Here is a 56,707-nt window from a genome sequence, read left to right as displayed (position 1 = left end):
GACGGCGCCACCAGATTGCGCCCCCTGAGCCGCCCGCCGATCACGCGCATGGGAGTGCTCGTAGAGATTGCAGGTAGCTCGAAACGAACGAGGCGCGCTCCCCTCCCCCTTGCGGGGAGGGGTCGGGGGTGGGGGTCCACAAGCAAAACCTTGCTTCGTAGCTACCCCCCACCCCGACCCTCCCCCGCAAGGGGGAAGGGAGCACAAGCGCCATGCCGTCGATCAGCATGAAACCGAACTCACTCGTCCCGCGGCGCGAGGTCGCGTTTGCCGTGGTAGCGGCGCGCCGGGCCGCGCGACAGCGGGCGCTCGCCGCCGTCGCTGGCGGTGCGTTCGACCTTGACCCTGCGGCCCTTGCGATCCTCGACCGCCCCGCGCTTGGTGATCGTCTTCTTCGGCTTGGCTGCGCCCTCGACCACCGACCACTCCTCGGCAGACACGACCTTGCCGGCGCGCGGCTTCGGCTTGGTCTCGCTCGGCGACGGGCCGGCGAAGTCGCAGCCGGCGAGCGCGATCACCTTCTCGCCGAGCTGATCGCGCAGCACCCGGGTCTTGACCTCGTCGACCTCGCCTTCACCGAGTTCGAGCAGTTGGAACGGCCCATAGGAGACCCGGATCAGCCGGTTCACCTCGAGCCCGAGATGCGCCAGCACGTTACGCACTTCGCGGTTCTTGCCCTCGCGGATCGCGAACACCAGCCAGACATTGGCGCCCTGATCGCGCTCCAGCTTGGCCTCGATCGGGCCGTATTGCACGCCGTCGACCTCGATGCCGTTCTGCAGCTCGTCGAGCTGCGCCTGGGTGATCTCGCCATGGGCGCGGACGCGGTAGCGCCGTAGCCAGCCGGTCTCCGGCAATTCGAGCGCACGCGCGAGGCCGCCGTCATTGGTGAGCAGCAGCAGGCCCTCGGTGTTGAAGTCGAGCCGGCCAATCGAGATCAGCCGCGGCAGCCCTTCGGGCAAATGATCGAACACCGTCGGCCGGCCTTCCGGATCGCTGTGCGTCGTCATCAGCCCGCGCGGCTTGTGATACAGGAACAGCCGCGTCCGCTCGCGCTCCGGCAACGGCTTGCCGTCGATGGTGATGACATCGCTCGCCTTGACGTCGAGCGCCGGCGAATCGATCACCTTGCCGTTGACGGTGACACGGCCTTCCGTGATCCACGCCTCGGCATCGCGGCGCGAGCACAGCCCGGCACGCGCCACCACCTTGGCGATACGCTCGCCAGCCTTGTCGGGCTTCGCGGGAGCGGCCGGCTTACGCTTGGCCGCTGCCGGATCCTGCTTGCGGAACGCGCCGCGGCCGCCGAACGCCGGACGTTTGGCGAAGACCCTGCTGTCGTCCTCATTGTCGCGGCGCGGACGATCGAAGCCGCGCTCTTCGTCCCGACCCTTGCGGGGACGATCGAAGCCGCGGCCTTCGCTGCGCGGATGCTCGTGCCAATCGCCGTGCTTGGCGGCGCGGTCGCGCTGCGGGCGATCCTCACGGGGCCGGTCGCTGCGGGGACGGTCACTCCGCGGACGATCCTCGCGCGGGCGATCGAAGCTGCGCTCGCGGAACGGACGCTGCTCGCCGCGTTCGCCGTCGCGCGGGCGCGAAAATTTCGGCCGGTCGCCGCTGCGTTCCGGACGTTCGGAGCGCTCGCCACGATCGAACCTGGGCTTGTCGCCACGGGGCTTGTCAAACCTGGGCTTGTCGCCCCGATCCCGATCGAAGCGCGGCTTGTCGTCGCGCGATTTGGCGAAACGCGGCTTGTCGAAGCCGCCTTTGTCGAATTTGCGGTCACGATCGCCGCCGGCACGTGCCGGCCGATCCTCGCGGGCCCGCCACGGCTTTTCGTCGCTGCGGTCGCGGCCGGGCTCGCCGTCACGCTGGAACGGACGCTTCGGCCGATCAGCAAAATCGCGCTTGGGGCGGTCAGCGAAATCGCGCTTCGGGCGATCACTGAAGTCGCGCTTGGGGCGGTCACCGAAATCCCGCTTCGGACGATCACCGAACTCCTTGCGCGGACCGCGCTCGGCACGCTCCCCACCGCTGCGCGCGGGGCGGTCGTCGCGGCTAAAACGGGCGCGCGGCGCGTCCCCGTCATCACGGCGCGGACGGTCGGAAAAGTCGCGGCGCGGCGCGGCACCGTCGCGCTTGGCATAGGGCCGCTTGCCCTCGCTGCCGAACGAGCGCTTGGCGTCGCCGCCGAACGACTTCTTGGCGTAGGTCTTCTCCCCACGGCCCTCGCCGGCCCCCTCGCCTGCGCGCTTGGCGAACTTCTTCTCCGGCCCTCGCGCCGCGCCGGAACGGCCCTTGCCGCCCTTGCCGCCGGCGGGCCTGTCGCGGCGGCCACGCGCAGAATCGTTGTCTTTACGGGTGTCGCGGGGCATGACTGGTCTTTCTATCGGAACACGAAATGGGGCACAGGCAGTCGGGAACGGCTCGCAGGCCGCGCGCTCCGATCGAAACGCGCATGGTCACGCAAAACAGCCATCCACTTTTGCTGAAGTCGGTCTCCTAGCAGAGTTTTCGGAGCGAGACGAGCCAAGAACGACGATGACGGCTTCCACTTTCATGGAATTGGCGCTGGCCGAGGCAGCCGCGGCGGGGGCTGCCGGCGAGGTGCCGATCGGCTGCGTGATCGTCCGCGACGGCGTGGTGATCGCCAAGGCCGGCAACCGCACCCTGACCGACCGCGACCCCACCGCCCATGCCGAGCTGCTGGCGATCCGGCAGGCGTCGGCCAAGCTCGGCAGCGAGCGGCTAGTCGATTGCGACCTCTACGTCACGCTGGAGCCGTGCACGATGTGCGCCGGTGCGATTTCGTTCGCCCGAATTCGGCGGCTGTATTTCGGCGCGTTCGATCCGAAGGGCGGCGCGGTGGAATCCGGCGTGCGTTTCTACGGCCAGCCGACCTGCCATCATGCGCCGGAAGTGTATTCCGCGGTCGGCGAGCGCGAGGCCGCGGCGATGCTGCGGGAGTTCTTCAAGGCGCGGCGCTGAAGAACTTCAACAACGCTTCGGCGGTCTGATCCGGCGCCTCCTCGGTGAGGAAGTGACCGGAATCGACCGGTCCGCCCTGCACGTCTTTCGCCCAATTCTTCCAGGTGTCGAGCGGCGTCGCGGCCGATTGCGCGATGCCGGCGTCGCCCCACAGCGCCAGCATCGGCACTTCGATCTTGTTGCCGGCTTCGACATCGGCCTTGTCGTGCTCGAAATCCGCGAACGCGCCCGCACGATAATCCTCGCACATCGCGTGCAGCCGCATCGGGTCGCGGAACGGCGCCAGATAATGTTCGAGCGCACGCGGATCGAAGCACGACAGATCGTGGGCCTTGGCCCAGCTCGCCAGCTTGTTCTTCAGGAAGAAATCCGGCGCGGCGGCGATCAGCGTCTCCGGCAGCGGCGCCGGCTGCGCCAGGAAGCTCCAATGATAGATCTTCAGCGCATAGCGCCGGTCCATCCGCTGCCAGTATTCGTAGGTCGGCAGGATATCGAGCACCGCCAGCTTCGACAGCCGCCCCGGCGAATCCAGCGCCATTCGGTAGCTGACCCGGCCGCCGCGGTCGTGGCCGGCGAGCGCAAAATGCACGTGGCCGAGCTGCTCCATCGCCTCGATCAACTGCCTGGCCATCGCCCGCTTGGTGTAGGGCGTGTGCTTTTCGTCGCTCTCCGGCATGTCGGACCAGCCGTAGCCCGGCAGATCGGCGATGATCAGCTTGAACCGCTCGGCGAGCTTCGGCGCAACCCGGTGCCACATCACATGGGTTTCGGAGAAGCCATGCAGCAGCAGCAGCGGCGGCCCGTCGCCGCCGGTGCGGGCGAAGATCCGGCCCGACGAGGTGTTGATCCACTCCGAGCCGAAGCCCGGAAACAAGTCGGCGAGATCGGGCATCGGCGAATCCTTCCAACTGGGTGTCGTCAGCTCCAAACACGACCTCATCCTGAGGAGCGCTCCGAAGGAGCGCGTCTCGAAGGATGGGCCGCCGCCTCGCCCTTCGAGACGCGCGCTGGCGCGCGCTCCTCAGGGTGAGGCTAACTGATCACTTCCTCCGCCGTTCCCGCGCCACCGCCTGCCAGCCGATGTCGCGGCGGCAGAAGCCTTCGGGCCAGTTGATCACGCCGATCGCCTCGTAGGCGCGGCGCTGCGCCTCGGCGACCGTCTTGGCCGACGCGGTGACCGCGAGCACGCGGCCGCCATTGGCGAGCACCCAGTCGCCCGACGCCACCGTGCCGGCGTGGAAGATCTGCACGCCTGGAATCGCGTCGGCGCGCTCCAGGCCGGCGATCCGGGTGCCCTTCTCGTAGTGTCCCGGATAGCCCTTGGCGGCCATCACCACGGTGAGCGCCGGATCGTCGTGCCAGCGCAGGCTGACATGATCGAGCTGGCCGTCGGCGCAGGCGAGCAGCGCCGGCACGATGTCGGACATCATCCGCATCATCAGCACCTGGCACTCCGGGTCGCCGAACCGGACATTGTATTCGATCAGTTGCGGGCCGTCCTCGGTGATCATCAGCCCGGCGAACAGCACGCCCTTGAACGGCGCGCCCATCGCCTTCATCGCCTTCAGCGTCGGATAGATGATCCGCTGCATCGTCTGCTGACAGATCGCGTCGGTCATCACCGGCGCCGGCGAATACGCCCCCATGCCGCCGGTGTTCGGTCCCTTGTCGCCGTCATAGGCGCGCTTGTGGTCCTGTGCGGAGGCGAGCGGCAGCGCGTGGTCGCCATCGCACAGCACGAAGAACGACGCCTCCTCGCCGACCAGGAAATCCTCGACGACGACTTCGACGCCGGCGTCGCCCAGCCCGCCGCCGAACATCATGTCGACCGCGGCCTCCGCCTCGGCAAGCGTCGTCGCCACCACCACGCCCTTGCCGGCGGCGAGGCCGTCGGCCTTGACCACGATCGGCGCGCCCTGCACCCGGATATAGGCCTTGGCCTCGTTCGGATCGCTGAACCGTTCATAGGCGGCGGTCGGAATGTCGTGCGCCTTGCACAGATCCTTGGTGAAGCCTTTCGAGCTTTCGAGCTGCGACGCCTTGCGGCTCGGTCCGAACGCCTTGATGCCGGCCGCGGCCAAATCGTCAACGATGCCGGCGGCGAGCGGCGCCTCCGGCCCGACCACCACGAAGTCGACCTGATTGGCCTTGCAGAACGCGATCACGGCCGGGTGGTCGGCGATGTCGAGCGCCACGCAGGTCGCCTCGCGGGCGATCCCGGCATTGCCCGGCGCGCACCACAGCTTGGTGACCAGCGGCGATGCCGCGATCTTCCAGGCCAGCGCATGTTCGCGCCCGCCCGAGCCGAGGAGGAGAATATTCATGAAAGCCTGACCGTACGCCCCGTGGATGGTCCGCGAGGTGTAACACGCGGCAGGCGGCCGGCAACGCGCGCCGGCGCGGATGTGGATATGTCCGGGTAGAGGCTCCGTCCCGGCCGCGGGTTGGCGGCCGGCCAGAAAGTCCCTACTTTCCGCCGCACCCTTCAACCCCGATCGAATCGCATGGCCCGACTGCAGTCTCCCCAAGCCCTCGCCAATGTCGGCGAATTCACCGTTTCCGAGCTGTCGCAGGCGCTGAAGCGGACGGTCGAGGACACCTATGGGCATGTCCGGGTGCGTGGCGAGATCACCGGCTTCCGTGGGCCGCACTCGTCCGGTCACTGCTATTTCGCGCTCAAGGACGAGGGCGCCAAGATCGAGGCCGTGATCTGGAAGGGCGTCGCCGGGCGGATGCGGTTCAAGCCGCAGGAAGGCCTCGAGGTCATCGCCACCGGCAAGCTGACCACCTATCCGGGCTCGTCGAAATATCAGATCGTGATCGAGGCGCTCGAGCCTGCCGGCGTTGGCGCGCTGATGGCGCTGATGGAAGAGCGCAAGAAGAAGCTCGCCGCCGAGGGCCTGTTCGACGAGGCGCGCAAGCAGCTCCTGCCGTGGCTGCCGGAGGTGATCGGCGTCGTCACCTCGCCGACCGGCGCCGTGATTCGCGACATCCTGCACCGGCTCGAAGATCGCTTTCCCCGCCGCGTGCTGGTTTGGCCGGTGCGGGTGCAGGGCGAAGGCTCAGCCGAACAGGTGGCGGCTGCGATCCACGGCTTCAACGCGCTGCCCGAAGACGGGCCGATCCCGCGGCCGGACCTGCTGATCGTCGCGCGTGGCGGCGGCTCGTTGGAAGATCTTTGGTCGTTCAACGAGGAGATCGTGGTCCGCGCCGCGGCCGACAGCATGATCCCGCTGATCTCGGCGGTCGGCCACGAGACCGACGTCACGCTGATCGATTTCGCTGCCGACAAGCGCGCGCCGACCCCGACCGCCGCCGCCGAAATGGCGGTGCCGGTGCGCGCCGAGCTGTTCGTCGAGGTCGGCGGCCTGGCGCGGCGGATGCTGTCGAGCTGGCAGCGCGGCCAGGATTTTCGCCGCAACGAGCTGCGCGCCGCCGCCCGCGCGCTGCCGGGCGCCTCCGACCTGCTGGCGATCCCGCGGCAGCGGCTCGATACTGCGGCGGCCTCGCTGCCTCGCGCGCTGCGCACCAACACCCACGCCCATCACCGCCGCTTCGCCGCCGCCGCCGCTGGCATGACGCTCAAGGTGCTGCGGGCGCAGGTGGCGCACAGCGCCCATCGGCTCGACGTCTCCGGTACCCAGTTGCAGCGCTGCGCCCGGGCGACGCTGCGGCACCGCCGCGACCGGTTCGAAGGCTTGGCGGTGCGGCTGCAAGCCTCCCGGCTGGCCAACCAGCAGGCGCAGCGGATGCGGATCGCAGGCGAGCAGGAGCGGCTGCAGCGGCTCGCCGAACGCGCGCGGCGGGCGCTGGCCACCCTGCTGGAGCGCCGTCAGGCGCGGCTCGACGCCACCGGCAAGCTGCTCACCGCACTGTCGTATCGCGGCGTGCTGGCGCGCGGCTTCGCGCTGGTGCGCGACGCCGAAGGGCGCTCCGTGCACACCGCCGCCTCGGTCGCCGCCGGAGCCAGGCTCAGCGTCGAATTCGCCGACGGCCGGCTCGGCGTCACCGCCGATGGCGGCAGCGGATCCCCGGCCCACACCGCAAAGCCTGCGTCCGTGCCGGCGAAGGCTGCGAAGCGACTGGTGAAGCCTGCCGGCCAGGGCTCACTGTTTTAGAATTGGTTTTCGCGATCCGCAGCGAAAACGACGCCGCCATGACATCGCGGCGGTTTGCAATGCGGCGCAACCGTTCTATCTGTCAGGGGTATCGACCCGCAGCTTTGCATCATTCCGCAACCTGCGGTTTTCCAGGAGATCGGCCGTGCTCAACAAATTTGGCTTCTCGGGTTCGGGTGAAGCCCAGGTGCAGTATCTCGATGGCGACTTCCGGGTGATCTCACCCGGTACCTATGTGCGCTGCGCCGTTACCGGGGTGCAGATCCCGCTCGACGAGCTGAAATATTGGAGCGTCGATCTCAAGGAGCCCTACGCGACTCCGGAAGCCGTGCTGAAGCGGCACCATCCGGAAGCATTGCAGTCCAATGGTTGAGGCTCGCTCAGCGCCGCGCGGCTAGCCGCTCGGCGCGAGCCCGGTTGAGACGGTCGAGCAGGAACAGGCGCAGCGCAGCCTCGTCGTCGAACGCCAGCGTCACCGCCAGCGTCACAATCTCCACGCCAAGGCTCGCCGCCGCACGCCCGATCCGGGCCAGATCCTTCTCCGTCGTCACCAGCGTCAAGCCGCCGCGCCTGGCCGCCGCGGCAAGTTCCGCCAACTCCTCCGCCGTGAACGGATGATGATCGGCAAAGGCGCGCTGCTCCACCACCTCGACACCACTGGCACGCAGCGTCGCGACGAAGCGCGCCGGATCGCCGATGCCCGCGAACGCCAGCACCCGCCGGCCACGCAGCGCCTCGACCGACGCCGCCTGCGGCACCAGCCGCGCCCGCAGCACCGTTCCGCCCTGGGCGGCGATCTGCGCCGCAATACCGTCAGCGGCGGAGCCGTCGCCGACGACGACCAGTGCATCGGTACGCGCGATCTGCAGCGCCAGCGGCGCCCGCAGCGGACCGGCCGGAAATACGCTGCCGTTACCGACACCGCGGTGGCTGTCGATCACGATCAACGCCGCGTCCTTGATCAGCGCGGAGTTCTGAAAGCCGTCGTCCATCAGGATGACGCTGGCGCCCTGCGAGGCGGCGACCACCGCGCCGTCGCTGCGTTCGCGCGCCACCACCACCGGCACGGATCCGGCCATCATCAACGGTTCGTCGCCGACGTCGGCTGCGGCGTGGCGCGACGGATCGACCACCACAGGTCCGCGCAGCCGGCCACCATAGCCGCGGCTCAGCACCACCGGCCGCTCGCCGAGAGCGCGCAGCAGCGCCACCAGCGCCAGCGTCGTCGGCGTCTTGCCGGCGCCGCCCATATGATAGTTGCCCACGCACAGCACCGGGACGCTGACAGCAGCACCTGGCTGATGCATCCGCGCCGCGGCGATGTTGCCGTAGAGCGCCGCGAGCGGCAGCAGCAGGCGCGACAAGACGGAGGGGGGCCGGTGCCAGAAGCCCGGCTCACGCATTCGCGGCGCCCTGCTCGATCTGCAATTGCAGAAGATAGGGTTCGAGCGCCGCAATGGTGCGGTCGAGCGCGCCGCCGAGCCGATCGACCACGGCCGTCGCCGCCGTGATCGAGATTTGCCGCGCGTCGTGATTCGACAGCAGCGAGGAAATCCGCAGCACCAGTGCGTCGACATCGGCAACGGCGAACGCTCCGCCTTCGTCATCCAGCGCGCGATAGATGTCGGTGAAGTTGGAGACGTGAGGACCGTGCACGATCACGGCGCCGAGCTTGACCGCCTCGATCGGATTCTGGCCGCCATGCTCGACCAGTGAGCCGCCCATGAACACGATCGGCGCCAGGCGATAGAACAGTCCGAGTTCACCCATGGTATCGGCGACATAGATCGCAGTCGCGGCCATCGGCTGCTGCTCTCGCGAGCGCAGTGCCACCGGCAGGCCGGCGGTCTCGACCTGACTCGCGATCTGCTCGCCGCGATGCGGATGCCGCGGCACGATCACGGTGAGCAGCGTCGGGAAGCTCGCCGTCAGCCGGCGATGCGCTTCGACGAGCAGTTCTTCCTCGCCCGGATGCGTCGATGCGGCGACGATCACCGGACGGCCGCGGGTGACCGCGAGCAGCCGCTCCAGCCGGCCCGGATCGGCCGGCGGCGGATCGACGTCCATCTTCAGATTACCGGTGGTGATCACGCTCGGACTGCCGAGCGCGCTGAAGCGATCGGCGTCCATGCGCGACTGCGCCAGGCAGATGTCGAACCGGCCGAGCAGCGCCCCGATCGTCGCCGAGGCCCGCTGCCAGCGCGGAAACGACCGCTGCGACATTCGGCCGTTGATCAGCACCATCGGCACCCGCCGCGCCGAGGCGGCGAGGATCAGGTTCGGCCACAGATCGGATTCGATGAACAGCGCCAGGCTGGGTTGCCAGTGATCGAGGAAACGCTCGACGAAACGCGGCGCATCGTAGGGAATGAACTGGTGGATGATGTCCGGCGGAAACCGGCTCGCCACCACCTGGGCCGAGGTCAGCGTTCCGGAGGTGAGCAGGATGCGCAGGTTGAGCGCACGCAGCCGTTCGATCAGTCCGGCCGCGGCCAGCACTTCGCCGACACTGGCGCCGTGAATCCATACCACCGGGCCGCGAGGTCGCGCGTCGTTGCTGAGACCGCGGCGCTCTCCGACACGGGCGGGATCTTCCTTGCCCTGCTTCAGCCGCCGGCCGATCCACAGCGACGCCAGCGGCGCCGCGGCAGCGGTCAACCTGCGATAGGCGCGAAGCGTCATCGGCACCGGATCGACCATCAACGGCCCCGTCTGTCACCGCGAAGGTGACGCGCATCGTCGTGAAACTTCATCGTCGGTTCTGCGCGGTCAGTGCTGCGCGGACTGCGCTTCTTTTTCGGGATCCAGCAGCCGATGCAGATGAACGATGAAGTAACGCATGTGCGCATTGTCGACCGTCTGATGCGCCCGGGCCTTCCACGCCGCGTAGGCCGTTGCGTAGTTGGGGTACACCCCGACGATGTCGACCTTGTCGAGATCGCGAAAGGTCACGTTCTCAAGGTCCGTCAATTCTCCCCCGATTACGAGGTGGAGCAATTGCTGCGCATTGTCCGACATCAAACTTCCTCATTGCGGCGAACAGGCATGCGCGCGCTCAGCCTCGCGGAGAAACGCGAAAATGCTCGACGATGTGAGCATGGCGTTCGCGCCCCGCAGCCACCAGCACGCCATGTGTGACCTCGGGACGGTTGTAGACGATGGTCTCGCCCGCGAGAGTTGTCATTGTACCATCCGCTTCGTGCACGATCAAATCGGCCGCAGCAAGGTCCCAATCGCGACTCTGCCCTCCGGCGAACGCAACGTCGACCTGACGATCAGCGACACGACACAGCCGTAACGCCAACGAGCCGATCCTCGGCAGGATGTAGGCGCTCGACGGCAGGGCCAGTCGCTCGATCAGCGGCTTCGGCCCGGCCACCTTGGCACCCTCCAGCGTGGTCCCGACGCTGGCGCGCAGCGACGCGCCATTGAGCGACGCACCCGCGCCGCGCGTTGCAAAGAACAACTCTTCCGACACCGGTGCGAACACGGCGGCAAGCACCGGTCTTGCGTCGGCGATCAGGGCGACCGATACACACCAATCCTCACGGCCGGCCAAATAGGCCCGGGTGCCGTCGATCGGATCGACGATCCACACCAGGTCCTTGTCGAGCCGCGTCAGATCGTCGGCGCTTTCTTCCGACAACCAGCCGTAGCGCGGGGTGGCATCCTGCAAGCGTCGACGGATCAGTTGGTCGACCGCGATGTCGGCTTCCGACACCGGCGAGGACGCGCCCTTGGTCCAGGTCCGCAGTTCAGTGCGGAACATCGACAGCGCCAGAGCGCCGGCCTCGCGCACCGTGTCGGCGAGCAGCTCGGCATCCCGCTGCGCGACAGAACTATGCGTGGTATCTGGACTAGCGTCCGGCAATCGTCAGCCCCTCGATCCGCAGCGTCGGCGCGTTGACGCCGTAGCGGAAGGTCAGGTCGCTGGCCGGCGTCAGAGTCTTGTACATGTCGAGCAGGTGCCCGGCGATGGTAACCTCGCTGACGGCGTAGGTTCTTTCACCGTTTTCGATCCAGAAGCCGGCGGCACCGCGGCTGTAGTCGCCGGTGACGCCGTTGACGCCGGAACCGATCAGATCGGTGACGTAAAACCCCTGCTCGATATCGGCGATCAGTTCGGCGGGGCTGAGCCGGCCGGCCTCGAGATGCAAATTGTAGGGACCGGGCGACGGCGACGACGACACGCCGCGATGCGCGTGACCGGTGGTGGCGAGGCCGAGTTCGCGTGCCGTGGCGCAATCCAGCAACCACGACGTCAGCACGCCGTCGTCGACGATCGACATCGGCTTGACCGCCACGCCTTCGGCGTCAAACGCCTGCGAGCGAAGACCGCGCTTGCGCAGCGGGTCGTCGACGATGCGGATGCCATCCTTGAACAGCTTCTGACCGAGACGATCCTTCAGGAACGAGGTCTTGCGTGCGATCGAGGCGCCGTTGGCGGCGCCGACCAGATGCCCGACCAGCGAGCCGGCGACGCGCGGATCGAACACCACCGGCACCTTGCAGGTCTCGACCTTGCGCGGCCCCACCCGCGCCGCGGTACGTTCGCCGGCGACACGCCCGACATCCTCGGGCGACATCAGATCGGCCGCATGCGGCGCGGTGGTGTATTCGTAGTCGCGCTCCATGCCGGTGCCCTCGCCGGCGATCGCGGTCATCGAGATGCTCTGGCTGGACCGCAGGAAGGCACCGTGGAATCCGGTCGACGTCACCAGCACCATGCCGCCGATCCCCGACGAGGCCGAGGCGCCCCCCGATTTGGTGATGCCGGAAACCGCGAGCGCCGCAGCCTCCGCTGCGCGGGCGCGCCGCTCCAGCTCGGCGGTCGACGGAGTGTGCGGATCGAGCAGATCGAGATCGGGAAAATCACGGGCCAGCAGTTCCGTATCCGCGAGGCCGACATATTTGTCGTCCGGCGCGACGCGGGCCATCGCCACCGCGCGCTCGGCGAGCTTGGCGACCGCGTCGCCACTGATGTCGTTGGTCGAGACCACCGCCTGACGGCGACCGACGATCACCCGCAGGCCGACATCGTCACCTTCCGAACGCTCGGATTCCTGCATCCGTCCGTCGCGCACTTCGACGCCGTGCGACACCCCGCGGACCGCCACCGCATCGGCCTGATCGGCGCCTGCGCGACGCGCCGCCTCGACCAGCCGTTGTGCCAAATCGCTCAGCGCCGACTGATCGAACAAAGCCGAATCCACAGAAGACGAAGCCGGCGAACGTGCGCTTGGTGAAGAGTTCACAAATACAATTCCTAAGGCTTGAAGTAACGACGCGGGGCAGCGGATGCACGCTGTCGACATCACAGATGTGCTTGTTCGACGCGGACTTCAAGCACTTTGCACCCGACCGGAACAATTCATTGCCGAGCCGAGCGCAAGATTGCGTCAATCATGCTGGCCAAGGTTCTGTCAATCATGAGCGGCGAAGCAGTCGGGGTCAGTTTCGATTAACCAGCCTTATTAAGCGAATCCGGACCGGGCTCTGGCAAGCTCTCACCCATCGACCGGGAACATAATTCCGGCGGGGAGATCAAAGCCGTGAGGCGTCAAACAGCAACAGGCGGGGTCAACCTCGCCGGGTCGAGCCGCGACTTGCGGCTCGACCCTCTCTCACTGCCGATCCGCTTCGACGCGCACGACGTGCGGGCCGACGGCGGCATCCGGCAAATCGAACTACACCGCGAGCGGGTGGTGCTACGCCGCGCCGTCTCCGGCATGAGAATGGCGGTCAACGTCAGCGTCAGCGACTTCCGCGGCATCGGCTGCCGAGGTCTCGACGACGGCCGCATGCTGATGCTGGTGCACCGCGATCCGTCGCTGTCGATCCCTCTGGGAATCAGCGACGACCCCGAGGAGATCGAACGGATGTGGGCACTGTGGAGCGAGATCTTCGGACTGCCGCAGCTTCCCGAAGACAAGATGCGCGAGCCTGCGCAGCGCCGCCGTCGTCATCACGTGATCAGCAAGCGTCGTCCGCGCTTCCTGACACGCCGGCGAGTCGGCCGACTGCTCGACGCACCGAAATGCTTCGCCGGCGAACGTGAGATCATCGCGCGCAACTAATCAGAATCGGATGAGAGCGCCGGACCCGCCCGGGCTCACGCCATGGTACGCGAAACCGCATCGGCCACCAGACCGCCGAACAGCAGCAGGCCGGCATCGCGGTTCGACTTGAACAGCTGCAGGCACAGCGGGCTGTCGTGGATGTCGAGCCGCACGATCTGCTGTACCAGATGTGCCGCGAACGCAGCCAAGCCGACCCAGGCGAGCCAGCCGGCATCGGCCAGCTTCAGCGCCACGCCGATCAGGCTCACGGCCAAGCCGAACAGCAGCACCAGCGCGAGCTTGGTGTTTTCGCCGAACAGCAGCGCAGTCGACTTGATTCCGACCATCAGGTCGTCTTCGGCGTCCTGATGCGCGTACACCGTATCGTAGCCGATCACCCAGGCAATCGAACCGGCGTAGAGCACGAACGCCACCAGATCGAGCCGCTCGAAAGTGCCGGCAAAGCCCATCAGCGCGCCCCAAGAGAACGCGAGCCCGAGCACGAATTGCGGCCAATAGGTGATCCGCTTCATGAACGGATAGGCCGCCACGATGATCAGCGACGCGATACCGGTGGCGATCGCAAAGCTGTTGAACTGCAGCAGCACGATGAGGCCGGTCAAACACAGCAGCACCATGAACACCGCGGCCTGCTTGGCGGTGACCTGCCCCGCCGGAATCGGCCGCGAACGGGTGCGCTCGACCTTGTCGTCGAGATCGCGGTCGGTGATGTCGTTCCAGGTGCAGCCGGCGCCGCGCATCACGAACGAGCCGATGAAGAACAACGCGCAGAACAGCGGCAGGCGACTGAGGTCGTGGGCCATGCCGGCGGCGAGCGCCGCCGACCATAGGCACGGCATCAGCAGCAGCCAGGAGCCGATCGGGCGATCGAACCGCGCCAGCCGCAGATATGGCCGTGTCCACAGCGGCGCATGGTTGTCGACCCAGTTGCCTGTCGAGTCGGCGACCCGCCCGGCCGCGCCGCTGGCCGGAATCCCGCTCATCGCGACAGCACGTTGCCGTTGAGCGTGTCGAAGGTGGTGCCACCGAACTTCTTGGCCGAGGTGTTCACCTCCGGCGCAGCGGTCGACGAGCCGAGCACATCGGCAAAGCTCGGTCCGGCCGGGCCGCGCTGCTGCTGCTGCTCGGCAATGTTGCAGACCTGCTTCTGCATCTGCTCGGTCCTCTTATGGCCGGTCTTGAGCTGATCGGCGATTTCGTTCGGAATGCCGCAGCGCTTGGCGTTGCCGACGACGTATTTGATCATCGCAACTTCGGAACTGGAGAACGCGCCGATCAGCTTGCAGGCCTCCGCCGCCGGTGCCTTGCGCTTGCCGGCGGCCTGAATCGCCTGACCGCGCTTTTCGGCTTCTTTCCGCAGCTTGAGGAAGTCGTTCATGCAGGCTTCGCCGCCGGCCTGCTGGCCCATCGGCGCAGCGCCGGGCGGCGGACCGAATGCGCCACCGCCACCGGCGATCGGAGCCGCGCCCGCAGCCGGGAACGCTCCGCCCGAGCCGTTGACTGGGGGAAAAGCCGGGTCGTTGACGGTGCCGGCGGCCGACTGATTGGGCAGCGGCGCCGGAAACGGCGATGTGGCCGACTGGTTCGGCAATGGCGCGGGAAACGCGCTCTGGGCCAGCGCCGGCACGGCTTCAAAGACGAAAGCGGCGGTAACCGCTGGTACAATCAAACGTCGGATGATCAAGGCTGCTCCTCCGGCAAGGTTCGATGGTCCCCGTTGGCCCAATAACACGTCGAAAAGACAGACATGCGGGCCTTATTACGATTCCGGATCGCCCTTAACAACCCGCCGATTAGGGCGGCAGCACGGCGCTTCGTCCCACAGGCGGCTGATATTCTTGAAAAATTGGGCTAGAAGCGGCGCGTGAGACCCTGCCAATGAGCCGATACGACTTCCGCAGCCCCCGCCTTTTCGTCGATGCCGACCTCGCGTCCGGTACGCAGGTGCCGCTCGATCGCGATCAGGGCAATTACCTCGGCAACGTGCTGCGGCTCGGCGCCGGCGCCGCAGTGCTGGCGTTCAATGGCCGCGACGGCGAGTGGCGCGCCACCATCCTCGGTCGCAAGCGACCCGAGGCGCTGGAGGTGGCAGACCAGACCCGGCCGCAGGACCGTTTGCCGGACGTCGCCTATGTGTTCGCCCCGCTGAAACACGCCAGACTGGACTATATGGCTCAGAAAGCTGTGGAAATGGGCGCTGGCCGGCTGCAGCCCGTGCTCACCCAGCACACCCAGGTGCATCGGCTCAACACCGAGCGGATGCGTGCCAATGTGGTCGAAGCCGCCGAGCAATGCGGCATCCTCAGCCTCGCCGAGGTCGGCGAGCCGATCGGGCTGGACCGTTTCCTGGCCGGCCGTGCCGGCGGCGAACGCCTGCTGGTGTTCTGCGACGAGGACGCCGAGATCTCCGATCCGGTTGCGGCGCTGCAGGCCGCGCGGAATGCGGCCGCCAAGGGCGTCGATCTGTTGGTCGGGCCGGAGGGCGGCTTTTCCACCGAGGAGCGCGCCCTGCTGCTGAAACAGCCCCACATCCTACGGCTGGCGCTCGGCCCGCGGATCATGCGGGCGGATACCGCAGCAGTCGCCGCTCTGACGCTGGTTCAGGCGGTGATGGGCGATTGGAAGGGTAATTAGGTAATGTTCGACCATTGGCGCCCCCGCCTCGCCGGCCACCCGGCGGATGACGGTCGAATCTGTCATCCACCCGTGTTAAGGGCTGCGCCGACCAACATTTTCTGTTCCACCCTCCCTGCCCGGGACCGCAGGACTGACCGATCATGATCAAGACCGCCGCCGCTCGCGCGACCGGATCCGCCGCGTGGGCGGAGGCGCTGCTGCAATCCTTCGCCGAGGCCGGCTATGCCCAGGCCACGCCGCCGATCCTGCAGCCCGCCGAACCATTCCTCGACCTGTCGGGCGAGGACATCCGCAAAAGCCTCTACCTGACCACCGACGCCAGCGGCGAGGAGCTGTGCCTGCGCCCCGATCTGACGATCCCGGTGGCGCGCGACTACCTCGCATCACAGGCCGCCGGGCAGCCGCTCGGCTTCTGCTATCTCGGGCCGGTGTTCCGCCAGCGCGGCGGCAAGCCGAGTGAATTCATGCAGGCCGGGATCGAGCTGTTCGGCCGGCAGGACCGCGCCGCGGCCGATGCCGAAATGCTGGCACTGGCGCTCGGCGCCACCGTCGCGCTCGGCGCCGGCGAGGTCGATGTCCGGACCGGCGACGTCGCACTGTTCGCGGCGCTGATCGACGCGCTCGACCTGATGCCGGTGTGGCGGCGGCGGCTGATGAAGGACTTCCACCGCAAGGCCAGCCTGGCGCAGGATCTGGAGCGGCTGACGCTCGCGCCCTCGACCAGCAACGAATACGAGGGCGTGCTCGCCGCGCTCGCCGGCTCCGACCGCAAGGCGGCGCTGGCGCTGGTCACCGACCTGATGTCGATCGCCGGCGCAACCACCCTCGGAGGCCGCTCGGTCGCCGAGATCGCCGACCGCTTCCTCGAACAATCGACCCTGAAGAGTGGCGCGCTGCCGCGCGACGCGCTCGACAAGATCAAACGATTCCTGGCTATCAGCGGCGCCCCGAACGAGGCGCTGAAGGCGCTGCGCGCGCTCGCCGCCGACGCCAAGCTGGCGATCGATTCCGCGATCGATCAGTTCGAAGCGCGGATCGGCTTCATGGCCGACCGCGGCATCGACCTCGGCAAGGTCCGGTTCTCCACCGCCTTCGGCCGCGGGGTCGATTACTACACCGGCTTCGAATTCGAGGTGCATCGCGCCGGCAACGGCGACGAGCCGCTGGTCGCGGGCGGCCGCTATGACGGGCTGATGAGCCAGCTCGGCGCCGCCTCGCCGATCCCCGCGGTCGGCTTCTCGATCTGGATCGAGGCGATGAAACAGACCAGCGCCGGAGGTGCCGCATGAGCGCGCCGTTCGTTCTGGCGGTTCCGTCCAAGGGCCGCCTGCAGGAAAACGCCGAAGCGTTCTTCGCCCGTGCCGGGCTGACGCTGAGCAAGTCCGGCGGCGCGCGCGATTATCGCGGCACCATCGCGGGCCTCGACAATGTCGAGGTCGCGTATCTCTCGGCCAGCGAGATCGCGGCCAATCTCGCCCGTGGCTCGGTGCATTTCGGCGTCACCGGCGAAGATCTGGTCCGCGAAAGCATCACCGATGCCGACAAGCGGGTCCTGCTGATCGACGGCCTCGGCTTCGGCTACGCCAACGTGGTGGTCGCAGTGCCGCAGGCGTGGATCGACGTCCGCACCATGGCCGACCTCGACGACGTCACCACCGGCTTCCGCGCCCAGCACAACCGGCGGATGCGGGTCGCCACCAAATACATCAATCTGACGCGTGGCTTCTTCGCCGCCCACAACGTCGTCGACTACCGCATTGTCGAAAGCGCCGGTGCCACCGAGGGCGCGCCTGCGGTCGGCACCGCCGAGATGATCGTCGATATCACCACCACCGGGGCGACCCTCGCCGCCAACGGCCTGAAGGTGCTCGACGACGGTGTGATGCTGCGCAGCCAAGCCAATCTCGTGGCCTCGCGCGAAGCCGACTGGAGCGAGGCGAACCGCGAAACCGCGCGCGTGATCCTCGATCACATCGCTTCGCGCGCCCGCGCCGGCAAGTACAAGGAAGTCCGCACCCGCTTCAAAGGCTGCAACGACGCGCTGCTCGCCGAAGCCCACAGCCGGTTCGGCGTGGTGTCGCCGTTCGGCGGGCCGACCTCGTCGGGCATGCTGACGCTGCACTGCCCGCCGGCGCAGATCTACGCGCTCGGCAGCTTCCTGCGGCAGCATGGCGCAGACACCGTGTCGGTGGCTGCGCTGGACTACGTGTTCGACAAGGAAAACCCGCTGTTCAGCAAACTTGCAGCGTTCCTGCAGCAATAATGCCGGCGCGCCGCGCCGTGGTGGCGTCGGCGTGCGGAACCACCATATAATCAGCAGCAGACAAACAAGGCGCGTGCGGGCCGGAAGCGATCGATGATGCTTGGGAGTGACGTCTCGGGTCTGTCCACCGAAGCGGGAGCCGCCGCGGCGCAGGGCCTGTCCATCGTGGTTCCTGCCTACAACGAGGCGGGCGGCCTGCAGGCGCTGCACGGCCGGCTGATCACGCTCGCCGCCACGTTGCGGCAGCGCTACGGTCTCGCCTGCGAGGTGGTGTATGTCGATGACGGCAGCGCCGATACCACACTCAGCATTGCCCGCAATCTGCCGGCCACCATGCTCGACGTCCAGGTGGTGTCGCTGTCGCGCAATTTCGGCAAGGAAGCCGCGCTGATGGCCGGGCTCGACCATGCCCGCCGCGGCGCCGTGCTGTTCATGGACGGCGACGGCCAGCACGCCCCAGAACTGGTCGAAACGCTGGTGGCGCATTGGATCGACGACGGCTACGACGTCGTCTACACCGCCAAGGCGCATCGCGACAACGAACCGGCGCTGCGCCGCACCGCAGTGCGCGGATTCTACGCGCTGATCAATTGGGGGGCGCGGCAGAAGATCCCGGAAGACGCCGGCGACTTCCGTCTGCTGTCGCCGCGCGCCGCCCAGGCGCTGCGGCAGCTCCCTGAACGCAACCGCTTCTTCAAGGGCCTGGCGAGCTGGATCGGGTTCCGGCAAAAGCGGGTCGATTACGAACCCGAGCCGCGCGCGCACGGCTTCAGCACGTTCTCGACCGCGCGGCTGATCGGGCTGTCGATCGAGGGGCTGACCTCGTTCTCGGTGGCCCCGCTGCGGATCGCCAGCCTGCTCGGCGTCGCGCTGGCGATCAGCGCCTTCCTGTTCGGGCTGTCGATTCTCTGGGAGACCTGGATCGATGGAAAATCGGTGCCCGGCTATCCGTCGATCATCGTCGGGATGATGACGATCGGCGGCGTGCAGCTTCTGATGATCGGCATCGTCGGCGAGTACATCGGCAAGATCCTGTCCGAGATGAAGGCGCGACCGATCTACTTCGTCGCCGAGCACACCGTGAAGAAGGCCGAGCCCGATGCCGGTGCCGATCCGGCGAAGCGGTCCGCGGCCGAATGAGCGAATCTGCCCAGCGCCGGATCTGGCTGGTCGCCGACGATTACGGCATCAGCCCCGGGGTCAACCGCGCGATCTGCGACCTGATCGGACGCGGCTGCATCAATGCTACCTCGGTGATGATGGTCGGTCCCGCGATCGGGCGCGACGACGCCGTTGCGCTGATGAACGCAGCCGCGGCCAATCCGAACGCCGCGATCGGACTGCACGCCACGCTGACTGCGCCGTTCGCGCCGCTGACGATGCACTATCAGCCGCTGAACGGAGGCCAGTTTCTGCCGCTCGGTCGCAAGCTGCGCGGCGCGTTGCTGCGCCGCCATGACCGCCAGGTGATCGCCACCGAACTGAGCGCACAGATCGAAGCCTTCACCGAACGGTTCGGCCGCACGCCCGACTACGTCGACGGGCACCAGCATGTGCAGTTGTTTCCGCAGGTGCGCGACGCGTTTCTCGGCGCGGTGAAAGCGCTGGCACCGCAGGCCTGGGTGCGGCAGTGCGGACGTAGCGTGCCGATGGCGCGGCGGCTCGGCAATCCGAAGCCGCTGCTGCTCGACGCGCTCAGCGCGACGTTTCGCGCGCGCGCGCGGGCCGCCGGGATCGGCTACAATCCGAGCTTCGCTGGCGCCTACGACTTCCTGCGCGAGACCGACTTCGACAAACTGATGGGATCGTTTCTCGATGGCCTGTCGGACGGCGGCTTGGTGATGTGTCATCCGGGGATCGTCGACGAAACGCTGATCGCGCTCGACCCGTTCACCGATCAGCGCGAACGCGAATACGCCTATCTGGGCTCGGATCGCTTCGCCGAACTACTGGCAATGCGTCAGGTCAGCCTGGCCGCCGCGCCGCCGCAGGCCGCGACCGGAGCCGTTTTGTCTCCTACGGAAATTTAATCCGGGCACGGACTTACTGCCGCCCAAAGGTTCCCTAGATTTGACCACACCCGCGCCTGCGATCGCCGCCGGCGAGCGCCGGGGCGCAGGTTCGAGCGATGCTCAGGGAGGTCATGATGACACCGCAGGAACGCCAGCTTGTGGACGATCTGTTCGAACGGCTCGCCCGCCTCGAAGCCACCCCACGCGATCCCGAAGCGGCCGCAGCGATTTCGCAAGGACTGCGAATCGCGCCGAATGCGATCTACGGGCTGGTCCAGACGGTGCTGCTGCAGGACGAAGCGCTGAAGCGAGCCCACGAACGCATTCAGGAATTGGAGGCCGATCAGGCGCCGGCCGCTCAAGACCGCGGCGGCTTCCTGGATTCGATGCGGGACGCGATCTTCGGCCAGGGCCAGCCGCAGCGCGGCTCGGTGCCGAACGTTCCGCCCCCCGGAGCTGGCGGCGGCCGGCCATCCTGGAATACCGGGCAGGTACTCGGGCAATCCGCGACGCCACCCTACAGCCAGCCGGCGCAGCCGCCTTACGGCCAACCACAAGGCCAGCCCGGCGGGCCGTTCGGGGGGCAGAGCGCGGCCCCCGCCAGCGGTGGCGGCTCGTTTCTCGGCACCGCGGCCGCGGCTGCAGCGGGCGTGGTCGGCGGCTCGCTGCTGCTTTCCAGCATCCGCGGCATGATGGGCGGGGGCTCACAACAGAGCGTGGCCGACCAGAGCGGCCTGAGCGGCGGCACCCAAAGCCCGTGGGGCGGCGGCGATAGCGCCGGCGGCAATCTCGCACAGCAGGCCGGGCTCGGTGACATCGGCTCGCAGCGCGGCGGTGGCGACGACAATGCGCGCCACGGCATGATGGATCAGAACGGCAACGACTATGACCGCGTCGCCGACGCCGGCTATGACCACGACGACATGGACATGGATGGGGACGATTTTGACGGCGGCGGCGACAGCGACTTCGCGTAACCCCTGCCGTCACCCGTCCAGATGCAACGGCCGCCCACAGGGCGGCCGTTGTCGTTCGAGAGTTGGTTGTGGTTCGAGACGGAGTTCGTCGCGCCCGATCGTCAGATCACCACCACCTTGGTGCCGACGCCGACGCGACCGTACAGATCGATGACGTCCTCGTTGCGCATGCGGATGCAGCCCGAGGAGACGTTGGTGCCGATCGTCCACGGTTCGTTGGAACCGTGAATGCGGTACAGCGAGGAGCCGAGATACATCGCTCGCGCGCCGAGCGGGTTTTGCGGACCGCCCTCCATGTGCCGCGGCAGATCGGGACGGCGCGCCAGCATTTCCTTCGGCGGCGTCCAGGCCGGCCATTCGCGCTTGGCGGTGATCGTCTTGACGCCCGACCAGGTGAAGCCGGGGCGGCCGACGCCGACGCCGTAACGCAGCGCCTTGCCGTCGCCCTGCACCAAGTAAAGGTACTTGTTCGGGGTATCGATCACGATCGTGCCGGCTTTTTCGCCGCCATGGTAATCAACAAGTTGCTTTTCATAGCGCGGATCGAACTCCGGACGAGCCGGCTCGATCGCCGCCTCCTGCTCCTGCATCGGTTGCGGCGCCGATGGCGGCAGGTAATCGCGGCGTTCGTACATCCGTTCACGCTGGTAATACCGCGAGGACGGCGGCGGCGTGCCGTCACCGAACAGAAACTCGATGAAGCCGCCGCCCATATTGGAGCGTTCGGCGTAAGCGGTACGGACCCGCACCGGCTCGGCCGCCCGCGGATCGGCGTAGATCAACGCCGGCTCCTCGGCGGATGAAAAAACCTGAGCGGCGGCGGGAAGATAGCCGCCGCCGAGACAAGACACGCTGGTCAGCAAAGCGAGGGTGGTTTTGTTGAACATCGACGTACTCTGCACCGTTTCGTCGTGGACTCGCCGAACATGCGGCGGCGAACGCAACGGATCAGAAACCAAAACCGGATCGGTTTGGTAAACGCGGACGGCATTTCGATTCACCACGTCGCAGCGGCGCCGCTGTTCCTGCGGTCAGCGTTTATTTTCGATGAACGACCCAGGCCCATGGTTAACGTACCGTATTTCAACGTTTGTTAGTTGAGGCGAACCCGGTTCCGCCGCTCAACCCGTCGTTAAAGAGATGGCTGTACGAGAGCGAGGTACCAACTCACGGGATCAGCCGATGTCACTTCCACGTAAGCGCTTTCGCATTGAAGAACTGACGCTTGGAGCAGCGCCGATGCTCGCACCGATCGAATTCGAGGCTGGCCCGACCAACCGCGACCTGATGGCGGAATTGCGCGCGATCCGCGCCCAGATCGTCAATGGGGTGCATCCGGTGGCCGCGGCCGAGTCCGGCAGCAAGCAGGAAATCGACGCCTCGCTCGCCGCGGAAGCTGCGGAAGCCAAGGCGCTGCTGGCGAGCTACAAGGCTCAGGTCGAACAGTGCGAAAAGCTCAAGGTCGAGCTCGATCTGATCCACAACGCGATCGACCAGACCAAGCGCGAGATCGCGGTGCTGCACTCCAAGAGCTTCAGCGGCGAGGAGATGGCCAAGGTCAACGGCGAACTCGGCGCCGTGGTCGGCGGCACCGAGGAAGCCACCCAGCAGATTCTCGAAGCCGCCGAAGCGATCGATCAGGCGGCGACCGCGCTGGGCAAGGTCAATTCGGCCGACCAGCAACAGGCTCTGAGCGAAGAGATCCAGGAGCGGGTGATCTCGATCTTCGAGGCCTGCAACTTCCAGGACCTCACCGGCCAGCGCATCAGCAAAGTGATGAACACGATGAAGTTCATCGAGCATCACATCGTGGCGATGATGGAGATCTGGGGCGGCGTCGACGAGATCAAGTCGCATGCTCCGCCGGTCGTCGACACCCGCGACGACGACTCCAAGCTGCTCAACGGCCCGCGTGCGCTCGGCGAAGACGGCCACGCCTCGCAGGACGACATCGACGCGATGTTCAACTGATCGCCGGGCTCGACTGATCGCCGACCGCCTCAGCGCCCCTCGGCGCTGCGCGGCGGTCGCAGCGCCATGAAACAGCCGAGCGCCGCCACCGCGCACACCATGCCCGCCTCGATCACGGTCGCGTCGGAAAACCGCTCGACCGCGGTCGCAACGACGAACGGTGCCGAAGCCTGCACGAACAGCGCCGGCCGCGCGATCCGTCCGATCACCCGCCCGTAGCCCAGCGGCCCGAACATCAGTAGCGGCAGAGCGCCACGCGCGATCGTCATCACCCCGTTGGCGGCGCCGAACGCCACGCAGAACACGCCCGCGACCAGGATCGACGGGCCGACGAACGCCAGCATCGCGAACGAGCACGCCATCAGCGCGACCGCGCCACGCGCGATCCACAACGGATGGGTACGGCCGGCGAGCAAGAAATCCGCCAGCCGTGCGGCGACCTGCGCGGGGCCGAACAACGCGCCGAGCATCACCACGGTGCCGGCGTCGAGGCCGGCGCGCTGGAACATCGCCAGCAGGTTCGACGTCACCCCGGACAGCATCAGGGCGTAGATCGCAAACGCCGCAGCGATCAGCAGGAACGGGCGCCCCTCCGGACGCAGCGGTTCGGCCGGCCTCGGATGCGGGCTCGTGCTGGGTAGATGAGGCGTAGGCGCCGCCTTGCGCGGCAGCGCCAGACCGTGCAGCGGCGCCACCACGCACGCCAGAACCGCGGCGAACACCAGGTAGGTGCCGCGCCATCCCACCGCTTCGAGCAACAGATGCGTCGCTGGCCAGCCAACCGTCGAGGCGAAGCCGCCGGCGAAGGTGACGAAGGTGATCTGCCGCCGCGCAGTGGCGCCGAACAGCCGGGCCAGCGTCGCGAATGCGGGATCGTACAGATTCGACGCCATCGCGACGCCGAGCAGGGCCCAGCCGAGGAAATACACCGGCCACAGGTCGACACTGGCAATCAGCACCATGCCGGCCGCGCCGATCAGCGCTCCCGGCGCCATCACCATGTTGCCGCCGTGGCGGTCGATCAGCCCGCCGACGGTCGGCGACAGGATGCCCGAGATCACCAGAGCCAGCGAGAACCCGGACATCCCGAACGCCAGCGACCAGCCGTGAGCCTCGGCGAGGTACGGCATGGTCAGGACAGGAGGATAGATCAGGATGCCCCAGCACAGGATCTGGGTGACCGCGAGAACTCCGACCGCGCGTTCCGGTCCGAGCGCCAGTCTCCGCAGCGCGGTCATGTCGTCATGGCGTCAGGTTCAACCCGATCTTGTTGGTGGCGGCAGTCTCAGGCGCGCGGGGCGCAGCGGACATACACCATGTTACCATAGCGGGTGGCAGCGTCCTTGTCGACGAAGCGGGTGATCATCACCCGGCCGTCGAACGAGACGATCTCGCGATCCTGGTCGCTGATCGGGCCGGCCGGACCGATATAGTTCTTGCCGCTCGGCGAGCCCTTCAGCCGCAGTTCCTGCGGGGTGGCCTGGTCGGCCAGATGCATGATCACGCCGCCGGTCGAGCCGGCTCCGATCACGTAAGGATTCCTGCACTGCGACAGCGCAGCCTTCTCGGTGCGGGCACGATCGGACGGATTGAGGTAAGAAGCCAAGCCCCAACGACCGACGATCTCTTCAGACCTGATGGTGGCCGGCAGATCCGGCGGCGGAGCCGCCTCCTCCACCGGAGCCGACTGCGAACCGCCGAGGCTGAAGCCACCGATGGTGCCGCACGCGCCGAGACCGAGCGCCATCACCGACGCCATCCCCAGATTGAGCGACGCGCGTGCGTTGCGTGAATTGACCATGATTTCTCCCCGAGCGACGCCCCACGTGCCCCTTGCGCCAGACAACCGCAAAACGCCGTGTCAGGCAATGCGGTCAAAACGATGATGATGTCGGGTGCCCCGGTCTGGCGGCCGGAGCATCCTACAGCGAGATCACCAAGCTCTTAAGCCGTCAGCTTGACAGGAACAGCATCTGGCCATATTTCCGGACGCGTAATTAGCACTCTCGCAGTACGACTGCCAACACGCGGATGCCCATCGGAGCCGCGGATCACGAACCGGCACTCGAACACCGAGCCCCCTCCAGTAACAGCACAGGACAGCCCATGGCTAAGCTCAATTTTCGTCCGCTCCATGACCGTGTCGTGGTGAAGCGCATCGACGCGGAAACCAAGACCAAGGGCGGCATCATCATCCCGGACTCCGCCAAGGAGAAGCCGCAGGAAGGTCAGGTGGTCGCCGTCGGCCCGGGCGGCCGCGACGAGACCGGCAAGCTGACCCCGATCGACGTCAAGGTCGGCGACCGCGTGCTGTTCGGCAAGTGGTCGGGCACCGAAATCAAGCTCGACGGCGAGGAACTCCTGATCATGAAGGAGTCGGACATCATGGGCGTGGTCGGCTGAGCCGCATCGCGACAATATCAAGACATCAGGAGCGAATGAATGGCAGCCAAAGACGTCAAATTTTCCGGTGAGGCCCGCGACCGCATGCTGCGCGGCGTGGATGTGCTCGCCAACGCCGTCAAGGTCACGCTCGGCCCCAAGGGCCGCAATGTGCTGATCGAGAAGAGCTTCGGCGCCCCGCGCATCACCAAGGACGGCGTCACCGTCGCCAAGGAGATCGAGCTGGACGACAAGTTCGAGAACATGGGCGCGCAGATGGTGCGCGAGGTCGCCTCCAAGACCAACGACCTCGCCGGCGACGGCACCACCACCGCCACCGTGCTGGCCCAGGCGATCGTGCGCGAAGGCGCCAAGGCGGTCGCCGCCGGCATGAACCCGATGGACCTCAAGCGCGGCATCGAGATCGCGGTCGCTGCCGTGATCAAGGACATCCAGAAGCGCGCCAAGCCGGTCGCCTCGTCGGCCGAGATCGCCCAGGTCGGCACTATCTCGGCCAACGGCGACGCGCCGATCGGCAAGATGATCGCCCAGGCGATGCAGAAGGTCGGCAACGAGGGCGTGATCACGGTCGAAGAGAACAAGTCGCTCGAGACCGAAGTCGACATCGTCGAAGGCATGAAGTTCGACCGCGGCTACCTGTCGCCCTACTTCGTGACCAACGCCGAGAAGATGACCGCCGAACTCGACGACGCCTACATCCTGCTGCACGAGAAGAAGCTGCCGGGCCTGCAGGCGATGCTGCCGGTGCTCGAAGCCGTGGTGCAGTCCGGCAAGCCGCTGCTGATCATCGCCGAGGACGTCGAAGGCGAAGCGCTGGCGACGCTGGTCGTCAACCGGCTGCGCGGCGGCCTCAAGGTCGCTGCCGTCAAGGCGCCGGGCTTCGGCGATCGCCGCAAGGCGATGCTGGAAGACATCGCGATCCTGACCGGCGGCCAGCTCATCTCGGAAGATCTCGGCATCAAGCTCGAGACCGTCAACCTGAAGATGCTCGGCCGCGCCAAGAAGGTAGTGATCGACAAGGAGAACACCACCATCGTCAACGGCGCCGGCAAGAAGCCGGAAATCGAGGCCCGCGTGCAGCAGATCAAGGCGCAGGTCGAGGAGACTTCCTCGGACTACGACCGTGAGAAGCTGCAGGAGCGCCTGGCCAAGCTGGCCGGCGGCGTCGCGGTGATCCGCGTCGGCGGCGCGACCGAGGTCGAGGTCAAGGAGAAGAAGGACCGTGTCGAGGACGCGCTGAACGCGACCCGCGCCGCGGTGCAGGAAGGCATCGTGCCGGGCGGCGGCGTCGCCCTGCTGCGCGCCAAGAAGGCCGTCGGCCGGATCAGCAACGACAATCCGGACGTCCAGGCCGGCATCAACATCGTGCTGAAGGCGCTCGAAGCTCCGATCCGCCAGATCGCCGAGAACGCCGGCGTCGAAGGCTCGATCGTGGTCGGCAAGATTCTCGAGAACAAGACCGAGACCTTCGGCTTCGATGCCCAAAGCGAAGAGTACGTCGACATGCTCGCCAAGGGCATCGTCGATCCGGCCAAGGTCGTGCGCACTGCGCTGCAGGACGCCTCCTCGGTCGCCTCGCTGCTGGTGACCACCGAAGCCATGGTCGCCGAGCTGCCGAAGGCAGAAGCCCCGATGGCGATGCCGCCGGGTGGTGGCATGGGCGGAATGGGCGGCATGGGCTTCTGAGCCCCGCCACCCTCTCCTTCCCGACAAGACACGCAAGGCCGCCTCCGGGCGGCCTTGTTGCGTTTGGAGATGGTTGCGGTTGAGGCGCACGCTGCGATGTCGCCGTCGTCGTCTGCGCAGGCGCGCGATCGCGGAAATAAGATCTGCGGCTTCCGCGATCCAGCGCCTGCTGCCGCTGACGCCCGCTCGCCTCGTCTTTTTTGGCGCCGCCGCCGCGATCTGCTAGTCAGCCTTGGTTCGGATTCAATTCGAATCGACAACGATACGAAAGCTGCCGTCCCCCGCGAGGAATCATCCGATGCGCGCGTTTCTGTTCAGCCTGCTGGCGCTGCTGCCGGCGACCGACCTCGCTTTCGCCCAAGCCAAGTCGGGGACGAAATCGGCGGCGCCCGCCACCGAGACGCGCTATTTCGCCACACTCGACGGCTTCATCGAAGGCGCCGACGTGATCCTGAAGGAAACGCGGCAGGGCAAGACAGCGACGTCGGCGGTGCTCGACGTCTGCTTCTCTCCGGCCAAGGACTCGGCTCGCAAGGACCGCTTCGTCGTCAACCTCACCGCCAGCGGTCAGGCGCTGACCGGAACCAGCCAGACGCTCGGCAGCAAGGCCCCGGTGTCGGTCAGCTTGCAGCAGAAGCCGAACGGCGAAACCTTCGACTTCAAGGGCGTGATCGGGATCGGCACAGCGACTTACGAGATCAATTCGACCGACAATTCCGATCTCAGCGACAAGGAATTCGAAGAGACCCAATCGGTCGACGAGAGCATCGCGCAGACACCGAAGGACTTCACCGCGGTATCGCCCGAAGCGGTCGGTGTTCGCGTCGCGCTCGAGGCGGCGGCGGATTTCCTGAAGACGCTGAAGACCGAAAATGTCGAAGTGTCGCTGTCGAGCCTGAACGTCGGCTGTGACGCGCTCCGCGCCGGCAAGCTGGTAATCAATCTCACGGTCGATCCGGAACGCGCCGCGTCCGTGATTGCCAAGGCCAAGACGTTCCCCGGCGTCACCGCGGCCGGGTGGACCAACGGTGTGGTCGACATGGACCGCGCCATCCTGTTTCCGGCGGCTGGCTGGCGCGACGGCGGCAAGCTCGATCGCGCCAAGATCGCCGCCACGCTGACCGGCACGCTGACGCAGACGCTGGAAGCCAAGCCGGCCAGCGCGAGCTGGGACGAGGCGACCGGCAAGCTGAAGATGACGTTCAAGCGACCGAGCGAGACTTTCCCGGCGCTGCAGCTCACCGAGGTCATCAACGTCGAGGCGCTGGTCAGCGCCGACAAGCCGGGCGGCAGCGACAAGCTGATGCTGTGGCTCGGCAATCCCGCCGCCACTACGATCGACGAGAACGCCCCGCCGCGGCTCGGCCTGAACGACGACGCCTCGGGCGAAGAAGAGATCGAACCGCGCAGCGATGGCGGTGCGGTGGCGGCACTGGCGAAGGAACTGAAAGGCCAGCGCTGGGATTCCGAAAGCGCCACCTGGCAATAGCCGGTCGAGGGTCGCCTCCGTCCGGATCATGGAACCGCGATTTGACATGCCGCTGCAATGCGGCAATGAAGCGCTTCCTTTTGACGGCAGGATGATCGGCTGAATGACGCGCTTTGATGCGGTGGTGATCGGCGCCGGGCTCGGCGGCCTGACTGCGGGCGCGATCCTGGCCCGCGAAGGTCGCAAGGTGCTGGTGATCGAGCGAGGCAATTCGGTCGGCGGCGCGGCATCGAGCTACAAGGCCGGCGAACTGTTCGTCGAAGGCTCGCTGCACATCACCGGCAATCCGCAGCACCTGCGCGATCCCAAACACCGCGCCTTGAGCCGCGCCGGCGTGCTCGATGCGGTGCAGTGGATTCCGGCCGGCGCGCTGTACGAGATGCGTGGCGGCCCGCTCGGCGCTCCGTTCACGCTGCCGGACGAATTCGCCGCCGCCCGCGACGCGCTGAACCGGCGCTTCCCCCATGCGCGGGACGGCATCGCGCGATGGCTCGGCGACCTTGAACGGCTCGCCGGTACACTCGGCGACGGCGGGCTCGACGCGGTGCTGGCACTGGCGCCGGAGTTCGCCGATTGGCACGCCTCGCTCGGCGACAGACTGCAGGCGCTGTTCGGCGATGACGAGGCGCTGAAATGCGCGGTCGCCGGCAATCTGTCCTACGTGCACGACGATGTCGGGGCGCTGTGGTGGGTACCGTTCGCGATGGTGCAGGGCAGCTTCCTGCTCAGCGGCGCGCGCTTCATCCAGGGCGGTTCGCAGCGGCTGTCGAGCGCACTGGCGCGCGCGGTGCGCAAGGCCGGCGGCGAGGTCGTACTACGCCGCGTCGTCTCCGGCCTGGTGATGGGGGACAACGGCGGCGCGCATCGGGTGACCCACGTCGCCCGCGATGGCGGCGATCCGCAGACCGTCGAAGCCTCGACCGTGATCGGCAACGCCGCACCGGCGACGCTGGCGAGCCTGCTGCCGGCCGATCAGGCGCAGCGCCTCACCGCCAGCTACGCCGATCACACGCCGTCGCTGTCGCTGTTCGCGCTGACGCTCGGCCTGTCCAGGCCGCCGGGCGAATTCGGCGTCAGCAGCTACGCGACGCAGCTCCTGCCCGACTGGATGACGACGCTCGCCTCCTATTCCGAGGGCAAAACCCTGATGGCGGACGAGCCGGGCGCGCGGATGCCGCCGCTGGCGATCGCCGACTACACGGCGATCGATTCCGGCGTACCATCGCCGCCCTACGTGCTGTCGGTGGTCGGGCCGGACCAGGTATCGAACTGGGACGGGCTGGACCAGGACGCCTATCGGGCCAAGCGCGGCCGCTGGCAGCAGGCGCTGCTCGCCCATCTCGACCGCAGCTATCCGGGACTTTCAGGCGCCGTCACCGCTGCGGCCTTCAACACCGCCTACTCGGTGCAGCAATATCTCGGCGCACCCCAGGGCGCGGTCTACGGCTTCGCGCCGCTGCTGCCGAACTCCGACGCGCCCTACCGCACGCCGCGTACGATTCTGCCCGGCCTGTATCTCGCCTCGGCGTATGCGGGCATCGGCGGCTACAGCGGCGTGGTGCAGGCGGCGCAGGGATGCGCCGAACTGATCCTGAAAGACCAGACGTCGGGTTAGTTCGTATTCAGGTGGAAACGTAACGTCTGCGGGCCGGCGAAGTTGACGAAATCGCCCTGCCGGCTCCAGGTCGTCACCGCCGCGAGCGCTGCGACCAGGGCATCATCGGCCTCGGCGCGATCCGCCGGACAATCGCGATCCTCGATCGCGCCCGGCACGAAGATCACCGTGTTGCCGGCGACAGAGAATTGCCCGACGCCGCCCTTGCACCACAGCTCCAGCCGGACGCTGCCCTTGTCGCCGATTTCCAGATTCGGAATCCGCTTCGATCCCGGCTTCGGCGACGCATCCAGCGTCAATTCCAGGCCGAATGGAAACTCCTCACCGGATTGCGCAAGGGAAGTCGTCGCCGTGCCGGACAGGATCGCCGTGGCGAGCACGGCAGCTTGCAGCAGAGAAAAGGATCGCATCTCACCTCGGTCGTTGTTGGAGCCGCTCGACATCCAGCGGCTTGCGCCAGATCGCCGGCAAAGAAGTGGCTGAACTGCGGCGGACAGATGCCGCCGTGCGTAAGACGCTATAATGCGAACGCCCCCGCCTTGGCCAGACGGCGCGACTCCCGGCGCCGACCACGTGCTTCCGTCCTGACACGACGGCAACCGGCGCATTCTCCCAAGGCGGCGCCGCATCTGACCGCTCACAAACACGCGAAATCCACCGGGCACACTCCGCACGCGGCGGCGACGTGCTAGGGTGCGACAAGAGGGCGCGACACGACGGCTGGTGAATGAACCTGCGAATTCCCTCACGGGCTCCACTCCAAGACGGAGCCTCCCACCCGGAGACCTTTTCCAGTGACGACTATCCGAACCACCTTGGCGACCGCCTGGCGGATCGCAGTGCCGTATTTCAATGCCGAAGACAGATGGATGGGCCGCGGACTACTCGCCGCCGTGGTGGTGATCGAATTGGCCGCAGTCGGGCTCGCGGTGCTGTTCAACCGCTGGAACAACGACTTCTACAACGCGCTGCAGGAGCGCAACTACGATGTCTTCACCTATCAGATCGTCTATTTCTGCGTTCTGGCGGCGATCTGGATCGCGCTGAAGGTCTATCAACTCTATCTCAACCAGTGGCTTCAGATCCGCTGGCGCAAATGGATGACCGAGCGCTATCTGGGCGGATGGCTGCACGACGCCAACCACTACCAGATGCAGCTCACCGGAGATGCCGCCGACAATCCCGATCAACGGATCGCCGAGGACACCCAGCTATTCGTCGAGCGCACGCTGGCGCTGGGCATCGGTCTGCTCAACGCGGTGGTGACGCTGGCTTCGTTCGTGGTGATCCTGTGGGGACTGTCGAACGAGGCACCGCTGCATCTGTTCGGCCAGGATGTCCCGATCCCCGGCTACCTGGTGTGGGGCGCGTTGATCTACGCCGTGATCGGCACCGCCCTCACCCATTGGATCGGGTCGCCGCTGGTCGATCTCAACTTTCGCCAGCAGCGCTACGAAGCTGATTTTCGCTTCAATCTGGTGCGTGTCCGTGAGAACGCCGAACAGATCGCCCTGCTACGCGGCGAACCGGCCGAGCGTGGCAAGCTGTCGGAACGTTTCGGTTACGTTGCCGAGAACTTCATGCGGATCATGAGTCGCACCAAACGGCTCACCGCGTTCACCGCCAGCTACTCGCAGGCGTCGATCATCTTCCCCTACATTCTGGTGGCGCCGGCTTTCTTCGCCCAAAAGGTTCAGCTCGGCGGCATGATGCAGACCGCCTCCGCCTTCAACAGCGTACAGGACTCGCTCTCGTTCTTCATCACCGCCTATCGCACCCTGGCGGAGTGGCAATCGGTGGTGCAACGGCTCGACGGATTCGAACGAGCGGTCGAGAGCTCAGCAGCGTTCCGCGCCGCTCCCGGCGTGGCCCGGGTCGTCGCGCCGACGCCCGGCGGCATCGCGCTCGACGATCTCAACCTGACGCTGCCGTCCGGATCGCCGCTGATCAGCGCCGACGGATTCAAGATCCACGACAACGAGCGCACCCTGATCGCCGGGCCGTCCGGCGCCGGCAAGTCGACGCTGTTCCGTGCGATCGCCGGGATCTGGCCGTTCGGTTCGGGCTCGATCGCGATCCCGGCCGATGCGACGCTGATGATGCTGCCGCAACGGCCGTACTTTCCGGTCGGCGAACTCCGCGCCGCGATCGTGTATCCGGCCGAGGCCAACTCCTTCAGCGATGAGAAGGTTGCTGAGGTGTTGCGCGAGGTCGGGCTGCCGGCACTGGCGGAGCAGCTCGATCGGCACGGCCACTGGAATCGGACGCTGTCGCTCGGCGAGCAGCAGCGGCTCGGCATCGCCCGCGCGCTACTGCACGCACCGCAATACCTGTTCCTCGACGAAGCGACCGCGTCGCTCGACGAGCCGTCGGAAGCCGCTCTGTACAGACTGCTCGACCGCAAGCTTTCGGGCACCACGATCGTCTCGATCGGCCATCGTTCGACGCTGGAGGCATTCCACCAGCGCGACGCCGTGCTGTCCCGCACCGGCGACGGCTTCGCCCTACAGGATCGGCTCAGCGTTCCCGCGCCGGAAGCCGGATGAACGGAAGGTCGGTCGACGCGGCGCTGCAGCTTTTGGCTGCTGACCGCGACGCAAGCGGCTTAAGCGGCGATCGGCCGCCTGCGACGAGGGCCCGCGGCTCAAGGCCGCCGGCCGGAGGCCTCGACCGCTTCGAAGCGGCAGACACGAGCAAACACACCAAACAAAACAAAGGGCGGCGGATTGCTCCGCCGCCCTCAGGCCCCCCAGAAAGGGATATCTTACTTCAGCGCGCCCAGCGTCACGTCAGCCGAGAGCTTGGCGATGAAACGAGCACCGCACCAGCCCGAGGTCACGCCGTTCGAGGTGAAGTCGGAGGTGATCGCCTGGCAGCCGGCCTTCGACAGGTCGCTGTCGGTGTAGCGCAGATCGAGGGTGAACACCTTGTAGGTGAAGCCCACGCCGACGTTCCAGGTGTTGTAGTCCGGCAGAGCCGTGAACGCGTAGAACGCGTCGGTGGTGCCGAGCCACTGATGGCCGTATTCACCCGAGATGTAGGAGCCGATGCCGCTGGTGCCGAAGAAGGTGCCCGGCATGGTAATCTTCGCGTTCACCGCGGCGTAGGTGCCCGAGGTGCCGAAGCGCAGGAAGTCCGGCGAGTAGTTCACGCTGGCGCCAGCGGTGAACATGTCGTTGAAGGTGTAGTTGAACTTGCCGTAGAACTCGTAGAACGACACGTCCTTCTTCATCACGTTGCCGTTGGCGAGCGCGCTTGAGCCGAGCGGGCACAGGTTGCCGCCGCCCTGAACGGTGTCGATGCACTGGCCGCCCGGATAGCCGTAGTACCAGAAGCCGAAGTCGAACGCGGCCGGACCGAAGGTCGGGCGGATACCGACGTAGCCGTCGATCTCAGCAGCGGCGCGGTTGGCGAACGAGATGCTCGAAGCCGACACGCCGGCGTAGATCTGCAGGTCCGGATTGATGTTGTAGCGCGGCTCGATGTAGCCGCTCACCGACGGCTGGTGGTTCGACTGGGTGATGCCACGAAACACGTAATCGCTGGAAACCGAGGTGCCGAACGCCACGTCCCACGGGTTGAATGCCACGACCGGCGGAGCCTTGGTGTAGACCTTGGCGGGCAGATCGGCCGCCTGGGCCGAGCCGGCGCCGACTGCGAGCACTGCCGCGACCGACAAGATTGTCTTCTTCATTTTGATCCCCATCGTTTTCAAGTCAGCCGGACCGAAGTTCAAGGACGCGACATCGACCTGCCAAAACCAAATGTGACAGCAATGTGCGGCGCGACACGGAAACGGTGAAGCAAAAAACACATGCAGTTGCCGACTTTTTGAGCAATTTAGTCACTTCGCCAACTCGTAGTTGAGGAGTGTTGCAATTAGATCACGTGATTGCGAGTGACTCTTAGGCCGAAACCATCATTGTTGGCATTTCGGGCAACACTTTTGGCTAAGTCGAGGTCGCAACTAAACTGGACGCGATCGAATCGGCGGACTCGCCGGTCTCGTCCGATGGAACACTCAAATACCCATCATGTTCAGGACGCCTCGGCGGCTCGTTCAAGGCACAAGGAGTCCCTGGCGAAAAGCAGAAGGCCGCGGTCATGTCCGCGGCCTTCGGCAGATCGAATGCAGTTCGCGAAGCAACCGCTCGGCTCAGGTCGGGTCCGACCTGACACCCGCCTGTTGGGCGCGATCGAACTCGTCCTCTTCGGCGGCCTCCTCGACCGACGACTCGGAGATCCTGTCGACGGGCTGATCCGAGGCTTCGACCGAGGCGCTCTTCACCGGCGTCTCCACCGGCTCGTTGTCCTCGGCGGCAGCGGGCTGCTCGGCCGCGAACGGCTCGGCCGGAGCAGTATCGTCCGACGCGCCCGCAGCCTCGGGCTCCTGAGTGACCTCCGGCTCGAATGGAGTTTCGAGCTCCATGGTAATTGGTTCCGGGGCGGGGCGAGGCTTCTTGGCGCGGGGCTTACGGGGCCTCGGCGGGGGCGGCGGCGCGATCGGCTCGGCGACTACCTCCGCAGCGCTCGGCGCGGGCTTGGTCTTGGCCGTCTTGGCCGAAGGCTTGGTGGGCGCCCGGGAGGAGGCCGGTTTGGGCGTCACGGCCTTGTTGGATACCGCTTTCTGGGCGACCGTCGTCCTAGCGACCGTCTTGGCAGTGCCTTTGTTAGCAGTGGCCTTCTTGGCAGTGGCCTTTTTGGCAGCCCCCTTCTTGGCCGAAGGCGACTTGGCGACTTTGTTCGCCGCGGCCTTGGCGGGCTTCTTCGCCTTGCTCACCGGCTTCTTGTCGGCAGTCTTCGCCGATTTGCCCGCGCTCGGCTTCGACTTGAGCTTCTTCGACTTGGGCGTCGACGTGGCCTTGGACTTCGCCTTGGTCTTGGCTTTGGACTTCGGGTCGACCTTCGACTTTGACTTCGAAGCCGACGCCTTGCTGGCCTTCTTGGCCGGCTTTCCGGTGTTCTTCGCCAGCAGCAGTTTGGACTTCTTCTTGGACTTGGACTTGTCGGCCTTCTTGTCGGCCTTGTCCTTGGTCTTGGACTTCTTGCCTTTCGCCATCGTCGTCCTCCTGCTGTGCGGATCGCCTTCCGGTCGACGATCCCGCGCTCAGCGACCGGCGTTCCAGGCTCCGATCAGTGCGGAGCAGGACGGGGCCCGCCCGTCGCCCAATCGAGAAGTTCAATCGTGTGCACCACAGGGACTTCCGTTCCGCTGGCAATCTGCACCATGCAGCCGATATTGCCTGCGGCGATCATGTCCGGCTTGACGGAAGCGATGTTGGCGACCTTGCGGTCGCGCAATCTGGTCGCGATGTCAGGCTGGAGAATGTTGTACGTGCCCGCCGAACCACAACACAAATGACTCTCGGGAATATCTTTCACCACGAATCCAGTCTTGGAAAGCAATTCTTTGGGGAGCTGCGTGATTTTCTGGCCATGCTGCAACGAACAGGCGGAGTGATAAGCCACTACGACGTCGTCATGCGGACGAGGCGATGACAGTTCGAGCCCACCGACATATTCGCTGATGTCTTTGGCGAGGCCCGAAACCTTTGCGGCCCCCGCCGCATACTCCGGATCTTCTCGCAGCATGTAGCCGTAATCCTTGATCACCGTACCGCAGCCCGAGGTGGTTACCAGGATCGCGTCGAGACCGCCGCGCTCGATCTCGGCGAGCCATGCTTTGATGTTGGTGCGGGCATAGTCGAGCGTGCGGGTATCCCGGCCGAGGTGATGGATCAGGGCACCGCAGCACGCTTCGTCGGCGGCAAGCACCACCTCGATGCCGTGGCGGGTGAGCAGATTGATCGCCGCGCGATTGATGCGCGGCGCCAGCACCTGCTGGGCGCAGCCGTGCAGCAGCGCCACCCGGCCGCGCTTCGGCCCGACCGCCGGAAACGTCGTCCCGGAATCGGGGCCGGGTTCCGGCAGATGCTTCGGCGCCAGCGCCAGCATCGCCTTGATCCGGCTCAGCACGGTCGGATGCGTCAGGTCGTGCGAGCCGGGCAACAGCGCCGCGACCGGCCGCACGATCCGGGCCGCCCACATGCCGAGCCGGAACATGCCCGGATGCGGCATCATCCACGACAGCGCCTCGCGCACGACCCGGTCCCAGAACGGCCGCCGGTACTGCTTCTCGATCCGCGCGCGGGCCTGATCGACCAGATGCATGTAGTTGACGCCCGACGGACAGGTGGTCATGCAGGCGAGGCACGACAGGCAGCGGTCGATGTGTTTGACGACGTCCGCGGTCGGCGGCTGGTCGCTCTGCAGCATCTCCTTGATCAGGTAGATGCGGCCGCGCGGACTGTCGAGCTCGTCGCCGAGCAGCACATAGGTCGGACAGGTCGCGGTGCAGAAGCCGCAATGCACGCAGGCGCGCAGGATCCTGTCGGCCTCGGCGATGTCGGGATCGGCGAGCTGGGTCAGGCTGAATTCGGTCTTCATGTCGCAGATCCTCGCGACATCCGGCCGCGATTGAGAATGTTGGTGGGATCGAAGCTGCGCTTGACGCGGTCGCCGAGCGCCGCGAGGCCCGCCGGCTGCGGATGGAACACGTCGATCGCCGCCCGCACCACGTCGCTGCCGCGGATCAGGGTGGCATGACCGGCGATCTTCTCGACGCGCTGGCGCAGCGCCTTGGCGTGGCCGTCGGCCGCCGGCGGCAGCGCCGCCCAGATCAGGCCGCCGCCCCAGTCGTACATCACCTCGCCGCCGCTCTCGCGGGCGAGTTGCTCGCCGAACGCGCCGCCGGCTGCCGGTGGGCAGACGATCCGCCACACCGGCCACAGCGCCCGCGGGCCGGAGGCCGCGAACGGTTCGACATCGCGCACCGCGCGCCACAGCGCCGCGGAAGCCTCGTCCTCGATCAGCTCGGCATCGCCGAAACTCTTCAGCGCCGCACGGAGCGACTGGGCGCGGTGACTCGCCGACGAGGTGATACCCTCAAGCCGCAGCAGCGTCAGCGCCTGATCGGGCTGGGCAATCTCCGCCAATGCACCGGCCGTGGTGCGGAGCGCCGAGCCGGGCAGATGCGCGGCGCCAGTGACGTCGTAGGGCGAGCCCAGCGCCGTGGTCATGGCCTTGTTGGCCACGACGTCGCCGAGCCCGCGCAGCACCAGGGTGCGCTCGCTTTCCGGCCGCGGCGTCACCTTCAGCGTGACCTCGGTCATCACCGCCAGCGTGCCCCAGGAGCCGGCGAGCAGCTTGCACAGGTCGTAGCCGGTGACGTTCTTCACCACCTTGCCGCCGGCCTTGAAGCTCTCGCCGAAGCCCGACACCGCATGCGCCCCCAGCAGATGATCGCGGGCTCCGCCCGCCTTGATCCGCCGCGGCCCGGCAAGCCCTGCGCCGATCATACCGGCCACCGTGCCTGCCCCCGGTGCAGTGCCGAGCAGCGTCGCAGTGTCCATCGGCTCGAAGGCGAAATGCTGGTTCTTGGAATCGATCAGCGACAGCACGTCGGCCATCGGCGCGCCGGCCTGCACGGTGATGATCAGTTCGTTGGGCTCGTAAGCCGCGACGGCGTTGAGCGCCGACAGCTCTAGCACCGCATTGGTGGCCATCGGCTGCCCGATGGTACGTTTGCCGCCATGGCCGACGATCTCGATCGGCTGCTCATTGGCGATCGCGGCGCGCACCGCGTCCTCGACCTCCTGTGCGTCGCGTACTTTCAGCGTATCCACGGGCGAATCTCGTCCTTCAGGTCGAGGTCAACAAGTCTCGCTCCGTCACTGCGAGCGAAGCGAAGCAATCCAGTGCGAGAGGCGAAGAGCTGGATCGCTTCGCTCCTCGCCATGACGGCGCGGTATGAGATCGAGAGCCACATCTACGACCAACGACCAGATCAGAACCGCGGAATATCGGGGAACGGCAACTGCCCCTTGTGCACGTGCATGCGGCCGAGCTCGGCGCAGCGGTGCAGCGTCGGGAACACTTTGCCGGGATTCAGCAGGCCCTCGGAATCGAACGCGCATTTCAGCCGCTGCTGCTGGTTGAGATCGATGTCGGAGAACATCTCCGGCATCAGGTCGCGCTTTTCGATCCCGACGCCGTGCTCGCCGGTGAGCACGCCGCCGACCTCGACGCACAGCCGCAGGATGTCGGCGCCGAACGCTTCGGCGGCGTCCTGCTCGCCCGGCTTGTTGGCGTCGTACAGGATCAGCGGATGCAGATTGCCGTCGCCGGCGTGGAACACGTTGGCGACGCGCAGGCCGTATTTCTCCGACATCTCGTTCATCCGCCGCAGCACCAGCGGCAACTGGGCGCGCGGGATGGTGCCGTCCATGCACAGATAGTCCGGCGAGATCCGGCCCACCGCCGGGAACGCCGCCTTGCGGCCGGACCAGAACAAGAGCCGCTGCTGCTCGCTGGTGGAGATCTGGCAGGTGGTCGATCCGCATTGCAGCGCGATCGCCTCGACCCGGCCGATCAGTTCGTCGACCTCGACCTGCGGTCCGTCGAGCTCGATGATCAGCAGCGCTTCGACGTCGAGCGGGTAGCCGGCATGGACGAAGGCTTCCGCGGCGTGGATCGCCGGCTTGTCCATCATCTCCATGCCGCCCGGAATGATACCGGCGCTGATCACGTCGGCGACGCACTGGCCGGCGGCCTCGACGCTCTGGAAGCCGATCATCAGGGCCCGCGCCGTTTCCGGTTTGCGCAGGATGCGCACGGTGACTTCGGTGATGACACCGAGCAATCCTTCGGAGCCGGTGATCACGCCCATCAGATCGTAGCCGGCGCATTCCGCTGCCTTGCCACCGATCCGCAGGATCTCACCGGTCATCAGCACGATCTCGCAGCCGAGCACGTTGTTGGTGGTCATGCCGTATTTCAGGCAGTGCACGCCGCCGGAATTCTCGGCGATGTTGCCGCCGATCGAACAGGCGATCTGCGACGACGGGTCGGGCGCGTAGTAGAACCCGGCGTGATCGACCGCCTGGCTGATCGCCAGATTGGTGACGCCGGGCTCGACAACCACGGCGCGGTTGTCGAAGTCGATCTCGCGAATCCGCTTGAACTTGCCGAGGCCGAGTAACACGCCGTCGGCGAGCGGCAGCGCCCCGCCGGACAGCGAGGTGCCGGAGCCGCGCGGCACCACCTTGATGCCGTTCTGGTGGCAATAGCGCAGCACCTCCGACACCTGTTTGGTCGTGCTCGGCAGCACCACCACCATCGGCGGCTGCCGATACGCCATGAGGCCATCGGACTCATAGGGTTTCATTTCGGCAGCGCTGGAGATCACGCCCTCGCCCGGCACGATCCTGCGCAAGGCCGCAATGATCTCGTCGCGGCGCGCCAGCACCGACTGGTCCGGCTCCGGCATCAGAATGGTCATGCGGAACTCCTGCGCGGGCTGCTGCGGCCGTGCTTGTCGCGTCTCCGGCGAGCGGGAACGGGGCGGATCAGGAGACGTGAATTGTCATAGCCACAGCGTTTGCCGAGGGCAAACGGGAACTGATCAGGCGCCGACCAGACTACGTGGCGGGACCACGGCCTGTACCACAAGGCCGCGCGCGCGGGCATCCATCACACCGACCGCGCGCAGCGCCAGCAGCGTCACGGTTTGCACTGCGTCACGCAGCTTCGCAGGATCGTCGAGATTGTCCGGCGCCAGCGGCCCGACCAGCGATTCATGCACTGCGCCGAGCAATGCGGTCGCTGCCAGCGCCGTGTCCTGCGCCGGCAGATGACCGGCGCGGACCGCGGCTTCGATCCGCAACTCGATCTCACCTGCTATTTCCCGGCGGCTCGCCAGCCGCGATGCCGAGACATCGACATCGACAGGTTCGGCCAGAATCCCCCAGGCGAGCTTGCGGTGCGACAGCACATGCACCGCCACGGTCGTCACCGCGGCGGCGAGCGCAGAAGACGGCCCCGGCGCCGCATCGGCCGCGCGGCGGATCGCAGCGAGTTCGTCGCGCGAGACGTCGGCGATAAGTTCGGAGATCAGGTCGGCCTTCGACGGGAAGTAACGATACACGGTTCCGGCCGCGACCTTGGCGCGCGCAGCCACCGGCGCAATCTGGACGGCGGCCATTCCGCCGTCGGCGGCTGTTTCTCGCGCTGCAGCGAGAATTGCGCTGCGGCGCGCCGCCAAACGCTTCACGACCTGATGGGTCCGCCGGTAAACCATGACGCTGCCGTCCCGGAAACGAGCGCATCCGCAGCCCGATTCACGGCCCGAATCGCTCAGCAAGTTGCTGGAGTAACGAGGAAAACCGACGCACTCCCCCGCCAAATCAGTGAAAAAAGTGAACACCTATTCAGAACCGAAGGCAAGCCCTTACGGCAATGAAATGAATAGCATTCCTGCAAACTAGCCGGGCAATCCTACCGCACGCGCCAGCGCCGCTACTAACATACCAGTAGCGACCGCCAGGAAGTCGTTGCGACGCAGCACACTCACCGCAATTGCGGCCGCCAGCGCGACCATCACGATCGGGCCGCCATTGACAGCGACGGGCAGCGCCGCCGCGACGATGATGGAGCCGGGCAGCGCCTCGAACATTCTTTGAATCCGCGGTGTGACATCGACATAGCGCATCAGGAAATAGCCGCCGAGTCGGGACGCCACGGTGACCGCGGTCATCACCGCGAAGGCGAGCATCACATCGCCGCGCAGCATCTCGGTCATGACGCCCGCTCCGGCTGCGAGCCACGCGGTGACGGATCGTCCATCAGTCCCGCAGCCGCCGCGCCGGACAGCGCGCCGGCAATGATGAACCAATAGCCCGGCACGAGGTAGTGCACCGTCAGAGCCACAATACCGGACACCACCCAGGGAATCGCGCGACGCGGTCCCTTCCAGGCCGGCACAAGCAGCGCCGCAAAGAACGCCGGCATCGCGATATCGACGCCGAATTTCTTCGGATCGGCGAGTTGTTCGGCAAGCAGAAAGCCGGGAATCGCCGATACCAGCCACACCAGATACAGCACCACAGCCCCGCCGACATAGAACCAGGCATTGGCGCCGCCGTGCTCGCGATAGCGCATTGCGGCGAGCCAGCCGCCGTCGGTGACCAGCAGCAGCGGCGGATACACCTGCCATGCCGGCAGCGTTCCGAGCCACGGCCGCATCGAGGCCGTCATCAGGAAGAACCGGATATTGACGGTGGCAGTGAGCAGCGCCAGCGCGGCGATCGACGACGGCGTCAGCGCCTCCGGCCAAGCCTGCACCGCGACGAACTGCGACAGCCCGCCATACACGGTGGCCATCATCACTTCGACCTCGGCCAGCGTGAAGTTCTTCTGCGCGCATAGCGCGCCGAACGCCATGCCGAACGCCAGCGTCCCCGGCAGCATCGGACCGATCGCGACAATGCCGGGCCAGATCGCATCACGCGACCAATAGGCAGGAGCTTTCTGAATGTGAGTGGTCATGGTCTGGTCCGCGTTGCCGACCATGGCGTGATGGCTGCGCAGCGCCAGGTCAAGCAATCACAGCTCATGGGGCTATGCGACAGCGCCGCGTTCGACCGAACTACACCAGCACATCGGCGATCGGGCGCCGCAGCGACCGGGGCATGTCGGCTCCGTAGCCGAAGCGCACGATGAGATCCGGACGGCGCGCGCCGAGACCGAGCACTTCGGCAAGACGGTGCCGCTGCTGCGGCACCTCGACCGCCTGATTCAGGAAGGCGTGCTTGATACCGAGCGCGGTCGCGCGCAGCGCGAAGCGCTGATACGCCCGACCGGCGGCGAGCCAATGTCCGCGGTCGTCGTGGTCCGAAACGAACACGGCAAGGCCCGCGGAACTGGCGATCTGGGCCCGGCACTTGGCGTTCTCGGAGTGTGCCGAGACGACGTGCTCGAACAGCAACCGCCCGACCGGAGCGGGCAAGGCGGGATTGCCGGACACGCCTGCAAACAGCCCGTCGCCGGTCGCCACCGCATCGGCGTATCCGAAGCGGAGCCAGTGCTTCAGTTCGGCGAGGAAACTCGGATCGGCGAATTGGGCGGTGTTGCCGGCGATGACCAGGGACGCAACGGCGTCGACCGCCGCAGGCTCGGTCAGCAACAGAATGTCGACGCCGTCACTGCGGCCGGCGGAGACCAACCTCTGCAGGTCGTCCGCCGGAACCGGCCGGGAGTCGTACAAGCCGCGGCAGCATTGCCGCTTGACGATTGCGGCCGCCAACTCCGAGGTCTCGGCGGCGCCCGGCGCCAGATCGATCCTCACCCGGCCGTCCTCTCCCACAGCTCTCACCGTCGCAGACAGACCGAACACCGGCGCCGCCTGCACGATGTTCTCGGCAGCCGCACCGAGACTTGCGAACAGATGATGGTCGTCCGGATCAACGACCGGACAACGCCGGGAAAAGTCCGGCGCGATGGTGATGTCGGCATCCCGGGCGACGAACCGCCAAGGCTGCGTATTGTGGCTGTTGGCAGCGAGCGTGGCGCAACGCACCAGTTCGGCGATCGCCGCCCGACCGGTAAGCTCTGGGTTCAAAGGCTGCCTTATCGCATCGGCAGCGTCGCGCCAGCGGCCGATGTCCTGCCGCGCCCACAGGACGGCACCACTGGCGGCCATCGCCAGCGCGGCAGCTCCAGCCATCAAAACCGACCGGCGATTCATCGGTGCTCCGATCCAGGGCAGTCGCGAGAAGTCGAGCCCGGCTCGCGAGCGAAAGCGCCTCAGCGCAGCGAACCGAGGCAGGCTCTGCCCCGATCAGAGCCGGACGCGCTCGACGCCGAACAGCAGCACAGTTCATCACGGTCTGAATTGTCTTTGCTCAATCATGCCGCTCAGCAAAAACGCGGCCCCAAGGGACCGCGTTTTCAGAACACATGCGATAATCAGACCGATCACGCCTGGGGCTGCGGCTCCAGGCCCGGATCGGGCCGCGGCCGTGGCTTGCCGGCGGGCGGCACTGCGGAAGTCCGCGGCCCCGACGGCTCCAGCACCGATTCGCGGTTCGGCTTCTTGCCGTTGATCAGGTCGGTGATCTCGTCGCCGGTCAGGGTCTCGTATTCCAGCAGGCCCTTGGCCAGCGCCTCGAGGTCGGCCCGCTTCTCGGTGAGAATGCGGGTGGCCTCGTTGTAGCCTTCCTCCACCAGCCGCTTGATCTCGGCGTCGATCTTCTGGACCGTCGCCTCCGAGGCGTTCTGCGTGCGCGACACCGACATGCCGAGGAAGACCTCGTCCTGGTTCTCGCCGTAGGACACCGTGCCGAGCTCTTCCGACAGGCCCCAGCGAGTCACCATCATCCGGGCCAGACGGGTGGCCTGTTCGATATCGGAGGATGCGCCCGAGGTCACCTTCTGCCGGCCGAACACCATTTCCTCGGCGACGCGACCACCCATCATGATGGCGAGGCGCGAGGTCATCTGCTCGAGCGACATCGACAGCTTGTCGCGTTCCGGGAGCTGCATCACCATGCCGAGCGCACGGCCGCGCGGAATGATGGTGGCCTTGTGAATCGGGTCGGTGGCCGGAACGTTGAGGCCGACGATGGCGTGGCCGCCTTCGTGATACGCGGTGAGGAGCTTCTCCTCCTCCGTCATCACCAGCGACTTGCGCTCGGCGCCCATCATCACCTTGTCCTTGGCGTCCTCGAACTCGGACTGCGTGACCATGCGCTTGTTGCGCCGGGCCGCCATCAGCGCCGCTTCGTTGACGAGGTTCATCAGGTCGGCGCCCGAAAAGCCCGGGGTGCCGCGCGCGATGGTCTTCAGGTTGATATCCGGCGCCAGCGGCACCTTGCGGACATGAACTCTGAGGATCTGCTCGCGACCGACGACGTCCGGGTTCGGCACCACCACCTGACGGTCGAAGCGGCCGGGACGCAGCAGCGCCGGATCGAGCACGTCTGGCCGGTTGGTGGCCGCAATAAGGATCACGCCCTCATTGGCCTCGAAGCCGTCCATCTCGACCAGCAACTGGTTGAGAGTCTGCTCGCGCTCGTCGTTGCCGCCGCCGAGACCGGCGCCGCGATGACGGCCGACCGCGTCGATTTCGTCGATGAAGATGATGCACGGCGCATTCTTCTTGGCCTGCTCGAACATGTCGCGCACGCGAGAGGCGCCGACGCCGACGAACATTTCGACGAAGTCCGAGCCCGAGATCGTGAAGAACGGCACATTGGCCTCGCCCGCGACCGCTCGCGCGATCAGGGTCTTACCGGTGCCGGGCGGGCCGACCAGCAGCACGCCGCGCGGAATCCGGCCGCCGAGCCGCTGGAACTTGCCCGGGTCGCGCAGAAACTCGACGATCTCCTGCAGATCCTGCTTGGCTTCATCGACACCGGCGACGTCTTCGAAGGTGACGCGGCCGTGCGCTTCGGTCAGCATCTTGGCGCGCGACTTGCCGAAGCCCATCGCCTTGCCGGCGCCGCCCTGCATCTGCCGCGACAGGAAGATCCAGACGCCGATCAGCGCGATGAACGGCAGCCATGAGACCAGCAGCGACACGAACCACGGCACGTTGTCGCCCGGCGGCTTCGCCGTGATCGACACCTTGCCGTTGTACAGGCGAGTGACCAGCGACGGATCGTTCGGCGCGTAGGTCTGGAAGATCGAACCGTTGGTGAAGGTGCCGCGGATCTCCTGGCCCTGGATCACCACGTCGCGCACATGGTTCTGATCGATCTCGGTCAGAAGCTGCGAGAACGGAATTTCCTGAGACGCGGTGCGCTGGCCCGGATTCTGGAAGAGTGTGAACAGCGCCAAGAGCAGCAGCACGATGATGACCCAGAGGGCGAAATTGCGCAGATTGGCGTTCATCGGTCTTCCTTATGGGTCGCGCGGATCGCGACCGGGTGGGCCCTGCGGCGCCGAAACGAAAAGGCCCTGCGGGGTGTTCCCGTGAGCCGGCCCGCCTAATCTAGGTGTGACCCGGCTCCGTGCCAAGAGAACCGCACAGGACTATTTGGCGCATTCTAATCCATTTCCCGCTCAAATCGTGGCGATCAGCGCCGCTCGGTCGCGGGAGGTCCTGTGAACCTGCCAGCCGGCCGGATCAGCACGTCCGGCCACGACGCGGCGGGGCGGGGGCGATCACGAGGCGCTCACCGCCCAGCGTGACCACGGCGCCCGCGAGAGTCTGCTTCAGGCGCGGCACAGCCTCGCTCATGGCCGATTCCAGGGCGGTCACCAGCGTTTCGACCTTGCCGAGTTGCGGCGGACCCTCGTAGCCCTGCGAGGACAGTACCCTCATCAACAACCGAATCCTGATTTCCGCCGGCAATGCGGTGAAGGCCGCGGCATCGACCCCCCGACGCCTCGGTTCCGCATTCAGCAACTCCAGATAGCGCTCGGCGCCATCGGTCATCCGCTCGAGCGCCGCATCAGCTCGCGCGGCCCGCGATGCAAGCCGGGCGAGTGAGCGCGCATCGCAGCCTTCGGCCGCGAGCAGCGGCATCAGTTCGCGCAGCCGCGGCCGAGCGAAACGTGGATCGGCATTGCTGGGGTCGGTGGCAAAATCGATCCTGGCCTTGGCCAGCGTCGCCAGCAGCCTGGCCTTGGGAACATCTAGCAACGGCCGCACCAGCACGATGTCGTCGCGCGCCGTTTGCCGCGACATCGCGGCGAGGCCGGCGATACCGCTGCCGCGCGACAGTCGCATCAGCACGGTTTCGGCCTGATCGTCGCGGGTGTGAGCCGTCATGATGTGGGTGGCGCCGGCGCGTCTGGCCGCCTCTGCCAGCAACCGGTAGCGCGCCTGGCGGGCGGCGGCCTGGATCCCCGAGGCCGGCTTGTCGCCGCGCCAGCGCAGCGTCCGGTGCGGCAGATCGAGCGAGGTTGCCAGCCGCTTGACCGCACGTGCCTCGCGCGCGGCCTCCGCCCGCAATCCGTGATCGACGGTGACGACCGACAACGACGGCCCGCGCTTCAACGCCTTGCGCCAGCGCGCCACGAGCCACATCAGCGCCAGCGAATCCGGGCCGCCCGACACCGCCAGCACAATCGCCGGCGCCGCCTTCCAGTCGCCGAACAGTCCGCGCGCCTCGGTCGCGGACACTGCGTCGTCGTCGGTTCCGGACATCGGCCGCCTGCCTGCCGGTTGTCAGGCCCCGGCGGCGCCGGGGCAGCTTGCGTTCAGCACTTCAGCTTCTTCTGCTCGCGGTCGACAGCCTTCTTCACGCCAGACGAAGCCTGCGGATATTTGCGGCCGATCTCGCCGAGCGCGGCGCAGGCCGCTTCCTTCTCCTTCAGAGCCGACAACGATTGCCCGAGCCGGAGCAACGCGTCCGGCGCCTTGCCAGCCTTCTCGTGCTTGCTGGTCACCGCGAGAAACGCCTCGGCGGCGTCGCGATACATCTGGCGCTGGAAGAAGCTCTCGCCGAGCCAGTATTGCGCGTCTGCCGTCAGCGGATTGTCGGGATACTTCTGCGCGAAGTTGCGCATCGTCTCCTCGGCCAGTGCGTAGTCGCGCCGCTGCATGTAGCCGATACCGAGATCGAACTCGTCACGCGGAGTCTGCGACGGCGGCAGCGTCGTCAATGCACCGCCGGCCGCAGGTGCCTGCGGCGCGGCCGGCGCGCCGCCTTGCGGCGAGCCACCCTGGACGTAGCCGCCGCCGCTGTTCGACAGATCGATCGGCGCGCCCGGAGCACGGCCGGCCGGCACCCCGCCGCCCTGCTCGATCGGCATCTGCCCACCGCCGAGCGGACGCGGCACGCCCGGCGCATTCGGGTTCTGCGCCGGATTGAACGCATCGCCGCGCCGCCCCCCGCCCTGCGGAGCGGTCGGCTGCGGCTGCACCATCGGAGCTTGCGGCTGACCGTAGCCAGGCTGCTGGCCATAGGCCGGCTGCGCCGGCTGGCCGTAGGACGGCGACGGTTGCGGCGACGGCGCCGGACTGGCCCCGGCAGCCGGAGCCGGCTGTTGGGCCGCCGGCGCACCGGCGCTGCCCTGCAACTGCCGGAGTTGCTCTTCGAGCCTGCGGTTACGGTATTCCAGCTCTTCGTTCTGGCCGGTCAGCGCGCGCAGCCGGTCCTCGAGCTGCTGGATCCGGATTTCCGGATCGACCTCGCCACCATACTGCTGGGCCGCCGCCGGAACGGCGACGACCAGCGCCGCCAGCAAAGCGAGGGAACGTGCGGAGACGGCAAAACCTGATGACATGACAGTCCGACGAGTTCGAGGGCGCGGCCGAGCGAATGGCGCAGGATTGATCGCCGTACTACGCCAAAAATGTGACTGAAGCGACGGCAGAGATCTCAGCCCAAAACAAAAACGGCGCCCTGCGGCGCCGTTTAGCAACGTCGATCGAAGCGAGCGCTCAGGCGCCGGCGTTCAGCACCGTGACCGCGCGGCGATTCTGCGACCAGCACGAGATGTCGTTACAGACCGCGACCGGACGTTCCTTGCCGTAGGAGATCGTACGCATCCGCGAGGCGTCGATACCGCGCGACACCAGATAGTTGCGTACCGACTGCGCGCGCCGGGCACCGAGCGCGATGTTGTACTCGCGGGTGCCGCGCTCGTCGGCGTGGCCTTCGATGGTGAAGGTGTAGCGAGCGTAAGTCTGCAGCCACTGCACCTGCTTGTCGAGCGTCGCCGCTGCCTGCGGCGACAGATCCGACTGATCGCTCTCGAAGAACACGCGGTCGCCGACGTTGACGACGAAATCCTGCTGGCTGCCGGGGGTGGCCGCACCCGCCATCGCACCGTCGGCACCGCCGAGTCCATTCTTGTTCGCGCAAGCCCCCATCGACAGGGCCACCGCGAGCACCGCGGCCACCTTCAATCCCTGGAGGATTCGCTTGTGATTGGTCATTCCGGAGCCTCCACGCTCGCGATATTCCGACTGTGGTTTCGGTCTACAGGGCGATGGTTAAGCGAACGTTCCGTCAACCTTGACGAGGTGTTGCCAGACCCGATCAAATGCCCCCGGTCGGTCGAAAGCCGCCGCGATGGTTAATGAGGTGCAAATGTGGCGCCAGAGTGAAGCTTCGCCATCACGACCATCGGGCGCGGGGACCAGGCGCGCTGCAAGGTTCTTCGCTGCTGCAGGCGCAGACATCCGGCTCGTCTCGCCGATCTCTGCGCCCTCTTCGACCGCGCAGCGCCGTCAGAGATGGTAGCGGTCCGCGACGACGACCGGAGCGACGCCCGGAACCTCGGCAAACGCCAGAGTTGGAACGTGCCTGCTTCGCGCGAACAGGCTGTGGCGTTCCGATGCGGTCGAACGCAAGAACGGATAGCGGGCGAACAGCTTCTCGTGCATGGCGGGAAAGTCGATCTCCATCAGACTGATCGGCTTCTTCAATCCCGGATAGGGCCGCGAGGCGCAGATCAGCCGCATCATCACCCGGCGATAGAACGCCTGGTGTTCGGTTCGTACCGAAGCGAGGCCGATGTCGGCCTTGAAATGCTCGCAGGACACGTAAGCCAGGCGCAGCGTCAGATACGGAAGCTCCGGCAGCCGATTGGCATTGACAGGATCGGCGACGAAGCGCGTCGGATCGACGATCACCTTGCCGTCGGCCAGCCACGGCTCGAGGAAATCCGGAAACACATCCATCGAAGGGCACGCCGGGTAGTCGGGCGATCCCACCGTAATCCGCAGGGAGCTGCTGAGCGCGCCCTCGTAAAAGACCCCGAAGATCCAGGAATTCGGCAGATCGTCGTACCGGTCGGTCACGATCCCGGTGCTGTTGGAATCGATCGCCCCTTCCTTGAGATAGGCGCGATACCGCAGGCGATAGATCGCCTCGCGTTCGGCATCGGTTTCGGCCAATCGGTATTCGACCTTGTCGAGCAGCGCTAATCGACGGGCGGCGACGCTGCCCTGCTGCTGTCCTTGTCTCACGGCTACCATCGTTCGTACCCCACGCTGTGCACGACAGTTCGAGACCTGCGATCGAAATCCCTAACGATGAACCTTAACGAAACCTTAACGGCACAGCAAAGCATTAGAAACATTAGGGTTAATCGTTATAATCTAAGGTTAATGATTTGTATCCGTCTCCGCCCCGGAGACATGAGTGATTTCAAGCAATCGCGATGTGAGAGATCAGGCGATCGAGCGGGTCGGCAACGACAGCACCTTGCCGTCCTTCTGGCGCGCGCCTTGGGACGCGTTCAGCAATTGTCGGATGCGCTGGGCCGGCACCGGGCGACTGAACAGATAGCCCTGAGCCTCGGTGACGGTGCCGTCAGCGCTGATCAATTCGAGCTGCTCATTGGTCTCGATGCCCTCCACCACCACGGACATGCCGAGATCGGTGCTGAGCCGGGCGACGCCGCGCAGCAGCGTCAGCGGCCGATCGCTGTCGATGCCCTCAAGGAAGGAGCGATCGATCTTGACCTTCTGCAGCGGGAAGCTGTGCAGATAGCTGAGCGACGAATAGCCGGTGCCGAAGTCGTCGAGCGAGATCCGCACCCCTTCGGCGTGGAGCTGCTGCAGCGCGTCGTGGGTCCATTGCGTATTGCGCAGCAGCGAGGATTCGGTGATCTCGATCTCCAGCCGCCTCGCCGGCAGCCCGGACACTTCGAGCGCGTAGCGCACCTCGGTGAGCACGTCGCGCTGGTGGAATTGCTGCGGCGAGAAATTGATCGCGACGCTCACCGGCTCCGGCCACAGCATGCACTCCATGCACGCCTTGCGCAGAATCCAGCGGCCGAGATCGACGATCAGCCCCATTTCCTCGGCGACCGGGATGATGTCGATCGGAGACACCGTGCCGCGCACCGGATGGTTCCAGCGCAGCAGTGCCTCGCAGGTGGTGATCTTGCCGGTCTTCAGGTTGACCAGCGGCTGGTAGTACAGCTCGAATTCTTCGTTGGCGAGCGCCTTGCGCAGGTCGAGCTCGAGGATACGGCGCGCCTCGACGGTCTGCGCCATTTCCTCGCGGAAGAAACAATAGGTGCCCCGTCCGTCCGCCTTGGCGCGATACAGCGCCATGTCGGCGTTCTTGAGCAGAATATCGGCCTTCGTACCGGGCGAGGTCATCGCGATGCCGACCGAGGCCCCGATTTCGACGACGTGATGATCAATCAGATAGCGGTCGCTGAGCCGGTCGACGATCCGGCGCGCCAGCGCTGCGGCGTCCTCGTTCGAGGCGATGTTCTGCTGGAACACCACGAATTCGTCGCCGCCGAACCGCGCCACCAGATCTTCCGGCCGCAGCATGTCGCGCAGCCGCTCGGCGACCGAGCACAGCAGCCGGTCGCCGCACGGATGGCCGAGCGTATCGTTGATCTGCTTGAACTGATCGAGGTCGATGAACAGCAGCGCCGACAGCCGGGTCTTGCCGCGACCGTGTTCGGCCTCGAGAATCCGCTCGATCTCGTCGCGGAAGCTGACACGGTTCGGCAGCGCCGTCAGTTCGTCGTAGCGCGCCAGATGGACGATCCGGGCCTCGACATTGCGGCGTTCGGTGATGTCTTCGATCAGCACCACGGCACCGCCGCCGACCATCGGCTGGAACGTCCAGCACAGCGACCGCGGAACCGACTCGTCGCCGACCGTCACGATCTCGCCCGCGAGCGAGTTCTCGATCTCAGACAGGATCAATCGGCCGTTCGCCGCCGAGATCGCGCCGATCGCCACGCAGGCGGACACGATCTCGATCGCGGTCGGCGAGCCTTTGACCAGATCGTCGCGGAGCCGCATCATTTCGGCGAAGCGACGGTTCATCACCGCCAGACGTCCGTCGGGGCGGAACATGCACAGACCGTGCGGCATGTTGTTGAGCGCGGTGTCGAACTGGTTGGCGAGCGCGGCCTCGCGCTCCCGGCCGATCCAGGCGTCGAGATAGATCCGCTGCAGGCTCGACGTCAGATGACGGATCGAAATGAAGAACACCGCGCTCAGCAAGGCGAGCGCGATGTAGTAGACGCCGCCGACCTGGAGCATCGCGTAGATCAGCGGCCCGCAGCTCAGCAGCACCTGCAGATGGAAGATCTGGGGCCGGCCGAAGGTGCGCCCGACCCCGGCCGACGTGTACGCCACGACGGTGGCGACGCAGAGCATATGGGCAGCCGGATCGCTGGTGCCGAGCAACACCACCAGGGACCAGATGCCGAGCGAGATACCGTGCGCGACGGCGCCGAGCCGATAGCGCCGCTCCCAGACATCGGCTTCCTCGGCCGTGAGAGGAGCGTTGCGCTGCTGGTAGCTGTGCATCTGCCAGGCGCGTGCAGACCCGATCAGCACGAACAGCGGGACGCACAGCCAGTTCAGGATGCTGCCGGTGACGAACCCGATCACCGAGCCGGCGATCGCCGGCCCGAATGCGCCGACGATCATCGGCGCGGGATTCATGAACAGCGAATCGACCAGCCCCGCACGGATGGCAGGGGACGTCTGCTCCAAATCCCGCTTCTGGCTGGCAAGCTGCATCAAGCGCGAGCGTATCCTTTCGACACGTTGTAACTCGGGCAGATGAAGTCTTTCTGAGCGAACATACTTAGCAGATCATTGCCGCGTCTCAGGACACGGTGCACGGAGATTCATGGAACTCGCCGGCGAGGCGGCGAGGAAGCCGCTGCGGCGAACCCGAGAACGACGATCGATAGTTGCGATCAGGACAACAGCGGGGACCAGGCGGGATCGGAGGCGTAGCCCGGGGTCGGAACGCGCAGTTCGTTGCGGCCGGAGACGTCGACCGTGAACAGCGACGGGCCGGCCTTGCCGCCCGGATCGCGGAAGAACATCAGCACCCGGCCGTTGGGCGCAAAGGTCGGCCCCTCGTTGTGGAACCCGGAGGTGAGGATGCGTTCGCCGGAACCGTCCGGCTTCATGATCCCGATCGCGAACTGGCCGCCGCCCTGCTTGGTGAAAGCGATGTAGTCGCCGCGCGGCGACCACACCGGGGTCGAGTAGCTGCCGTCGCCGAACGAAATCCGCTGCGCCTGCCCGCCGCCCGCCGGCATGATGTAGATCTGCGGCCGGCCGCCGCGGTCCGACTCGAAGCAGATCCGGCTGCCGTCCGGCGCGTAGGACGGCGAGGTGTCGATCGCCGGGGTGTCGGTGAGCCGCGTCGTCGCCTTGGAACGCAGATCCATCACGAACAGGTTCGAGTTGCCGCCCTGCTGCAGGCTCATGATGATCTTCTGGCCGTCCGGCGAGAATCGCGGGGCGAACGACATGCCGGGGAAATTGCCGACGATTTCGCGCTGTCCGGTCTCGACGTTGAACAGATACACCCGCGGCTCACCCTGGCCGAATTCCATGTAGGTGATCTCTTGGGTGGTCGGCGAAAACCGCGGCGTCAGCACCAGATCGCTGCCCCGGGTCAGATAGCGCACATTGGCGCCGTCCTGATCCATCAGCGCCAGCCGCTTGACGCGGCGCTCGGCCGGGCCGCTTTCGTCGATGAACACCACGCGGCTGTCGAAATAGCCCTTCTCGCCGGTGAGACGCTCGTAGATCTGATCGGAGATGATGTGAGCGATCCGCCGCCAGTATTCCGGGGAGGTGAAATACTGCTGGCCGGCGAGCTGCTGACCGGTGGCGACGTCCCACAGCCGGAATTCGGCCTTGAGCCGGCCGTCGCCCTGACGCGTCATCCGACCCGTCACCAGCGCCTGGGCGTTGATGCTGGCCCAGCTCTTGAACTGCGGCGGCACGTCGATGTTGGTGATCTTTTCGAGATACGCGGCCTGGTCGATCGGCGCGAACAGCCCCGAGCGCTTCAGGTTGTTGGTGATCACCTGCGAGACGCCGACGCCGACTTCGCCGTCCGACGGGGTGCCGGCGACGAAATTCGGAATCGCGATCGGCAGCGGCGCGACATTGCCTTCGGTGATCTGCACGCGGGCCTGACCGAACGCGTCGCCGGCGGGGCCGAGCGCGAGTGCGCCGGCGGCCGTCGCGGCGGAAATCATCAACTGGCGGCGATTGAGATGAAACGGCATGGGCGGGCAATCCATCGGTCTGTCAGGTGATCTGCGCCGCGTGGCGCGTGAAATGGCGACTCCGGCTTCGCATCAGGGACGCCGGTCGGTGAACACGGGCGCGAAGAACTTCCACTCGTCGAAGAACTGCGCCGGCAGGTTGTAGGGCTGGCATTCGATGATCGCCCGCAGCGCGCTTTCCTGATAGACGCGCAAGTAGGGCGTCGCCGGATGACCTTCCGGCTGCGGCATGGCCTCGAGCGAGCCGTCGCGCTTCAGCCGGATCACGAAGGCCGCCTCGGCGCGCTGCGCCTCGATGCCGCCGTAGGGCTTCTTCCAGCAGCGCTCGACCTGCGACTGGAACATCGCGCCCCAGGTTGCCGAATTGTCGGCGGACTTGCCCTTCGACAGCCCGAGCGCCGCGTTCGAATTCAGCGCATCGCCGGTCACCGCGTTGCGGGTCGGGTCGCGCTTGTCGAGCAGCGCCGCGATCTTGGACTGGTCGAACACCCGTTCAGGCTTCGGCTTGGTCTGCTCCGGCGGCTTGGCGGCGGCTTCGGTGGGCTTCGGCGGCGGCTTCTTCTTTTCTTCTTTCTTCAGCGCCTCGGCGATCGGATCGACCTTCGAATCCGGCTTCTTTTCCGCTTCCTTGGCCTCTTCCTTCGCCGGCTCCGGCTTCTTCTCCGCCTTCTTCGGCTCTTCCTTCTTCGGCTCTTCCTTCACCACCGGCTTCGGCGGATCGGGCTTCTTCTCGACCGGCTTTTCTTCGGGCTTCGGCTTGGGCTGGGGCGGCGGCGAAGTATCGGTGACCACCGGAGCCTTCTCGCTGATCTTGCCGACGGTGTCGTCGACCGGCTTGGCCTCGGCGACCTTCTCGACCAGGGGCTTGGGATTTTCCTTCTTGCCGGTCCGCATCCCGGCCATCACCTTGGCGAGCTGATCTTCGGAGATGGTATCGACCGCGACCGAATCCTGCGGCTCCAGCTCGAATGCCTTGGAGCTGAACGACAGCATGGCCCAGCCGAGCACGAGAGCGTGCAACGCCACCGAGGCTGCCCATGTCTTGTCGATCTTCACCTTCAGGATTCCCGCTCCACCTTCGCGGCCAGCGCCCGCGCCGTACCGGCTCAACTCCCCTGTTCGGGAACGATGACGATGTTCGCCTTGAAGCCGGCGGTCCGAATATTGCCGAGCAGCTTCATCATGTCGGTATAGCAGACGTCCTTGTCGCCCCGAAGATACACGGTGTTGTCGGTCTCCGAGCGGGTCTCGCGGATCGCCTTCATCTTGGCCTCCAGCTCGGACGCTGCGATCGGACTATCACCCAGATACAACTCGACCTGCGAATTGCAGGTGCCGCCGGTACGCTTCACCGACAGCGTCAGCGGCGGCGAGTTCGACTGAATCTGATTGCCGCCGCGGGCGACCGGCAAATCGATGTCGATCGAAGTCGTGAGCAGCGGCGCCGCGACCATGAAGATGATCAGCAGCACGAGCATCACGTCGACCATCGGGGTGACGTTGATCTCCGCCATCACCGGGCGCCGGGCGCCACGGCGCCGGCCGCCTCCGCCGCCGGTGGCCACGTTCATTCCCATGATCGAATGCCCGCTGTGCTCACCTGGCCTCCGTTCACGTGCGTTCGTCGATCTGCCGCGACAGGATCGCCGAGAACTCGTCGGCGAAACCTTCCAGCCGCTGCGTCTGCCGGTTCACCTCCGACGTGAACTTATTGTAGAAAATTGTCGCCGGAATTGCGGCGATCAGGCCGATCGCGGTTGCGAACAGCGCCTCGGCGATACCGGGCGCGACCACCGCCAGCGAGGTGTTCTTCGATGCGGCGATCGACTGGAAGCTCGACATGATGCCCCAGACGGTGCCGAACAGGCCGACGAACGGGCCGGCCGAACCGACGGTCGCCAGCACCAGGAGGCGGCGCTCCAGCCGTTCGACCTCGCGGGCGATCGAGACGTTCATCACCTTCTCGATCCGCATCTGCAGGCCGGCGAACGAACGCGAATGACTTTCGAATGAGCGCTTCCACTCGCGCATCGCGGCGACGAAACAGGCCGCCATCGAATGCGTCGGCTTGGCCGACAGCGCCCGGTACAATTCGTCGATCGACTCGCCGGACCAGAACGCCTGCTCGAAGCGATCCATCGCGCGGCGGGTGCGCGAGAACAGCAGCAGCTTGTCTATCGCGATCGCCCAGACCCAGACCGAACAGCCGAGCAGGCCGAGCATGATCGACTTGACGACCCAATGCGCGTGCCAGAACAACGACAGCAGCGACACGTCCGTGGAGACCGCCGGAGCAAGCTGTGTCACGTCGGCCGGGTTCATCGTCGCAATCCTCTCACACGTTTCGGCATCGGCCCGAGTCCGCCAAAGGCTCCGGCTCCCCGCGGCCACGCGCCGCGATCTGGCCCAAGCGCCACCGTGGAGCCTTCAGTTGTCGCAGGGGATGGCCCGTCCGAGGCCGGCCCCTCATTCACCCGTCAACGTGTCAAAACAAGGGCTGAAGCCGCATTTTGACGTTCCTCACCAAACCCTCATCAGGGTTAATAAGGGGTTACTACGACAGCGAAAATACCAATGATCGGCCGCTCGCCGCCGGTCACGGCCGGCCGGCGGATCGGTGCGGACCGGCGGCGGCCGCGCCCCCGACCAGACGGCGGAGCTTGTCGGGGTTCCGAACCACGTAGATCGCGACGATCCGTCCCCCGACGATTTCAAGCGCCGTGGTCTGGAGCAGGCCATCCGGTTCGCACGATACGAAGCCCGGCAGGCCGTCGATCGATTGCACGGCGAGCAGCGCGCTCGCCCCGGCCCCCACCTTGCGGGCGATCCCGGCCAGCAGTCGCGCCACCCGATCGGCGCCGCGCACGGGATTGATGGCGGCCGGCCGCTTGCCGCCGCCGTCGCTGACGAACACCGCTTCGCCCGCCAGCAGCGACGTCAGCGCGGCCAGATCGCCGCTGCGCGAAGCCTGGAAGAACGCGGCGGCGATCGCCCGCCCCTGCTCGGCCGAGACGGGAAACCGCGGCCGCTCCGAGCGGACATGCGCCCGCGCACGCGCCGCGAGTTGCCGGCATGCGGCGGCATCACGGTCGAGCGTCGCGGCGATCTCGTCGAAGCCGACACCGAACACGTCGTGCAGCAGAAACGCGGCGCGCTCCAGCGGCGACAGCCGCTCCAGCGCCAGCATCAGGGTCAGCGTGATGTCATCGCCGTCCGGTTCGAATTCGGGTGTCAAGATCGGCTCCGGCAGCCACGGCCCGACATAGGACTCACGCCGGTTCCGCGCCGACTTCAGAACGTCGAGACAGAGCCTGGTGACGACGCGGGTGAGAAACCCCGCCGGATCGCGAACCTCGCCGCGATCCGTGCGGTGCCAGCGCAAGTACGCGTCCTGCACCACGTCTTCGGCCTCGCTGAGCGAGCCGAGCATCCGATAGGCGACGCGCAGCAGGCGCGGCCGCAGCGGCGCGAAGTTCGCTGCGGCATCGTGGGAACCGACGACGTCAGGAGGCTTTGGCATGCGCCACGGCTGCGACCGGATGCAACAACCTGAAGCCGACCGCGATCCTGTTCCAGGTGTTGATGGTGCCGATCAGGATCGTCAGCTTGACCTGCTCGGCATCGCTGAAATGCGACTTCAAAGCCGCGTAGTC

The 56,707-nt window shown here is 66.5% G+C and carries 52 protein-coding genes (2 of these 52 running past the window's edge); 16 read left to right on the top strand and 36 right to left on the bottom strand.

What is annotated here, in order from left to right; genetic code table 11:
- Together rsmD and FLL57_RS02120 are read right to left on the bottom strand one after the other, a co-directional pair.
- Window positions 1-68, bottom strand: the 5' end (the start) of a protein-coding gene (gene rsmD, locus FLL57_RS02125) for a 16S rRNA (guanine(966)-N(2))-methyltransferase RsmD (RefSeq protein WP_283811143.1). Its footprint begins 514 nt before the window's first position; only the first 68 of its 582 coding nucleotides appear in the window; it begins with the start codon at window positions 66-68; the stop codon falls past the left edge of the window.
- Between the two features lie 171 nt (window positions 69-239).
- Complete coding sequence (locus FLL57_RS02120; protein WP_142882002.1) at window positions 240-2,375, bottom strand: pseudouridine synthase; 2,136 nt, start codon at window positions 2,373-2,375, stop codon at window positions 240-242.
- Between the two features lie 166 nt (window positions 2,376-2,541).
- Between FLL57_RS02120 and FLL57_RS02115 the strand changes: the two genes are divergently transcribed.
- Window positions 2,542-2,988, top strand: coding sequence for a nucleoside deaminase (locus tag FLL57_RS02115; RefSeq protein ID WP_013501110.1), 447 nt, complete (start codon window positions 2,542-2,544; stop codon window positions 2,986-2,988).
- On the opposite strand, the gene FLL57_RS02110 is transcribed toward FLL57_RS02115, so the two are convergent.
- Window positions 2,972-3,880, bottom strand: coding sequence for an alpha/beta fold hydrolase (locus FLL57_RS02110; RefSeq protein WP_013501109.1), 909 nt, complete (start codon window positions 3,878-3,880; stop codon window positions 2,972-2,974). The genes FLL57_RS02115 and FLL57_RS02110 overlap by 17 nt on opposite strands.
- Window positions 3,881-4,028: 148 nt before the next feature.
- Complete coding sequence (gene purD / locus FLL57_RS02105) at window positions 4,029-5,312, bottom strand: phosphoribosylamine--glycine ligase (RefSeq protein WP_142882001.1); 1,284 nt, start codon at window positions 5,310-5,312, stop codon at window positions 4,029-4,031.
- Window positions 5,313-5,492: 180 nt separating this feature from the next.
- Between purD and xseA the strand changes: the two genes are divergently transcribed.
- Window positions 5,493-7,106: an exodeoxyribonuclease VII large subunit gene (gene xseA / locus FLL57_RS02100; RefSeq protein ID WP_142882000.1), complete on the top strand. Its 1,614-nt coding sequence runs from the start codon at window positions 5,493-5,495 to the stop codon at window positions 7,104-7,106.
- Window positions 7,107-7,251: 145 nt separating this feature from the next.
- Window positions 7,252-7,479, top strand: coding sequence for a DUF2093 domain-containing protein (locus FLL57_RS02095; RefSeq protein WP_013501106.1), 228 nt, complete (start codon window positions 7,252-7,254; stop codon window positions 7,477-7,479).
- A 7-nt stretch (window positions 7,480-7,486) separates the two neighbouring features.
- Here the strand turns inward: FLL57_RS02095 and lpxK are convergent, their stop codons facing one another.
- The 5 genes from lpxK to FLL57_RS02070 all read right to left on the bottom strand — a co-directional run bounded on the left by lpxK (window position 7,487) and on the right by FLL57_RS02070 (window position 12,361).
- Complete coding sequence (lpxK, locus tag FLL57_RS02090) at window positions 7,487-8,509, bottom strand: tetraacyldisaccharide 4'-kinase (protein WP_013501105.1); 1,023 nt, start codon at window positions 8,507-8,509, stop codon at window positions 7,487-7,489.
- Window positions 8,502-9,806, bottom strand: a complete 1,305-nt coding sequence (locus FLL57_RS02085) for a 3-deoxy-D-manno-octulosonic acid transferase (protein WP_013501104.1) — start codon at window positions 9,804-9,806, stop codon at window positions 8,502-8,504. Before FLL57_RS02085 ends, lpxK begins: the two co-directional genes overlap by 8 nt.
- A 69-nt stretch (window positions 9,807-9,875) precedes the next feature.
- Window positions 9,876-10,124, bottom strand: coding sequence for a DUF4170 domain-containing protein (locus tag FLL57_RS02080; protein WP_013501103.1), 249 nt, complete (start codon window positions 10,122-10,124; stop codon window positions 9,876-9,878).
- Window positions 10,125-10,161: 37 nt separating this feature from the next.
- A complete protein-coding gene (locus FLL57_RS02075) occupies window positions 10,162-10,977 on the bottom strand; it encodes a 3'(2'),5'-bisphosphate nucleotidase CysQ (RefSeq protein WP_013501102.1) in 816 nt (271 codons plus the stop codon).
- Entirely contained in the window at window positions 10,964-12,361 is a 1,398-nt protein-coding gene (locus FLL57_RS02070) for a TldD/PmbA family protein (RefSeq protein WP_013501101.1), read from the bottom strand. Before FLL57_RS02070 ends, FLL57_RS02075 begins: the two co-directional genes overlap by 14 nt.
- Before the next feature lie 297 nt (window positions 12,362-12,658).
- Between FLL57_RS02070 and FLL57_RS02065 the strand changes: the two genes are divergently transcribed.
- Window positions 12,659-13,183 carry a DUF6101 family protein gene (locus FLL57_RS02065; RefSeq protein WP_142881999.1) on the top strand — a complete coding sequence of 175 codons (525 nt, stop codon included), beginning with the start codon at window positions 12,659-12,661 and terminating at the stop codon, window positions 13,181-13,183.
- A gap of 35 nt (window positions 13,184-13,218) precedes the next feature.
- On the opposite strand, the gene ubiA is transcribed toward FLL57_RS02065, so the two are convergent.
- Together ubiA and FLL57_RS02055 are read right to left on the bottom strand one after the other, a co-directional pair.
- Complete coding sequence (ubiA, locus tag FLL57_RS02060) at window positions 13,219-14,169, bottom strand: 4-hydroxybenzoate octaprenyltransferase (protein WP_142881998.1); 951 nt, start codon at window positions 14,167-14,169, stop codon at window positions 13,219-13,221.
- Window positions 14,166-14,870: a hypothetical protein gene (locus tag FLL57_RS02055; RefSeq protein ID WP_142881997.1), complete on the bottom strand. Its 705-nt coding sequence runs from the start codon at window positions 14,868-14,870 to the stop codon at window positions 14,166-14,168. The genes ubiA and FLL57_RS02055 overlap by 4 nt, the downstream gene beginning before the upstream one ends.
- 194 nt (window positions 14,871-15,064) lie before the next feature.
- On the opposite strand from FLL57_RS02055, the gene FLL57_RS02050 reads away from it, so the two are divergent.
- The 6 genes from FLL57_RS02050 to FLL57_RS02025 all read left to right on the top strand — a co-directional run bounded on the left by FLL57_RS02050 (window position 15,065) and on the right by FLL57_RS02025 (window position 21,075).
- Window positions 15,065-15,820, top strand: coding sequence for a 16S rRNA (uracil(1498)-N(3))-methyltransferase (locus FLL57_RS02050; RefSeq protein ID WP_142881996.1), 756 nt, complete (start codon window positions 15,065-15,067; stop codon window positions 15,818-15,820).
- A 143-nt stretch (window positions 15,821-15,963) separates the two neighbouring features.
- Entirely contained in the window at window positions 15,964-17,112 is a 1,149-nt protein-coding gene (locus tag FLL57_RS02045; RefSeq protein WP_142881995.1) for an ATP phosphoribosyltransferase regulatory subunit, read from the top strand.
- The gene (gene hisG / locus FLL57_RS02040) at window positions 17,109-18,086 is read left to right on the top strand and encodes an ATP phosphoribosyltransferase (protein ID WP_142881994.1); all 978 of its coding nucleotides are present in this window, start codon (window positions 17,109-17,111) and stop codon (window positions 18,084-18,086) included. Before FLL57_RS02045 ends, hisG begins: the two co-directional genes overlap by 4 nt.
- A 93-nt stretch (window positions 18,087-18,179) precedes the next feature.
- Window positions 18,180-19,226 (top strand): glycosyltransferase family 2 protein, encoded by a 1,047-nt coding sequence (locus FLL57_RS02035; protein WP_142881993.1) that lies wholly within the window; start codon window positions 18,180-18,182, stop codon window positions 19,224-19,226.
- A complete protein-coding gene (locus FLL57_RS02030) occupies window positions 19,223-20,116 on the top strand; it encodes a ChbG/HpnK family deacetylase (RefSeq protein WP_142881992.1) in 894 nt (297 codons plus the stop codon). The genes FLL57_RS02035 and FLL57_RS02030 overlap by 4 nt, the downstream gene beginning before the upstream one ends.
- A 116-nt stretch (window positions 20,117-20,232) precedes the next feature.
- A complete protein-coding gene (locus tag FLL57_RS02025; RefSeq protein ID WP_142881991.1) occupies window positions 20,233-21,075 on the top strand; it encodes a DUF2076 domain-containing protein in 843 nt (280 codons plus the stop codon).
- A gap of 101 nt (window positions 21,076-21,176) precedes the next feature.
- Here the strand turns inward: FLL57_RS02025 and FLL57_RS02020 are convergent, their stop codons facing one another.
- Window positions 21,177-21,962, bottom strand: a complete 786-nt coding sequence (locus FLL57_RS02020) for a L,D-transpeptidase (RefSeq protein WP_142881990.1) — start codon at window positions 21,960-21,962, stop codon at window positions 21,177-21,179.
- A gap of 295 nt (window positions 21,963-22,257) precedes the next feature.
- On the opposite strand from FLL57_RS02020, the gene FLL57_RS02015 reads away from it, so the two are divergent.
- On the top strand, window positions 22,258-23,046 hold the full coding sequence (locus tag FLL57_RS02015) for a protein phosphatase CheZ (protein WP_041807103.1): 789 nt from the start codon (window positions 22,258-22,260) through the stop codon (window positions 23,044-23,046).
- Window positions 23,047-23,075: 29 nt separating this feature from the next.
- On the opposite strand, the gene FLL57_RS02010 is transcribed toward FLL57_RS02015, so the two are convergent.
- Entirely contained in the window at window positions 23,076-24,284 is a 1,209-nt protein-coding gene (locus tag FLL57_RS02010; RefSeq protein ID WP_142881989.1) for an MFS transporter, read from the bottom strand.
- A gap of 47 nt (window positions 24,285-24,331) precedes the next feature.
- Entirely contained in the window at window positions 24,332-24,847 is a 516-nt protein-coding gene (locus FLL57_RS02005) for a hypothetical protein (protein ID WP_047309005.1), read from the bottom strand.
- A gap of 305 nt (window positions 24,848-25,152) precedes the next feature.
- Between FLL57_RS02005 and groES the strand changes: the two genes are divergently transcribed.
- From groES to FLL57_RS01985, 4 genes are all read left to right on the top strand, one after another.
- A complete protein-coding gene (groES, locus tag FLL57_RS02000) occupies window positions 25,153-25,449 on the top strand; it encodes a co-chaperone GroES (protein WP_013501087.1) in 297 nt (98 codons plus the stop codon).
- A 39-nt stretch (window positions 25,450-25,488) separates the two neighbouring features.
- A complete protein-coding gene (gene groL, locus FLL57_RS01995) occupies window positions 25,489-27,135 on the top strand; it encodes a chaperonin GroEL (protein WP_013501086.1) in 1,647 nt (548 codons plus the stop codon).
- A gap of 298 nt (window positions 27,136-27,433) precedes the next feature.
- On the top strand, window positions 27,434-28,624 hold the full coding sequence (locus FLL57_RS01990) for a hypothetical protein (RefSeq protein ID WP_142881988.1): 1,191 nt from the start codon (window positions 27,434-27,436) through the stop codon (window positions 28,622-28,624).
- Window positions 28,625-28,727: 103 nt separating this feature from the next.
- Entirely contained in the window at window positions 28,728-30,239 is a 1,512-nt protein-coding gene (locus FLL57_RS01985; protein ID WP_142881987.1) for a phytoene desaturase family protein, read from the top strand.
- On the opposite strand, the gene FLL57_RS01980 is transcribed toward FLL57_RS01985, so the two are convergent.
- Window positions 30,236-30,649 (bottom strand): META domain-containing protein, encoded by a 414-nt coding sequence (locus FLL57_RS01980; RefSeq protein WP_013501083.1) that lies wholly within the window; start codon window positions 30,647-30,649, stop codon window positions 30,236-30,238. The two genes, FLL57_RS01985 and FLL57_RS01980, sit on opposite strands and share 4 nt — an antisense overlap.
- Before the next feature lie 384 nt (window positions 30,650-31,033).
- Between FLL57_RS01980 and FLL57_RS01975 the strand changes: the two genes are divergently transcribed.
- Window positions 31,034-32,785 (top strand): ABC transporter ATP-binding protein/permease, encoded by a 1,752-nt coding sequence (locus tag FLL57_RS01975; protein ID WP_142881986.1) that lies wholly within the window; start codon window positions 31,034-31,036, stop codon window positions 32,783-32,785.
- A 218-nt stretch (window positions 32,786-33,003) separates the two neighbouring features.
- Here FLL57_RS01975 and FLL57_RS01970 read toward each other — a convergent pair whose 3' ends face one another.
- From FLL57_RS01970 to FLL57_RS01870, 21 genes are all read right to left on the bottom strand, one after another.
- On the bottom strand, window positions 33,004-33,933 hold the full coding sequence (locus FLL57_RS01970; protein WP_013501081.1) for a TorF family putative porin: 930 nt from the start codon (window positions 33,931-33,933) through the stop codon (window positions 33,004-33,006).
- A gap of 462 nt (window positions 33,934-34,395) precedes the next feature.
- Window positions 34,396-35,298: a hypothetical protein gene (locus FLL57_RS01965; RefSeq protein WP_142881985.1), complete on the bottom strand. Its 903-nt coding sequence runs from the start codon at window positions 35,296-35,298 to the stop codon at window positions 34,396-34,398.
- A gap of 74 nt (window positions 35,299-35,372) precedes the next feature.
- The gene (gene glcF / locus FLL57_RS01960; RefSeq protein WP_142881984.1) at window positions 35,373-36,686 is read right to left on the bottom strand and encodes a glycolate oxidase subunit GlcF; all 1,314 of its coding nucleotides are present in this window, start codon (window positions 36,684-36,686) and stop codon (window positions 35,373-35,375) included.
- On the bottom strand, window positions 36,683-37,924 hold the full coding sequence (locus tag FLL57_RS01955; RefSeq protein ID WP_142881983.1) for an FAD-binding protein: 1,242 nt from the start codon (window positions 37,922-37,924) through the stop codon (window positions 36,683-36,685). Before FLL57_RS01955 ends, glcF begins: the two co-directional genes overlap by 4 nt.
- 161 nt (window positions 37,925-38,085) lie before the next feature.
- The gene (locus tag FLL57_RS01950; protein WP_142881982.1) at window positions 38,086-39,579 is read right to left on the bottom strand and encodes an FAD-linked oxidase C-terminal domain-containing protein; all 1,494 of its coding nucleotides are present in this window, start codon (window positions 39,577-39,579) and stop codon (window positions 38,086-38,088) included.
- 123 nt (window positions 39,580-39,702) lie between these two features.
- The gene (locus tag FLL57_RS01945; protein WP_013501076.1) at window positions 39,703-40,377 is read right to left on the bottom strand and encodes a TetR/AcrR family transcriptional regulator; all 675 of its coding nucleotides are present in this window, start codon (window positions 40,375-40,377) and stop codon (window positions 39,703-39,705) included.
- Between the two features lie 183 nt (window positions 40,378-40,560).
- The gene (locus FLL57_RS01940; protein WP_142881981.1) at window positions 40,561-40,878 is read right to left on the bottom strand and encodes an AzlD family protein; all 318 of its coding nucleotides are present in this window, start codon (window positions 40,876-40,878) and stop codon (window positions 40,561-40,563) included.
- Window positions 40,875-41,624, bottom strand: a complete 750-nt coding sequence (locus FLL57_RS01935; RefSeq protein ID WP_041807713.1) for an AzlC family ABC transporter permease — start codon at window positions 41,622-41,624, stop codon at window positions 40,875-40,877. Before FLL57_RS01935 ends, FLL57_RS01940 begins: the two co-directional genes overlap by 4 nt.
- A gap of 100 nt (window positions 41,625-41,724) precedes the next feature.
- Window positions 41,725-42,801 (bottom strand): Acg family FMN-binding oxidoreductase, encoded by a 1,077-nt coding sequence (locus FLL57_RS01930; protein WP_235677194.1) that lies wholly within the window; start codon window positions 42,799-42,801, stop codon window positions 41,725-41,727.
- 251 nt (window positions 42,802-43,052) lie between these two features.
- The gene (ftsH, locus tag FLL57_RS01925; protein ID WP_142881979.1) at window positions 43,053-44,969 is read right to left on the bottom strand and encodes an ATP-dependent zinc metalloprotease FtsH; all 1,917 of its coding nucleotides are present in this window, start codon (window positions 44,967-44,969) and stop codon (window positions 43,053-43,055) included.
- A gap of 235 nt (window positions 44,970-45,204) precedes the next feature.
- Window positions 45,205-46,230, bottom strand: a complete 1,026-nt coding sequence (tilS, locus tag FLL57_RS01920; protein ID WP_013501071.1) for a tRNA lysidine(34) synthetase TilS — start codon at window positions 46,228-46,230, stop codon at window positions 45,205-45,207.
- Between the two features lie 53 nt (window positions 46,231-46,283).
- Window positions 46,284-47,312, bottom strand: coding sequence for a tol-pal system protein YbgF (gene ybgF, locus FLL57_RS01915; protein ID WP_142881978.1), 1,029 nt, complete (start codon window positions 47,310-47,312; stop codon window positions 46,284-46,286).
- Window positions 47,313-47,469: 157 nt separating this feature from the next.
- On the bottom strand, window positions 47,470-47,967 hold the full coding sequence (gene pal, locus FLL57_RS01910) for a peptidoglycan-associated lipoprotein Pal (protein ID WP_013501069.1): 498 nt from the start codon (window positions 47,965-47,967) through the stop codon (window positions 47,470-47,472).
- A 294-nt stretch (window positions 47,968-48,261) separates the two neighbouring features.
- Complete coding sequence (locus FLL57_RS01905) at window positions 48,262-49,011, bottom strand: N-acyl amino acid synthase FeeM domain-containing protein (RefSeq protein ID WP_142881977.1); 750 nt, start codon at window positions 49,009-49,011, stop codon at window positions 48,262-48,264.
- Window positions 49,012-49,206: 195 nt separating this feature from the next.
- Window positions 49,207-51,537, bottom strand: coding sequence for a putative bifunctional diguanylate cyclase/phosphodiesterase (locus FLL57_RS01900; protein ID WP_013501067.1), 2,331 nt, complete (start codon window positions 51,535-51,537; stop codon window positions 49,207-49,209).
- 182 nt (window positions 51,538-51,719) lie between these two features.
- On the bottom strand, window positions 51,720-53,069 hold the full coding sequence (gene tolB, locus FLL57_RS01895; protein ID WP_041807101.1) for a Tol-Pal system beta propeller repeat protein TolB: 1,350 nt from the start codon (window positions 53,067-53,069) through the stop codon (window positions 51,720-51,722).
- Between the two features lie 57 nt (window positions 53,070-53,126).
- Window positions 53,127-54,110, bottom strand: coding sequence for a protein TolA (locus FLL57_RS01890; RefSeq protein WP_142881976.1), 984 nt, complete (start codon window positions 54,108-54,110; stop codon window positions 53,127-53,129).
- A gap of 50 nt (window positions 54,111-54,160) precedes the next feature.
- Window positions 54,161-54,631: a biopolymer transporter ExbD gene (locus FLL57_RS01885; protein WP_013501064.1), complete on the bottom strand. Its 471-nt coding sequence runs from the start codon at window positions 54,629-54,631 to the stop codon at window positions 54,161-54,163.
- 34 nt (window positions 54,632-54,665) lie between these two features.
- Window positions 54,666-55,376, bottom strand: coding sequence for a protein TolQ (gene tolQ, locus FLL57_RS01880; protein ID WP_013501063.1), 711 nt, complete (start codon window positions 55,374-55,376; stop codon window positions 54,666-54,668).
- A gap of 274 nt (window positions 55,377-55,650) precedes the next feature.
- Window positions 55,651-56,574, bottom strand: coding sequence for a sigma-70 family RNA polymerase sigma factor (locus tag FLL57_RS01875; RefSeq protein WP_047308991.1), 924 nt, complete (start codon window positions 56,572-56,574; stop codon window positions 55,651-55,653).
- Window positions 56,558-56,707: the 3' portion of a carboxymuconolactone decarboxylase family protein gene (locus tag FLL57_RS01870; RefSeq protein ID WP_047308990.1), read on the bottom strand. The gene runs 318 nt beyond the window's last position; 150 of the gene's 468 nt are visible here — the last part of the coding sequence; the start codon falls outside the window, past its right edge — the gene reads right to left on this strand; its stop codon occupies window positions 56,558-56,560. The genes FLL57_RS01875 and FLL57_RS01870 overlap by 17 nt, the downstream gene beginning before the upstream one ends.

Origin of the sequence: Rhodopseudomonas palustris, from assembly GCF_007005445.1 — a bacterium.
Lineage (GTDB): Bacteria > Pseudomonadota > Alphaproteobacteria > Rhizobiales > Xanthobacteraceae > Rhodopseudomonas > Rhodopseudomonas palustris_G.
The sequence above is the reverse complement of the archived record's forward strand: the minus strand, read 5'-3'. Positions and strand labels throughout refer to the sequence as shown.

What these genes read in the sequence shown, in the direction of transcription:
- hisG (WP_142881994.1), top strand. Translation starts at nt 17,109, where the DNA reads ATGAGCGCGCCGTTCGTTCTGGCGGTTCCGTCCAAGGGCCGCCTGCAG.
- FLL57_RS01945 (WP_013501076.1), bottom strand. Translation starts at nt 40,377, where the DNA reads ATGGTTTACCGGCGGACCCATCAGGTCGTGAAGCGTTTGGCGGCGCGC.
- groES (WP_013501087.1), top strand. Translation starts at nt 25,153, where the DNA reads ATGGCTAAGCTCAATTTTCGTCCGCTCCATGACCGTGTCGTGGTGAAG.
- FLL57_RS02050 (WP_142881996.1), top strand. Translation starts at nt 15,065, where the DNA reads ATGAGCCGATACGACTTCCGCAGCCCCCGCCTTTTCGTCGATGCCGAC.
- FLL57_RS02085 (WP_013501104.1), bottom strand. Translation starts at nt 9,806, where the DNA reads ATGGTCGATCCGGTGCCGATGACGCTTCGCGCCTATCGCAGGTTGACC.
- FLL57_RS02110 (WP_013501109.1), bottom strand. Translation starts at nt 3,880, where the DNA reads ATGCCCGATCTCGCCGACTTGTTTCCGGGCTTCGGCTCGGAGTGGATC.
- FLL57_RS02025 (WP_142881991.1), top strand. Translation starts at nt 20,233, where the DNA reads ATGACACCGCAGGAACGCCAGCTTGTGGACGATCTGTTCGAACGGCTC.
- xseA (WP_142882000.1), top strand. Translation starts at nt 5,493, where the DNA reads ATGGCCCGACTGCAGTCTCCCCAAGCCCTCGCCAATGTCGGCGAATTC.
- FLL57_RS01875 (WP_047308991.1), bottom strand. Translation starts at nt 56,574, where the DNA reads ATGCCAAAGCCTCCTGACGTCGTCGGTTCCCACGATGCCGCAGCGAAC.
- glcF (WP_142881984.1), bottom strand. Translation starts at nt 36,686, where the DNA reads ATGAAGACCGAATTCAGCCTGACCCAGCTCGCCGATCCCGACATCGCC.
- groL (WP_013501086.1), top strand. Translation starts at nt 25,489, where the DNA reads ATGGCAGCCAAAGACGTCAAATTTTCCGGTGAGGCCCGCGACCGCATG.
- FLL57_RS02005 (WP_047309005.1), bottom strand. Translation starts at nt 24,847, where the DNA reads ATGGTCAATTCACGCAACGCACGCGCGTCGCTCAATCTGGGGATGGCG.
- FLL57_RS01900 (WP_013501067.1), bottom strand. Translation starts at nt 51,537, where the DNA reads ATGCAGCTTGCCAGCCAGAAGCGGGATTTGGAGCAGACGTCCCCTGCC.
- FLL57_RS02020 (WP_142881990.1), bottom strand. Translation starts at nt 21,962, where the DNA reads ATGTTCAACAAAACCACCCTCGCTTTGCTGACCAGCGTGTCTTGTCTC.
- FLL57_RS02015 (WP_041807103.1), top strand. Translation starts at nt 22,258, where the DNA reads ATGTCACTTCCACGTAAGCGCTTTCGCATTGAAGAACTGACGCTTGGA.
- FLL57_RS02010 (WP_142881989.1), bottom strand. Translation starts at nt 24,284, where the DNA reads ATGACCGCGCTGCGGAGACTGGCGCTCGGACCGGAACGCGCGGTCGGA.
- ubiA (WP_142881998.1), bottom strand. Translation starts at nt 14,169, where the DNA reads ATGAGCGGGATTCCGGCCAGCGGCGCGGCCGGGCGGGTCGCCGACTCG.
- FLL57_RS02115 (WP_013501110.1), top strand. Translation starts at nt 2,542, where the DNA reads ATGACGGCTTCCACTTTCATGGAATTGGCGCTGGCCGAGGCAGCCGCG.
- FLL57_RS02120 (WP_142882002.1), bottom strand. Translation starts at nt 2,375, where the DNA reads ATGCCCCGCGACACCCGTAAAGACAACGATTCTGCGCGTGGCCGCCGC.
- FLL57_RS02045 (WP_142881995.1), top strand. Translation starts at nt 15,964, where the DNA reads ATGATCAAGACCGCCGCCGCTCGCGCGACCGGATCCGCCGCGTGGGCG.
- lpxK (WP_013501105.1), bottom strand. Translation starts at nt 8,509, where the DNA reads ATGCGTGAGCCGGGCTTCTGGCACCGGCCCCCCTCCGTCTTGTCGCGC.
- FLL57_RS01970 (WP_013501081.1), bottom strand. Translation starts at nt 33,933, where the DNA reads ATGAAGAAGACAATCTTGTCGGTCGCGGCAGTGCTCGCAGTCGGCGCC.
- ftsH (WP_142881979.1), bottom strand. Translation starts at nt 44,969, where the DNA reads ATGAACGCCAATCTGCGCAATTTCGCCCTCTGGGTCATCATCGTGCTG.
- FLL57_RS02035 (WP_142881993.1), top strand. Translation starts at nt 18,180, where the DNA reads ATGATGCTTGGGAGTGACGTCTCGGGTCTGTCCACCGAAGCGGGAGCC.
- FLL57_RS01935 (WP_041807713.1), bottom strand. Translation starts at nt 41,624, where the DNA reads ATGACCACTCACATTCAGAAAGCTCCTGCCTATTGGTCGCGTGATGCG.
- FLL57_RS02030 (WP_142881992.1), top strand. Translation starts at nt 19,223, where the DNA reads ATGAGCGAATCTGCCCAGCGCCGGATCTGGCTGGTCGCCGACGATTAC.
- FLL57_RS01905 (WP_142881977.1), bottom strand. Translation starts at nt 49,011, where the DNA reads ATGGTAGCCGTGAGACAAGGACAGCAGCAGGGCAGCGTCGCCGCCCGT.
- tilS (WP_013501071.1), bottom strand. Translation starts at nt 46,230, where the DNA reads ATGTCCGGAACCGACGACGACGCAGTGTCCGCGACCGAGGCGCGCGGA.
- FLL57_RS01980 (WP_013501083.1), bottom strand. Translation starts at nt 30,649, where the DNA reads ATGCGATCCTTTTCTCTGCTGCAAGCTGCCGTGCTCGCCACGGCGATC.
- FLL57_RS01990 (WP_142881988.1), top strand. Translation starts at nt 27,434, where the DNA reads ATGCGCGCGTTTCTGTTCAGCCTGCTGGCGCTGCTGCCGGCGACCGAC.
- FLL57_RS01885 (WP_013501064.1), bottom strand. Translation starts at nt 54,631, where the DNA reads ATGGGAATGAACGTGGCCACCGGCGGCGGAGGCGGCCGGCGCCGTGGC.
- FLL57_RS01930 (WP_235677194.1), bottom strand. Translation starts at nt 42,801, where the DNA reads ATGGCTGGAGCTGCCGCGCTGGCGATGGCCGCCAGTGGTGCCGTCCTG.
- tolB (WP_041807101.1), bottom strand. Translation starts at nt 53,069, where the DNA reads ATGGATTGCCCGCCCATGCCGTTTCATCTCAATCGCCGCCAGTTGATG.
- FLL57_RS01950 (WP_142881982.1), bottom strand. Translation starts at nt 39,579, where the DNA reads ATGACCATTCTGATGCCGGAGCCGGACCAGTCGGTGCTGGCGCGCCGC.
- FLL57_RS01940 (WP_142881981.1), bottom strand. Translation starts at nt 40,878, where the DNA reads ATGACCGAGATGCTGCGCGGCGATGTGATGCTCGCCTTCGCGGTGATG.
- pal (WP_013501069.1), bottom strand. Translation starts at nt 47,967, where the DNA reads ATGACCAATCACAAGCGAATCCTCCAGGGATTGAAGGTGGCCGCGGTG.
- purD (WP_142882001.1), bottom strand. Translation starts at nt 5,312, where the DNA reads ATGAATATTCTCCTCCTCGGCTCGGGCGGGCGCGAACATGCGCTGGCC.
- ybgF (WP_142881978.1), bottom strand. Translation starts at nt 47,312, where the DNA reads ATGTCATCAGGTTTTGCCGTCTCCGCACGTTCCCTCGCTTTGCTGGCG.
- FLL57_RS02080 (WP_013501103.1), bottom strand. Translation starts at nt 10,124, where the DNA reads ATGTCGGACAATGCGCAGCAATTGCTCCACCTCGTAATCGGGGGAGAA.
- FLL57_RS01965 (WP_142881985.1), bottom strand. Translation starts at nt 35,298, where the DNA reads ATGGCGAAAGGCAAGAAGTCCAAGACCAAGGACAAGGCCGACAAGAAG.
- FLL57_RS01985 (WP_142881987.1), top strand. Translation starts at nt 28,728, where the DNA reads ATGACGCGCTTTGATGCGGTGGTGATCGGCGCCGGGCTCGGCGGCCTG.
- tolQ (WP_013501063.1), bottom strand. Translation starts at nt 55,376, where the DNA reads ATGAACCCGGCCGACGTGACACAGCTTGCTCCGGCGGTCTCCACGGAC.